Origin of the sequence: uncultured Amphritea sp., from assembly GCF_937127095.1 — a bacterium.
Taxonomy (GTDB): domain Bacteria; phylum Pseudomonadota; class Gammaproteobacteria; order Pseudomonadales; family Balneatricaceae; genus Amphritea.
Window position 1 is genome coordinate 1 of the sequence record NZ_CAKZLP010000091.1, and the last position, 51,582, is coordinate 51,582.

A 51,582-nucleotide genomic window follows, 5' to 3' on the forward strand; every position below is an offset into this window, starting at 1 on the left:
GATTTAAAATCTTTCTATAAGCAGCGTTGGCATATTGAATTAGACATACGCAACATCAAAGGTACTCTGGGAATGAACATTCTCAGTTGCAAATCTCCAGAAATGGCGAGTAAAGAGATTTGGATTTACTTGCTCGCTTATAACCTAATACGACTGATGATGGCACAGTCATCGCTGTTGTCAGACCTGATGCCAAGGCAGCTCAGCTTTAAACACAGTCTGCAACTTTGGAGTGGTTATTTGCAGACAGCAGTGATTTTTAACGACGAGCAATTTTATAATTTGTTTATGTTGATGAGCGAGAAAATAGTAGGAAATCGTCCTGGACGAATTGAGCCCAGGGCGGTAAAGCGAAGGCCAAAACCGTTCCCGTTATTGATTAAGCCCCGCAGCGATGCCCGTGAAGATATTAGAAAAAACGGGCATCCCAAAAAGGTTAAGTAAGTGCCATTCGGGTCAAAGCCCTTTAATTGCTCCGTGCTCCGAGGCAAAGAGAAGGTCGGCGCACAATGGTTAATGTACTGCATGGTGCATAATATTGAGAAAATCGCGACGCAGGGTGAGGTTAGGCATTAAGTGTTAGGATATGAGGTAAACAACGCTCATATCAGGTTAAAAGAACAGATACAGAGCGTTTGAACTGAAGGGTGAAAGCTCAATCTCTCCAGTGAAAAAATGCTAAAACGAACAGGGAAGGCTGAGGTAGATGGATATTTTTATGTCAAAATGTCTAATCCGACAGTCTCGTTAGGTTTGTTATTCGTGGCTCTTTTAGGTGTATGTTTTTTTGTTGCGTTTTTACATGGCATATGAGAATGGGCATAACAAATCAATGTCGCCTCACGGCAGGGCACAAAGCTAAACGTTAGGTATCCACGATGAAGCGGAACACTATTCTGACCCTTCAACGTATATTTTCAACGCCTCCAGGCGATTGTTCCGCTGGCGCTCAAGTTGAGCGATGAATTCACGTGCAACCTGAAGCGAATGCTTGTTTAGGGACACGTCAGTTTGTCTTCCGCATTGTTTAAGGGTCACAATATCCGCGTTCACCAGCACTTGAAGTTGTTTTCGTGCGCCTTGTCTGGAAACGCCAAGGTTTGTTGATAGTTCGCCTACCGTGCAAGTTGGTTTGGTAGAGAGCCTTTTAACAATTTCCAGCCTGATGGGGTCGCCTAAAGCTTTGTAGATGTTAGCTGCATTCACCTGATCAGGCATCAAAGAATTTCTCCAACCGACCGAGCATGAAGTCCCAGCCTCCAGAGTTTTGCCTGAATGCGGTTTCAATAAGTTCTTCAGGCAGGCTTGCAAACCCCGATTCAGTCAGTGTTACTTTGCAAGCGCCGTCTGTGTGTTCGGTGATATTGAATTCTACCAATGTGTTCGGTACTGAAAGCACATCGCCAAGGTAGTGATTTGCTCCCGGCACCCATCGAAAAGCGAAATAGTCATAGGGGCTGGCAGCAACAACGTAAATTGGGTTTTTGCCATTCTCGCCGAAGCCAAAGATAGGTTGGGAGCCGACGGTATATTCGCCCTCAAGCGTTTCTGGGAACCACTTTATTACTTGTTCAGGATTCGTAATTGCTTCATAGATACGCTCTTTCGATGCATTGATAATGATTTCCCGGCTAATAGTATCTGTCATGGCGAGCTCCCAGTCTGATGAGATAGACGTTGCGCATCGAGGTAGTAAAGCATGGTGCTTTGATAAGAGCAACCATATGGTTGCATATTGCTTGAGTGGATATATTTGTGGTGAGTTCGAAATTGTCTGTGTAATCTGGCCCCAGCGAATGACTTTAGTGGTTTATGCCTGACTCTCATCGGTTGTTACTATAAGGGTATTAAACTTAAATGGGAGCCAGTGTTTTGGGCTAAACGTTTAATCAGCAATCTAATGGCGCACAATGGAGAAAATTATGGCTTCTATCGTTTCGGCAGATCGCATCCGGTTTCTCCTGAATCGCCTCCATGAAAGGCTCTGGGTGAGACCGCTGGCTGTTTGTCTGTTATCGATCGCTGTGGCATTTATCGCAAAACTTGCTGATGGCACTCAATTACAAACATTAGCGCCTGACATTTCACCGGGCTCTATTGAGACGTTGTTGTCGGTTATGGCTTCCAGCATGCTGGTGATTGCCACTTTTTCAGTGGGGTCGATGGTGTCGGCTTATGCCTCGGCAGCTAATATCGCAACACCGCGTTCTTTTCCGCTGATTGTCGCTGACGACGCATCGCAAAATGCCCTTTCTACCTTTGTTGGTGCCTTTATTTTCAGTATCGTGGCGCTTACCGCAGTCAAGAACGAATACTTCGGGACAGCCGGACTGTTTGTCCTTTTTGTTCTGACGGCGATTGTATTCGCTATGGTGATCACTACGTTTGTCCGCTGGGTTGATCGCATCGCTCGCCTCGGACGTCTTGGATCGACGATCGATAAGATTGAAAAGGCGACGGCTACTGCTCTGACGCGACAACGTCATGCGCCAACCCTTTGTGGTATGCCTGTGCAATCTGAGCCAGGTGGGCGAGCTGTGTTCGCAGTGAGTGTGGGGTATGTTCAACACATTGACGTTGCGGCACTGCAGTCGTGGGCTAAGGAAGCACAAGTACGGGTGCGAGTAGCGATATTGCCGGGCGCATTTGCCTCCCCGGACCAAGCGCTGGCATACGTAATATCTGACGCGGGTGACCAGAGCGAAATTGACTACGACTGTGTTGTCAAAGCGTTTCAGATCGGCTGCGATCGCCTTTTCAGCGATGACCCGCGGTTTGGTTTGGTGGTTCTGTCGCAAATTGCTGGTCGTGCATTGTCGCCCGCCGTCAATGATCCGGGTACGGCGATCGATATTATCGGTACTCTGGTACGACTTTTTACGTTATGGAGTGAGGCTGAAGTCGATGAAGATACGCTGATCTACGACCGTGTAGAGGTGCCCGAGGTCTCGGTCAGGGAGATGTTCGATGATGGTTTTACTGCAATCGGCCGGGACGGTGCTGGCTTGGTCGAGGTATCAGTGCGACTGCAGAAAGCGTTGCACTCTCTTGCATTGATGGGTGACGCAGAAATGCGGGAAGCGGCCGTGTACCATGGGCGGCTGGCACTGAAACGGGCACAAATAGCGCTGGATATATCCGAGGATGTGTCAGCGGTTCGAGACGCAGCTAAATTCGCGGAGTCAGCCGTTGCGTCAGACTCTCAGCAGGCTTGATTATTGGATCGAGACTGAAACGTATATTGCTTATCAGGTCGTGCGCATAAAAAAATACTACGCATAAGAAAATAGTACGCATAAAAAGATTCAGAGCCGTTCGTATCGATATCATATCAGGCCCTGTAGGTTGTCTGATCTGTTTTTCTGATCTTACCCGCTTTTTGTTTAGCCCCATTGACTGATATCCTAGTGGCGATTTTTCTCATCAGGATTATGTTCATCGGGCGGAGCAGATGCGTCACTTAATCACCTGATTGCGAAAAGTTATTCTCAGGCTGTCATCCGAGCTCGGAGACAGGCCTGTTTTTCTTCCAGTCTGCAAGTCGCGTCGCGACCTCTATTAAGCCGCAACGCGGCAAACTAAGGTGTGTTATGGGTTATTGGTTTCTGGCGTTTGCTATTGGTGCTGAGGTGATTGGTACGTTGGCGTTAAAAGCGTCCGAGGAGTTTAGCAAACCGTTTGCCAGTGCGGTGTGTGTGATCGGCTATCTCACCGCGTTTTATTTTCTCTCGCTGGTACTTAAAACCGTTCCGGTCGGCGTGGCTTATGCCATTTGGGCGGGGATGGGGATTGTGTTAATCGCTTCAATCAGCGCAATCATCTACAAAGAGGTTCCTGATCTGCCCGCTATTATTGGCATGGCATTTATTATTCTGGGGGTGGTGATTATGAATGTCTTTTCTAAAACTGCCGTGCATTGACGACTGACGAGAGTATTGGTCACTATTTAACCATGCAGCAGTGCTAACAGCCACTTCAGCCCCGGATCATTCGAGTACAGCGGGTGGTGCAGGCTAACCATCTCGATCTCTGGCATCCGCTGGGGGGGCGTTACCAACCTCACGGGTAACATCTCAGCAAACAGCAATGCCATCTGTCGCGGCAGTGTCATCACAGCTTCGGTGGCGGCAACGATGCGGGCACCCGCCATATAGTTAACGGTGCAGGCAATAAAGTTTCGTTGCCGTTGCTGCTGCGCTAGCCACTGGTCGATCTGATCTGAGCTTACCCCCGCCAGATCGGAAAATATCACATGTTTCAACTGACAATACTGCTCCAGAGAGAGGTGTTGATCCACCTGGGTATTGCCCTCAGCAACCAGGCAGGCAAGGGGTTCTGTATACCAGGGGCGGCTGATCAGTTGTGGGTCAACCGGTTGTTTGGTGTCCAGCCCGACAATCAGATCTACCTCGCGGTTTTCCAGTTGTTTCAGATTACCATCCTGACGAATAACCTCGATCTGAATACGGATGCCGGGCGCCGTGAGTTGCAGGTTCTGCATCAGCGGTGGCAGGATCAGCGCTTCAAAGAAATCGGTACTGGCGATGGTGAAGCAGCGATCTGAGCTGGACGGGTTAAAGGGTTCCGGCGGGCTTAGACTGTGCTCGATCATACGGATCGCCTGACGGATATCCGGCAGCATCGTTTGGGCTCGGGGGGTTAGTTTAAGGCCGTTACCGGAACGCACCAATAGCGGGTCATCCAGTTGCTGTCTGAGTCGGTTGAGGGCGTGGCTCATGGCTGACTGACTGAGGAACATCCGCTCTGCGGCCCGACTGACATGACATTCCGTCAGCAACGCTTCCAGCAGGAGTAGCAGGTTCAGGTCAAACTGGCGTAGTGGTTTCATCAGGACGGTCCTGGAATTAGGTCTTAGTATTAATGTCGTGCATGTAGTTATTATAACTATGCATTTCAATAATTATAGTCAGAATAGTAAGCTGGTCTGAGTTAAATAGTTGAGGGGTGAGGAATGTCTGATATAGCAAGTACCACGGCGAATGCTGATCTGCCGATCTATGGCTCACTGGGAATGACTTTTATGGAGTTTCCGGTGGTGAGTGATCTGACTTCTTCTGATGCGGAAGTGATTGTGGCCGGGGTGCCGTTTGACCTGGCGACATCGGGACGTTCCGGTGCCCGTTTCGGGCCACAGGGTGTACGTCAGGCGTCATCCCAACTGATCTGGGAAGGAGCGCGCTGGCCCTGGCAGTTTGCCCTGGATGATCACCTGAAGGTGGCGGATTCCGGCAACGTGCTGTTCAAACATGGTGAGCCACAGACCATGGTGGACAATCTTCAGGGGCATATCAGTTCAATTCTCGATGCGGGTAAATCATCCCTGACCTTTGGCGGCGATCACTTTATTACTCTACCGGTGTTGCGTGCCTATGCTAAAAAACATGGCCCGCTGGCGCTGATCCATTTTGATGCCCACACCGATACCTATTCCGGCGGCACTAAATATGATCACGGTACGCTGTTTCATCACGCCGTTGAAGAGGGACTGCTGGATACTGAGCACTCCATTCAGATAGGAATCCGTACCGCCTATGATGTCGAGGGACACCCCTTTGAGGTGCTCGACGCTGCCTGGGTGGGTGATCATGGTCCGCAGGGGATTCTGGAACGTATCCATGCCCGGGTTGGCGATAAAAAAACCTATGTCAGTTTTGATATTGACGGTCTTGATCCCGCGTTTGCGCCGGGTACCGGTACGCCGGTTGCCGGTGGCATGAATATGGATTGCGCTCTGAAAGTGATCCGTGGTTTGCAGGGGCTGAATCTGGTGGGGATGGATGTGGTTGAGGTTGCGCCAGCCTATGACCATGCTGAGATCACTTCACTGGCCGGTGCCACGCTGGCACTGGAATATCTCTATGTGCTGGCAGCAAATAAGATGGCTGCAAATAAGTAGAGCCCACTATCTGCACGTTTGAACTCTCTGTATAGGCTGCATCTCAATGTGAGGTGCAGCTTTTTTGGTTTTACAGATGATGCTCCAGAACTGACTTCAGTAAAGCTAATCCGGCGTCTATCCGGGCTTCATCATAACCACCAAAACCGATCACCAGTCCGTTACGGGGGACTTGTTTGTCATAATAGTAAGACAGCGGGCGTATTCCCAACCCTACCTTCATCGTCTGTTCGACAATCGCTTTGTCATTGATGCCCGGAGGCAGCAGAAACACGCCATGCATCCCGCCATCACTGGGTTCCCATATCAGTTGGCCGTTAAAGATCTGCTCTACCTGTTGTAACAGGTAACTGCGCCGGGTTTTATAGAGTTTACGCATCCGTCTCAAATGACTGGCAAACGCTCCCCGGGCCATAAAGTCTGCCAGTGCCAGTTGTGGTAACGCAGACAAGCCGCCATCCATAAAGCCGCGCATGCGGTTAAACGGCTCCACCAGTGCGGGTGGCAGAACCAGGTAGGCCAGCCGTATAGCCGGGTGCAGAATACGGCTGAAGGTGCCGGAATAGATCACGGTGTGTTCGCCATCCAGGCCCTGAAGTGCGGTGAGGGGCGGGCCGTCAAAGCGGAACTCACTGTCGTAATCATCCTCGATAATGCAGCAGCCCTGTTGCCGGGCCCACTTAAGCAGTTGCAGGCGGCGTTCAAGACTGAGGGTATAACCCATTGGAAAGTTGCGTGACGGGGTGATAAAGGCAAGCCGGGCGTTTTGTTGATTGTGCAGGGCGATATCGGTACGAAAACCGTTATGGTCAATGGGGACGGAGAGCTTAATCCCGCCCGCGTTACTAATGGCACCGTCGATACCGGGAAAGCCCGGATCTTCCACCAGAACCCTGTCGCCAGGGTTAAGCAGCATGGAAAAAGCGAGCTGCATCCCCTGTTGCGAGCCTGAGCAGATCATCACCTGTGTCATATCGCAATGAATTCCGCGGGTTGCATTGAGATAGGCGGCAATCTCAGAGCGAAGTGCTGCTTCCCCCATAAAGTCACGTTCAGCATGAAACTTCATCTGCCTGCCAGCGTGGGCCACCGAACGTTGCCACTGTTGCCAGGGAAACTGATCCAGTGCTGGAACCGCGGGGAGCAGCAGTTGTTGCTTGTGCTGCTGGTAGAGCGGCCGGATCTGCTCCAACTGTGCGCTTTTGGCTGAGAGTGTGATTGGCCGGGTGTGCGGATCAGGGGTCCGCTGTGTTGTGCTTCGATTCAGGGACAGTTGAGGCGAAACATAGCTGCCATCCCCATGCCGGGTTTCGATATATCCTTCAGCCTGGAGCATCTCATACACCTGCTTTACGGTGTTGCGCGAGAGGCCCAGCAGGTCAGCCAGCTCGCGGCTGGAGGGCAGGCGACTCTGTGCTGGCAGCTCCGCAGATAGAATCCGTTGCTGAATATAATTAAACAGCCCTCGGTAGAGCGGACGCTGAGTTTTACCTTGTTCGAGGAAAGGGGTAAAGCGTTCTGAGTGGGGCGTTTTATTGTTCAGATGCGGTTTCAAATTGGGCCTTAATAATATCTATAAATTGGATCTTAATAAGATCCACTATAACGGCTAATCTCACTTTATCGCAAACCTAAAAGAGCGCTCAAGACGAGTGCTTAAAACAGTAAGGACAGGCTATGAGTGAGATTGAAGTGACGGAACGTACCCGGGTAAAACGGGGGCGGAAAATCGCGAACTACGACCGGGACACCATCTACAGCATTCTTGATGAAGCCTGGGTGTGTAATATCGGTGTCAGTGTCGATGCTGAGGCGATGGTGCAGCCCAGTTCCCACTGGCGAGTGGGAGATGAGCTGTTTCTGCACGGCTCGGTCAAGAACGGTCTGTTTCAGCAGGTGATTAAAGGGCAGACTGCCTGTATTACGGTGTGTTTGCTGGATGGACTGGTGTTTGCTCGTTCCGCCTATCATCACTCCGTTAACTTCCGTTCGGTGGTGGTTTACGCTAAAGGACGACTCGTGGAAGACCCCCGGGAAAAGCGGGCAGCGCTTGATGCTATGCTGGATAAATATAGTCCGGGTCGGTCAACGGAAGCACGACCGCCTAATGAGACTGAAATGAAGGTAACGGCGGTGTTTGCTTTCCCGATTGAGGAGGTTTCGGCCAAGATTCGTGTCGGTGGGCCTAACGAAGAACCTGAAGATATGGCGCTGAATGTCTGGGCGGGTGTTAAGCCTGTCACATCAGTGGTGGGAGAATTGATCCCGGATTAGTTAAATCTGGTCGGTAGATGACAGAGCATCGCCTATACTGCCTGTTACAGATGCAGGAGGCTCAATGGTTTACTACACGAAATGTCGATATACCCTGATAGGCTCATCTTTGCTGATACGTCGATCTCTGCTGCTAGTGATAGCTGTGGTTGTAGCTTTGCTGTCGGGTTGTAGCAGTTTTCCCGATTTCGGTGCCGATTTAGCGACCCGGGTGCAGAATAATCCTGACATGGCTAAACAGCAGTTTAGTCAGGGGCTGGATGTGACTCAGGGGCGGGGCACTACTCAGGACTATCAGCAGGGCGTTGAGCTGTTTAAGGATGCTGCGCTGAACGGCTCCTCTGAAGGTGCGTATATGGCAGGGATGTCATATCTGACCGGCAGAGGGGTCAATACCCGCTTCTCAGATGCAGCAAACTGGCTGGATCTGGCGGCCAGAAAGGATCATCCCGGCGCGCTATATCAACTGGCTGTTCTCTATATGAACGGTCGGGGGGTTAATAAAAACCGGCTGTGGGCGGGCTATCTGCTGAGCCGGGCTGCGGATCTGGGCCATAAGCAGGCTATTTTTGATCTGGGTGTGGTCTATGCGAGAGGGCTTGGCCTGCCTCAAAGCCCTGCTGCAGCCTGGTACTGGTTTACTCAGGCGGAAAAGCGCGGGGTGCCGCTGGCGACTGAGTTAAAAGGGCGCATGTACGCTCTGAGTAATGCGGCATCCCGGCAATATGCCAGTCGCACACTGGCATATCATGCGGGACGGATTGATCGTTCAACGACTCTGTTTATCCAGCTCCGTCTTGATGAGTTGGGATACCCGTCCGGTCTTGCAGATGGCATATGGGGGCTTAAAACCGATCATGCCTATCGTCGTTTTATCCGACAGGAACTACAGCTGAGTGATCTGGAACTTGACTGGCAGAATCTGCAGCTGATCAGGGATCTTTAACCTCATGCCTGAGTAACGCTGTCTGGTGCCCCCGCATCAGAGTTACCGGAGTCCGTTTCTGGCGGAGCTGTTTCCGGCTCCGTGGCAGTGTCAGGCTCAGGTGCTGTTTCAGGTGCTATTTCAGGTGCTATTCCCAGTAGGTCATTAACCGCTGAGACAACCTCGGTATTGAGCTCTTTATTAGCGGCCTGACCCAGGAAGTCCATGGCTGTTTGTTCCAGTTCGGCGCGCTCCTCTTCAGTCGGCGCTTGCCTGGCCGCATAGACTGCTGCCTCATATTGTGCGATCAAGCCGACCGCTGAATTGGGTGCTGCATGGGCGCGTGCGGTGGCCGATGCATGGGCTGCATTAAGTCGTCCCAGACTGGCAGAGACCGACTTTTGATTATTTCCAAGTCCACGGCTATTGCTCAGACCGTTACTTCCGGCGGTAGCCGACTTTCCAGCGCCATCATTGCTTTGGCCATAAGCGTTTCCGTTACCCTGATGACCGTTGCTGGAATTGCTGTTTCCACCGCCATTTCCACCGCCGTTTCCACCGCCGTTTCCACCGCCGTTTCCACCACCGTTTCCACCACCGTTTCCACCACCGTTTCCACCACCGTTTCCACCACCATCGCCACCTTTGGCTACTGCCTGGCTACCAAGATCGAGCCCTGATAGTTGCTGGGTAATAATCGGTGTAAGGCTGAGTGCAAGTGACAGGGTGGAGACCGCAGTTGCTGAGACAAGCGTTTTACTTGACAGGGTATTGCGCAACGCTGTTATCGTAAACATAAGGTGCAGCCTCAACAGGGTGATTGCCTTCAGCTTAATATGCTTAGTGCAGCGCTACAAATGAATATTATTCCACCCGGTTGGCACTTTTTTCAATAATGCGACAGAAATGATTCAGCAGATAGGGGTCATGCTTTGTACCTGAATCCCGGTTTATCTGCTCAATAATTTGCGCATGGGTATGGCCTTCATGGTAAGAACGGGTGAACGCCATTGCATCATAACTGTCGACGATGCTGATAATTCTGGCGCCCACGGGAATCGCCTCACCGGCAAGTTTATCCGGGTAACCGTTGCCATCAAAATGCTCATGGTGGTGACGAATAATATGAGCTGTTTCAGACGCTCCATCCAGCTCTGTTGAGAGTACGATCTGCTCGCCAATCGCGGGATGTTTATGCATCACCTCCCAGTCATCGCTGTCCAGCTTGCCGGGTTTCATCAGAATGCTATCAGGAATGCCGATCTTGCCGATATCATGGAATTTGGAACTTATTCGCAGGGCGCTGATCTGACCTTCACAGAGTCCGGCGGCTTTACCAAGTTCGATTGCCAGCGTCTGTACCCGGTCAGAGTGATCAAGCGTAGACTGATCTCTGAAACCCAGTGCAATCGCGAGTGCTTTAGTGCGGCCTTCGAGTGTCTGAAAGGTAAATTTTTCAGCAGGGCTCATGGAAGAAGCTCCTTGGTTTCATAACGCCTGATATGACCTGATTGACTATTTTATGACCTGTACTCAGGATAGTCCGTGTCTGGTCGTTTGTTTGATTCATATTAATGTATTGATCTTGCTGATGTAATCTTTAATTCAAGGGATAGTAACAATGAAGATGCTACAGGTTATGCCGTCGTTCGCTGTTAGCTTGGTACTGCTGACCAGTCTGGCGGGCTGTTCCTCTATGGGTACTTTTGGATCCGAAAACTATATAGTTGATCTGGATAAACAGCAGTATTGCATCGAGGGTCGTTCAGATTGTCGTTCGCTTGCACTGATTGGTCCTTCCTTTAGGGAGGGATGGATCGCTGATGCTTATGCGATGCCGAAACAGTCTTACAGCTGGGATGCCAGCGAGTTGAGCAACATTCTAATAGCGCCACCGGATAACAGTTATCAGCCTGAGCTGATTGGTGGCAGACAATACCGGTTGCCGCCGACCTTCGCAACCCATATGGTCTGGGATGTGCTGGCGATGGAGGATTACACACTCTACCGTGATGATGATGGCTATTTTTCCCTGAAGGACAGCCGGCCTCAACCGCGCCGCTTTTCAGTTATAAAGTAGAGTGGTCATGCTATTCGCTTAGCCGAATGCCAGCCAGATGCCAACACCAATCATCAGTGAACCTGCAATCCGGTTCATCAGTTTGACATTGCCGCGGTCCAGTAACAGATGGCGTAATGCTTTTCCGCCGCTGGCGTAGATCAGCAGACAGCTGAACTCTAATGACAGAATTATCGCAATCAGCAGCGTCAGCTGCGGGGCAAGTGGCAGGCTCTGATCAAGAAAGGGGGGCAGCAGGGTAACAAAGAATGCCCAGCCTTTCGGGTTTGCTATCGCAGTAATGAAACCGTTGAAGGCTAACTGCAGGTTACCCTGTTTTTTTACCTCTGTACCCGGTTCAGGCATCACTAGCTTGCCTTTTGATTGCCACATCTGAAAACCCAGCCAGCCGAGATATGCCCCGCCGCCAAGTTTGAGGAAAATAAACGCCTCTGGAAACTGCAGCATTAACGCAGCAACACCTGCGGCAGCGGCTGTAGCTACAAGGCCTACGCCGATCAGCTCGCCCCACATCATATGCAGACTGCGCCGTACACCGATCGACATCCCCAAACTTAAGGCCAGAGTCATACACATGCCGGGCGTGATGGAGACAAAGAAAAATGTAGGTATGAAAATTGAGAGTATAGCGACAGACATCCGTGCCTCTTAACTAGAGAGTTGAAGCGGGATTTTACGCTCTGTAAGATGAATAAAAAAGACCACACAGAATATTCTGTGTGGCCCGGCTCAGGCAGAAGAAGGGGAGCTCTGTACGTGCCTGATGCAGATGTTAAACAGGCTTAGAAAGTGCGTGATACGCTTAGCATCAGTGTATTGTCATTGCGGAATGCACCTTTATCTACCTCTTCAGCATTGTCGATGCTGTTGAACAGATAAGTCGCTGACAGGTCCAGACCTACAACAGAGCCCGAGATACCGACAGAGTAGTCCTGGTAATCGTCGATATCAACTTTACCCCAGTAATCACCGGTGCTGTAACCGGCATGCAGATCGAGGCTAACGGCTTCGGTGATACCATAGCTGTAATCAAGGCCGAAGTATTGTGCAGACTCTCCGGAGTTAAAAAAATCGTCGGAATACGCCATGGTGAAGCCAACGTCACCGTAATACAGTGCCAGAGCCAGTTCGCCGTATTCCGCATCGGTGTTATAGCCAGGGTAGGTATAAAAACCATAGGAAACGTCATAGCTCAGGTCGTCATTGATATCATTGGCAAAGCCAACGTAGTAATCAATTTCCAGCTTGGCATCATCATCAAAATCAACGTTGCTGCCCCAGATGCCCGCATAGACACCATTATCAAACCCTACATCCAGACTTCCCTGAACGGCTGGATCACCTGCGGATTGTGAGATGCCACGGAAACGGTAATCATTGGTGAATGATACGGTGCCGGTTACGTCAGCAGCCTGAACGGTAGATGTCAGGGCCATTGCGGCGGCCAGACCTGTGAAAATCTTCTTCATCGATTTTTCCTGTTATTTTTTATGAATCTTGATTATGTGTAAAGCCTGATGCCGGAGGATATACCCAGGGGTAGGTATCTATTTGTGAGTATCCTGATGGAAAAACGGCGGCTAGCCCGTTAACTACCTCTTCATATATATAGAGGCGTTAAAAGGATAACGAATATACTGGGAGTCAATATGAATCGATGGATAGGCGCCGCCTGGCTTCTGATTCTGATAGTGACGAACGGATATTGCGGAGAAGATAATCGATGAACAGCTACGCTGAATGGCAAGCCCTGAGTGAGACGTTAACTTTCCACCATCAGGCTTATATTAATGGTGAGTTTCGCCCCGCGGTGAGTGGTGATACGTTTCCCTGCATCAATCCGGCGACTGAACAGTCGCTTGCCGATGTGGCCAGTTGCGATGAGGCAGATGTGAATATCGCGGTTGCCAATGCCCGTGACGTTTTCCGTTCAGGTGCATGGTCTGAGATGCCCCCCCGCGAGCGCAAAAAAGTGATGCTCCGTTGGGCGGATCTGATTGAACAGCACAAAGATGAGTTTGCCCTGCTGGACACTCTGGATATGGGCAAGTCGATCTCTGAGATGGTTAATATTGACGTACCGGATGCTATTGACTGTATCCGCTGGACCGCTGAGAGTATTGATAAAATCTATGGTGAAATTGCACCCACTGGACATGATACGCTGGCGATGATCCACCATCAGCCAGTGGGTGTGGTCGGTGCGATCACGCCCTGGAACTATCCGCTATTGATGGTCAGCTGGAAAATTGCTCCGGCGCTGGCTGCGGGTAACTCTGTGATCCTCAAACCCTCTGAAAAATCACCGCTGAGTGCGTTGCGTCTGGCGGAACTGGCGGTGGAGGCTGGTATGCCTGCAGGTGTCTTGAATGTATTGCCGGGCTTTGGTCATACCGCAGGCAAAGCGCTGGCGCTGCATATGGATGTTAACGTGCTGGCTTTCACCGGCTCAACCCGGGTTGCGGGTATGCTGATGGGCTATGCCGGTGAGTCGAATATGAAACGGGTCTGGCTGGAAGCGGGTGGTAAATCGCCAAATCTGGTGTTTGCTGATGCGGATATTAAAGCGGCCGCGGCGGCATCTGCGGCGGCTATCTTCTGTAATCAGGGGGAGGTATGTATCGCCTGTTCCCGTCTTTACGTTGATAAGAGTATCAAAGAAGAGTTTGTTGCCGCGCTGGTTGAAGCCGCCGCCCGGTTCCAGCCCGGCGATCCGTTAGACCCTGCCACGACGATGGGGCCAATGGTTGATGCTACTCAACTGGCAACGGTTGAGCGTTACATCCGTTCCGCTCAGGAAGAGGGCGGTCGGGTGATTATGGGTGGCGTTCCTGAATACCAGCAAGGTAAAGGCTTTTATGCCAAGCCGACCATCGTTGATGGCGCTAACAACGCTATGACCTTTGTCAAAGAGGAGATCTTCGGGCCGGTACTGGCGGTATGTGAGTTTGAAACCGAAGAGGAAGCAATTGCACTGGCCAATGATTCTGTTTACGGTCTTGGCGCAGCCGTCTGGACCCAGAACCTGTCTCGCGCACATCGCGTCAGCCGCAAGATCGAAAGCGGTATGGTGTGGGTGAATACCTGGGGTGAGGGCGATACCACTGTGCCTTTTGGCGGTGTTAAAGCCTCCGGTAACGGTCGTGATAAATCGCTGCATGCGCTGGAAAAGTATACCGACATCAAGAATGTTTTGATTCGGTTGTAAAGCAGGGTCTGGTTTGCGACTTTGCCGCTGGCTAGATGTCGCTTCGCGACGTGTCAGTCGTCGGCAGAAGAATCGCTATCAGGCCAGGCTATTACGCATTCGTGTTGCTAGCTGTATATAACGGTAAAGAGCTATAGGTCAGACCTATGGCTCTTTTGCTGGCTGTGTTATTTTGACAGTCAAAAGCGGAGATTGTCAGCCGGGCTGAATCAACCTTTTTTAAATTGAAAATGGTTAAATGCAGGCATAGAAAATCATGGTGATCTATTAAACTGCACTGGTAAATGCCGCTTTACTCTAAGCGATAAATTTTAATCTTAGTACGCTGTTCTTAGTTGCACTGTGTATGCTTTCAGCCTGAAACTCAAAGCCATATTGAGAATAGAATTTACGTCCAATACTGTTTTTCTTGAAAACTTCAACTTCAAGCTCTTTATGAAGTGTATGTGCTTTGTCCATTAAGGCTTTGCCAATACCCATACCATGGAACTCTGGTTGCACAAACAGCCCTCCAATCTCATTACCTGCAAGTGCAATAAATCCAATTACCGCTTCATCTATTTCGGCTACCCAGGTGTCAGTATTGGGCAAGTACAGATTGATCATGTCGTAACGTACTTGTTCGTGAAACTCAGATGTTAGAAAAGGATGGGCTAGTGTTGATGCAGCGTGCCATGCTGAAAGCACCGCTTCAATATCTTCTTCTGAGTACTGTCGGATAGTAATGGTCATGTAATTACCTGTTAGGTCTGATTGATTTCAGATTTAAGGGTAATGATCGAAAAGAGTAGAAGATTGAACAATTGCGACAGTTTGCAGGGGCTACTCAAAGTCTCCGTATACATCGATTGTTAAATCACGCTGCTTAAGATAGTTACCCGGTGTAGAACTGATAGCGGTTTTCAAATATCGGATGAGATGGGGTTGATCACTGAAGCCAAACTTCGCTGCCACATCTGCCCAATCAGGAGAGCGGTCTTGATATTGGTAGAGGTAATAAAGGAGCTTATCCAACGTTCGCATTGCCTCATACTGTTTCAGGCTTAGTCCGGTCACCCGACGAAATGCACGTTCCAGTGTCCGTCGAGAACAATGTAAGTTCTGCGCTAAATCTGCTAATTCAGTATGTTCAAATATGGCGGCAGCTTTCTCTGTCAGTTGACAGTATCTGTCTTGGTACACATTTTTCAATAATGGGTGCAACCAGTTATCAAGCTTGATTCTCAGCTCATTGATGGCGTCAGAACGAGTCGCGGTAGACGGTTCTGGCGGTAAAGTAAGAGTGGTTGCTGCTAAAAAATCCGAGAGGTTAATAATATCATCCAGCATCGGAAAATCTGCTGTTTGAGCGAGTGAATAGAGTGCTCCAGCTTTGAACTTGATGCCAATAATCAGGAATGGATCAAGATGATGAACGTCAATTGTACCGGTATTAGGTAATAGCAGGTGTCCCCCATAACCCTTTTTTTCAACCCCGTTTAAGGTGTAATGATATGGCTGCTCAGTAGGAGCAAGAAGCAGGTGCGCTTCTGGGCTTGGGTTGAGTTTTGGGTGACTATAACTGTTATCGCCCGGGGTTTTCTCAAGATACCAGTAGCAATCAATGTACCGGGCTATCTCAAGGTCACAGGGAGGGCGTTTCCAGTTATTCATCAGGCTACCAGGTTGAATATTCAGTGAGATTCTAGCACAGGCTAAATACCTTTCCGGGCTTTTCCGCAGCACTCGCAACTGGTCGCGAACCAGTTTCCCGTCTGGCGGTTTTTTAATATTGGAACGCAGAACTATATTTTTATAACTTTGGTGTTTGCTAGCAGGTCATGCAGGCAGCGGTTTTCTTTACTGAAGATAAACAGTGAGTCGATGATGCCGATGAACTGTCCGGCAAAGGGGATCTGGCTAATGACAAATATAGGCAGGTAACGGATACCAAAGACCTTCGAGAAAGGCAGTAATTGATTGGTATCATAATCAACCACCCGGATATTAAACATCTTTTTGGCAATAGTCTGGCCGGACGTGGCTAACAGATAACCGTTGAGAAGCAGATAGGAGAGCAATATTCCTACGCTCATCATCAATTCGGATGCTTGAGGTAGCTGGTCAAGCGTTAACAGGCTGGATACGCCGAGGGCTACCTGGACAACAATGAACAGTAGCAGAATCAGAATCGTATCGATGAGAGCCGCCCAGAATCGTGTCCAGCGACCAGCGAGAACAACCTCGTTCTTGCTATATACTTCCAGATTTGCGTGTGGGGTGGAGTAGATGTTTTCGTCATTCATAGTGACTATCCTTAGTGTTCTATGTGTGTTTGGCTGAATCAAAGCCTGCCTGAAAACAAATGCCCTGGCAATTGATACTCCTGTATTTGCGGCTTATCCTAGCAAGGAAAGCGAAGCTTTACGTCTAGCTCCTAGCAGGCGCAAAGCGCCGTTCTAGCAACTTTTACGCATTAGCCGTAGGGTCCAGTTCTTTGAGGTGGGCCAGGAATAGCGTAAAGATATCGGACTGGGTGGAGGTGTTTAGCCGGGTGTGGATATTCTTGCGGTGGACTTTTACAGTGCCCAGGCTGATATCCAGCATATTCGCTATGGCTTTTGACGAGTGCCCCTGCAGAATCAATCCCGCAATCTGCTGTTCTCTTGGGGTAAGTACGCCGCTGCCGAAGGTGCTGATCGCTTGATTCATAGCGCCCTCTGATTTTTCGTATTTAACAAACTCCTGGGACTGCGATAACCAGAACTGGCGAATGATCGATTTGACGACGGGATAGATATTATTCAGACGACTGAGTTCAGCCCGGGTGATGGTGCCGCGGCTGGTTCTGCGCCCCAGTGAGATGGCGCAGCTGACTTTAGCGTCCAGTTCTATAACCAGATTGATCTCATCAATCAGGTCAAACTCTTTATAGCAGTTTTGATAATATTCAGTGGTTTCAAAACTGTCGGGAGCGATGTCGATCAGCCGGCTGACGCCCTCTCCCAGGCTGCCGCTGCGGATGGCATTAAACAGGGGGTCGAGAATGTAGGCCCGGTTGATATAGTTGTGCAGTGTCAGGCTCTGCTCTGCCGGGTCAGTGGGATGAAGAATGAGTGGTTTCAGGGATTTTCTGAAAGTCACAACCAGCATGCTATCAAAGTGGCACTGACAGGCGAGAAACTTTTCCAGCATGCCGCCAAAACTGGGCAGGCGGATGGTGTCGATAAGCGCAGCAAGATCCTTTTGCCAGTTTTCAGACGCGGTGTGCTGTGCACTGATGCTTTGCATAGCGGGGCTCCTGCTCTGGGCTTTGAAGTGTAAAAAGATCCGACTGCCGTTATCCGCAATGATTAGTTACGCATAATTGGCAAGACGCAATACCGGTAATATTGATCTTGTGCAGTCGAATAATGGAGGTCAGAAATGTTCATTATTTCTGACCTCCGCCTGCATAACGATAGTGAAAGAATTATGCAGTTTAACGGTGAACGGGCTGATCAGCTGACTGACTTCAGGGTCAGGTCAAAGCACAGGCGTACTTTTTCGCACAGCTCATCGACTTCTTCATGGCTGATAACTAGCGGTGGTGATAGTACCATCCGGCTGCCAACCGCACGCATAATCAGGCCGTTATTAAAACAGTGGTCACGGCAGATCATGCCGATATTAACTTCATCGGCGTACAGCTCTTTTGGCGCTTTGTTTTTCACCAGAGCAAGACCTGCGATCAGACCAATACCTTCAATATGGCCAACCAGTGGGTGGTCGGCAACCGCTTCACGAAGTTTATTCTGGAAGTAAGGCCCGATATCTTTGGCAACATACTCAACGATGTTTTCTTTCTTCATCAGTTGAATGTTGGCAATGGCAACAGCGGCTGCAACCGGGTGCCCGGAGTAAGTGAAACCGTGATTGAAGTCGTCATTATGCTCAATAAAGGCATTGGCAATACGATCGCCAATAGCGACAGCAGCGATCGGCAAATAACCTGAAGAGAGGCCTTTAGCCATGGATATAATGTCGGGTTTAAAGCCAAAGGTTTCACAGCCAAACCAGCTTCCGGTACGGCCAAAGCCACAAATGACTTCATCAGCCGCCAGCAGAATGTCGTACTTATCGCAGATCTTCTGAATCTCTGTCCAGTAGTTGGCCGGTGGCACGATGACACCTCCCGCCCCCTGAATCGGCTCGCCGACAAAGGCTGCAACATTATCAGGACCCACTTCCAGAATTTTATCTTCCAGCGCTTTCGCGCAGGCAATACCGAACTCTTCTTCGGTCATATCACCGGCTTCACCATACCAGTATGGCTGGCGGATACGGGTGATGTTTGACACCATCGGGCCGCCCTGTTTGTGCATTCCACTCATGCCGCCAAGGCTGGTGCCGCCCAGAGTACTGCCGTGATAAGCGTTTTCACGGGCGATAAGAATGTTGCGATACGGTTTGCCTTTGATAGCCCAGTACTGACGAACCATGCGGATAATCGTGTCTATGGCTTCAGAGCCAGAGTTGGCGAAAAAGATATGATTCAGGTCGTAGGGGGTGACACTGGCGATCTCTTTGGCTAGCTCTGCCGCAGGTGTGTGGGTGGTCTGAAAAAAGGTGTTGTAATAGGCCAGCTGCTTCATCTGCTTGTCGGATGCTTCAATCAGTTCTTTTCGGCCGTAACCCATATTGACGCACCACAAACCCGCCATACCGTCGATAATTTTATTACCTTCGCTATCCCACAGATAAACGCCCTCAGCATGGGTGATTACCCGTGCTCCTTTCTTGTTCAGAGCACCCGTGTTGGTGAAGGGGTGCATATGATGGCCTGCATCGATGGACTGCACATCTGCGGTAATTGATGTGTTGCTGTTATGTTCGTGCATTGAGTCTCTCCCAACCAGACACCGGATGTAAACACTTTGCCGGTGCATAAATAAAACGATCAAAGGAATCGAAATAATCTAGTCGATTCTATTTTGTGATCACTATTTTGTGATCACAAAAATATAATGTCAACAGAAAAAATCCCGAAAGGTGAAAGTTACCTTCCGGGATTGGGTGTTGTGTTGCTGCTTGATCAGGCGGGTTGAGTGTGTCAGATGAGGCTTAGTGGGCTGAGTTTTCAATGAAAGTGTGCAGCATTTCGGGGGTTCCGGCAAAGGCGATGCCTTCACGGATATCGGCTGCAATCGCTACTTGCAGGGCGTAAGCGTCCTTTTTTTCGATAGCGGACATCGCTTCATTGTGCCGGTCAACCAGATAATGTTCTTCCAGTTCGCTGGTGGCCATGCGCATAAAAGGTCCCAGTTGTAGCCACAGACTTTCGATCAGTGGCAGGGTGACCTGATGTGGGTTGGCGGTATAGAGGGCGCGGTGGAAGCTTTGGTTGAGTATGCTGATCTGCCCGAGATTGTCCTCTTCCTGTGCCTGATCGATCAGACCGTCAATAGAGCGCAGCTGTTCCAGGCGTTCACTATCAATATAGGGAAGGGCGCGGGCTGCTGCGTGAGACTCAATAGCGATACGTGCTTCGCACAGTTCATTGAATTTCATCGCTGTCATTTTTGGCACCATCACCCGGCGGTTGCCTTGAATTTCCAGCGCATTTTCCGCAGCTAACTGGCGCAAGGCTTCACGCACAGGCATGGGGCTAACATCCAGAATGCCGGCCAGTTCGCGGATGGTAAGTACCCTCCCGGGGAGGATCTCACCGTACATAACGGCGTTGCGCAGAGTCTGGTATACCCATTGGGTGATAGTTACAGACTCGTTGCGTTCAGTTAAGGTTATTTTAATCGGAGATTTCTTGTCCATAATCAAAATTGGTTCTGGCCTTATTTCTCTGGGAACCTCAAAGTAGGTTCTCTTGTTGTAATGCGATCACTAAATAGGTTACATGACATTTTTAACAGATGTCATTGTTGACCGCCACAAAAAAATGTGATCACATTGTTTTATTGATTGTGATCACAAAAGCCTGTAGCTAAGCTAAAATGATTGCAACGGTATGTTGTGACCCGCCAGAGGGTGGGGATGAAAGATTTCGAGCGAGAATCTTATGAAGTTTAAGAAAGAAAAAGATAAAGAGTTTGATCTGTTTATAGCTGACCTGAATGGTAATTTACGGGGTAAGCGGCTACCAGCCAATGCAGCTGTTAAGGTATTTGACGAAGGCGTGAAACTGCCTCGTTCGGTTTTGGGGTTTGATTTCTGGGGTGATGATGTTCTGGATAACGGCCTGGTTTTTGAAACCGGTGATATGGATGGTATCTGTATGCCGGTGGGTGATCGGGCGATACCTGTTCCCTGGTCTGAGGATCCTCGTGATCAGATTCTGGCAACCATGTTTAACCCGGACGGTACGCCGTTTGGTTGTGATCCCCGTCAGGTGCTGGCCGGTGTGGTCAAACGCTTTAAAGCGATGGGGCTGACCCCGGTTATGGCGACCGAGCTGGAATTCTATTTGATGGATGGCGAGTCCGAAGAGACTCAGCGTCCGCAGCCGCCAATCCTTTCTGAAGGGCATGGTCGTCGACTGAGTGAAACCGATTGTTACTCCATCGATGAGATGGATGGTCTGTCCTCTTTCTTTGCTGAAGTGCGTGAGGTTTGTGAGATTCAGGGGGTTCCGGCGGACACCATTATTTCTGAGCTGGGTCCGGGTCAGTTTGAGATCAACCTGTTGCATGTCAATGATCCGCTAATGGCGGGTGATCAGGCGATTATGTTTAAGCGTCTGATTAAAGGGATCTCGCGCAAGCATGGTTATTCTGCCACCTTTATGGCGAAACCCTATTCAGATAAAAGCGGTAACGGCTTCCACGTGCATTTTAGTCTGCTGGATGAAGCCGGTAATAATATCTTTGATGATGGCGGCGAAGATGGCACTGATATTCTTAAAAATGCGGTTGCTGGTCTGATGCACACCATGTCTGACAGTATGCTGATCTTTGCGCCGCATATGAACTCCTATCGTCGCTTTATGGCGGGTGCGCATGCGCCAACGATTGCCACCTGGGGTTATGAGAATCGTACGGTGGCGATCCGTATTCCTGAAAGCCCATGTGAAGCCCGCCGAATTGAACATCGGGTATCAGGTGCCGATGCAAACCCTTATCTGGTGTTGGCGGCTATTCTGGCGGGCGCGTTGTACGGTATCGAAAACAAGCTGATGCCACCGGCTCCGATGGAAGGTGATGCGTATGCAGACGGTGATCAGGAGATGATTCTGCCGAATAAGTGGGATATCGCCACCGAGCTGTTTGCAGAGAGTGGTGTGCTTGAGGAGTACCTTGGTGAAGAGTTTATCCGGGTGTTTGCCGCAGCGAAGCGTCAGGAGCAGCGGAAGATTAACGAGCAGATCTCTGATATAGAGTATGATTCGTATTTGGGTCTTCTGTAACCTGTTGATATTAAATCATTAGTTTATGATACCCAATGAGGGGTATATAGCTGACAGGGAGGTTGAAGTACATTTTTACTAGTTGCAGAAAATACTGCGACAGTCTGAGAAGCTTAAGTGCTGCCTTCCTGATCAGAGGAGGCAGTCATGACAATAACAACAAAAAAAATGTGGCTCTGATGAGCGCCGCAAAAACGGCATCTGCAGAGTTAATGCTTAGATCATGCAACAGCGAAGCTGCGATCTAAAGCACCAGAAATGGAGTAATAAAATGAATCCGAAGAAACTTGGTCTTGCAGTCGCTCTGGCTGCATCAGTATCCACTGCTGCCATGGCTGAAGAACAGGTTGTAAATTTTTACAACTGGTCCGATTACATCAGTCCGGAAATATTGGAAAACTTTACTAAAGAGACCGGAATCAAAGTTAACTACGACGTTTATGATTCAAATGAGGTGCTTGAAGCTAAGCTGATGTCCGGTGGCACGGGTTACGATGTCGTTGTGCCGACAGGCTCTTTTCTTGAGCGTCAGGTGCAGGCAGGGATCTATGGCGAAATCGATCATAGTAAGTTGAGTAACTATGGCAACCTGGACCCTGTCATGCTGGAGAAAATTGCCCGTCATGATGCGGGTAACAAACATAATGTTCCCTATGCCTGGGGAACGATTGGTCTGGGGTATAACGTTGATCAGGTGAAAGCCCGCCTGGGCGATATGCCAGTTGATACGCTGGACCTGATTTTCAAGCCAGAGATCGTTGCAAAGCTGAAAGGCTGCGGTGTAACTCTGCTTGATTCGCCTGCTGAGGTTGTTTCTATCGCGTTGAATTATTTGGGGCTTGATCCGAACTCTGAGAGCAAGGCAGATCTGGCCAAGGCAGAAACGCTGCTGAAATCTGTTCGCGATAGTTATCGGAAGTTTGACTCTTCCGCCTATATTTCTGATCTGGCAAACGGTGATAGCTGTGTTGCGCTGGGTTATAACGGTGATGTTTTGCAGGCTCAGGGGCGTGCGGAGGAAGCGGGGCAGGGTGTTAACATTGGTTACGTGATTCCGAAAGAGGGCACCATGGTGTGGTTTGATCTGTTGGCAATGCCTGCCGATGCCCCTCATAAAGAGTCTGCTTATAAGCTGATTGACTATATTCTCAGAGGAGACAGTGCTGCATCGATCTCTAACTTTGCATATTACGCGGTAGCCAATAAGGCGGCTGAACCGATGGTATTGGAGGAGGTGTTGAATAATCCCGGTATCTATCCTTCAGATGAAGTGAAGGCCAACCTGTTCACTCAGAACGCGCACACCGCTAAGTTTGATCGTTTGCTGACCCGCACCTGGACCGGTATTAAGACTGGTCGATAAGTTTGCCTCTGGTGGGTGTTAATGCCCGCCGGGGTGAGTTATTCAGTAAGCCTTTGGGTTCTGTTCACTGAAGGCTTTATAAATAATTCTGGGGTTTGTTTCAGAACTCAGTTTATGAATATGTATTAAGGTGTCGTATGACTTCAACCTCAATAATAGAGCCGCAGAGTGACATCATCGCTGCGACATCACTTAAAGATTCCAGGTTGCCTCTTTGGAAGCAAGCGGGTGCAGAGCCTTTCTTGCGGATAGACAGCATCACCAAGAAGTTCGGTGAGTTTACCGCTGTCGATAATATCTCTCTGGATATCTACAAAAATGAACTGTTCTGCTTGTTAGGCGGTTCCGGTTCCGGCAAAAGTACCCTGTTGCGCATGCTGGCAGGTTTTGAATCTCCCACCAGTGGTCGCATTATTATTGATGGTGTTGATATGGCGGGTATCCAGCCATGGAAACGCCCGGTCAATATGATGTTTCAGTCCTATGCCCTGTTTCCGCACCTGTCGGTAGAAGAGAACGTTGCCTTTGGCTTGAAGCGTGAAGGGCTTGATCGATCTGAAGTGAAACAGCGCGTCGCTAAAATGCTCGATATGGTGCAGCTGGGTCACCTCGGTAAGCGTAAGCCTGATCAGCTTTCGGGCGGTCAGCGTCAGCGTGTTGCTCTCGCGCGCTCTCTGGTTAAGCGGCCTAAGTTGTTGCTGCTGGATGAGCCTCTGGGGGCTTTGGATAAGAAGCTCCGTGAAGAGACTCAATTTGAGCTGATCCGTATTCAGGAAGAGCTGGGCGTGACCTTTGTGGTGGTGACCCACGATCAGGAAGAGGCGATGACGCTGGCGAGTCGGATCGGTGTGATGAACCACGGTCTTATTGTGCAGACCGCAGAGCCTCATGATGTGTATGAATACCCTAACAGCCGTTTTGTTGCTGAATTTATCGGCTCGGTTAACCTGTTTGAAGGGGTGGTGATAGAAGACCTGCCGGATTCTGTGCGGATCGACTCTAAAGATGCTGGAGCAATACTCTACGTTAACCACGGTATCAGCTGTGCGCCGAACCAGAAAGTCCATGTAGCGCTGCGTCCTGAGAAGACTCAGATCAGCAAAGAAAAGCCGGAGCAGGCTGAAAACTGCATCCGTGGTGTGATCGAAGAGATCGCCTATATGGGTAGTCTGTCGGTTTACCGGGTGCGTTTGCCGAGTGGTAAGGAGGTGCGCGTCACTCAGCCCAATACTACCCGCGAACTGGGTGCCCGGCTCACCTGGAATGACGAAGTCTATCTTTTCTGGGATGTTGACAGCAGCGTGGTATTAACATCATGAGTACTCCAACCGGTTCTGCTTGGGTGGAGGGCTCCGGTTCACGCCTGGCAAAGTATAATTTGCTCAATCGTATCAGCTGGGGGCGGTTTTCAGTTGTCGCTGTACCGATGCTCTGGTTGGCGGTGTTTTTCTTTATCCCCTTTTTGGTGGTGTTTAAGATCTCGCTGTCAGAAACCGCGATTGCGGTGCCTCCCTATACTGCATTGTTAGACTGGAATGTTGATGAAGCGTTTATCAATCTGAAGCTTAATCTGGGAAACTATCTGTTTCTGTTTGAGGATTCGTTTTATATCGACGCCTATCTGAGTTCGATTAAAATTGCTTCTATCTCGACCGTATTGACGCTACTGATCGCCTTTCCGATCGCTTATATGATCGCCCGCAGTAAGCCAACAACCCGTGCGTTGCTGTTGTCATTGGTGATTTTGCCGTTCTGGACCTCATTTCTGTTGCGTGTCTATGCCTGGATGGGCTTTCTTAAAAAGAATGGTCTGATTAATGAGTTTTTACTCGGTGCCGGTATTATCGATCAGCCTCTCATCATGTTGCAGACCGATTTTGCGGTTTACGTCGGGATCGTCTATACCTACTTGCCTTTCATGGTTCTGCCGCTCTATAGTGCGCTGGAAAAGATGGATATTACTCTGTTGGAAGCGGCCGAAGATCTGGGCTCCAGGCCAGCAACCAGCTTCTTTCTCATCACGGTGCCGCTGGCGATGCCGGGTATTATTGCTGGCTGTATGCTGGTGTTTATCCCTGCGGTGGGTGAGTTTGTTATCCCTGCGTTGCTGGGCGGATCGGACACTCTGATGATTGGGCGGGTGTTGTGGGATGAGTTTTTCCTCAATCGGGACTGGCCGATGGCCTCAGCGGTTGCCGTGGTAATGCTGATTGTGCTGGTGTTGCCCATCATGTTCATTCGCAACAGTCAGGGTAAAGAGGAGACGGTCTGATGAAACGTAGATCTCTATTTTTAAATACCACCGCGACCATGGGGTTTATCTTCCTGTATGCACCGATGATAGCGTTGGTGGTATACAGTTTTAACAAGTCTAAACTGGTAACGGTCTGGGGTGGTTGGTCGCTGAAGTGGTATGGCGAGTTGTTCCGTAATGATCAGATTATCGATGCGGCATTGCTTAGCTTCAAGATTGCTTTCATCAGTGCCAGCGTTGCGGTGGTTCTGGGGACTATGGCTGGATTCGTTCTGAGTCGTTTCAGGCGCTTTCGGGGCAAAATGCTGCTGGCGGGCTGGATCAGTGCGCCGCTGGTGATGCCTGAGGTGATCACTGGCCTTTCTCTGCTGCTGTTGTTTGTGGCGATGGAGGGGGCGTTTGGCTGGCCATCAGGTCGTGGCACCAGCACTATTATTATTGCCCATGTTACTTTCTGTATGGCGTATGTCGCAGTGATTGTTCAGTCGCGTTTATCGCAGTTAGATGAAACTCTGGAGGAGGCGGCGATGGATCTGGGTGCTAAGCCTTCGTCGCTGTTCTTTCTGGTGACGCTGCCTCTGATCATGCCTGCGGTTATTTCTGGCTGGTTGCTGTCTTTTACCATGTCTCTGGATGATCTGGTTATCGCCAGCTTCGTATCCGGTCCGGGTAATAGTACGTTGCCGATGGTGATCTTCTCCAAAGTCCGTTTGGGGGTGTCGCCGGAAGTCAACGCGTTGGCGACACTGATGATCGCTGTAGTGGCCATCGGTGTAATCGGGGCGATGTATCAGATGCGACGTCAGGCGAAGCTGATCGAGAAGCAAACCTAGTAAAGGGCATTATTTCAGCGCCCACTCTGAGTGGGCGTTTTTGTTTGAGGGTGAGAAACAGATTATGAAAATTGGTATTCTGGCGACCGGTATTACACCGGATGAGTTACTCGGGCAGTATGGTTCTTATGCAGATATGTTTAAGCAACTGTTTGCATTGGTTGACGCTGACTTTGAATATGATGTATTTGATGTGCGTGATGGGGTTTTTCCTGGCAGTGCTGAAGAGTGCGATGGCTGGGTGATTACCGGGTCAAAGTTTAATGTTGATGAAAACCGCGACTGGATGCAGAAGCTTAAAAAGTTAATTCTGGAGATCGATGCCTGTAAGCGTCCGCTGTTGGGTATCTGTTTCGGTCATCAGATTATTGCTGAAGCTTTTGGCGGTAAAGTTGAACCCTATCAGGGAGGCTGGGGTGTAGGACTGCACACTTATCAGTTACTGGGTGATAACGCCTTTATTAAAGATGCTTCTGAGTCGTTTTCCATTAGTGCGATGCACCGCTATCAGGTGACTGAAAAACCGGGGAATGCCCGCACTTTTGCGCAGTCTGAATTCTGTCAATATGCCGGCCTGGTCTATGGCGACAGGATTCTAACCGTGCAGGCGCACCCTGAATTCAATCTTAGTTTTGAAACTGATCTGGTGGCGCTGCGAGCCGGTGCGGTGATTCCTGATGACGTTTGTCGTGCGGGTCTTGATCAGTTGCGGGCTGAAAATGCTGCGACCGACTCTAAGCGTGTCGCACGCTGGATGTATGATTTTATAACCGCGTCATAAGGGCGGATCTTTTTTGTTAAACCGCTGCCTGCAGCGGTTTTTTTATATCGGGAGTGGTCTGACATGAAAATAGGTATTCTCGCAGCGGGAACCAACAGTGGTGAACTGTTGGATCAGTTTGGTTCGTTCGCGCACATGACTGAGCAGATGCTTGCGGATGCTCAGTTTAATTTTCATCAATGGGATGTCAGGCTGGGTGAGTTTCCGCAATCAGTGCATGAGTGTGATGGCTGGGTGATTACCGGCTCACCCTTTAGTGCTTATGAGCCGCTGGAGTGGATTGCTAATCTGGAGTCTCTGGTGAGAGCGATTGATCAGGCGGGTATTCCACTGATCGGTATCTGCTTTGGGCATCAGTTGATCGCTCAGGCGCTGGGTGGGGTTGTCGCTAAGGCGGGTTCTGGCTGGGGGCTTGGCGTAGATTTGTATCAGCCCACCGCGGCGGGTCAGGCGCTCTTGGGTTGTGAGCCTGTACGTTTGCATATCATCCATCAGGATCAGGTCACCGAGCTGCCAGAGCGGGCTGAGTTGCTGGCTGGGTCATCCTTCTGCAAGAATGCTGTACTCAGTTATGGGCGTCATATTTTTACGTTGCAGGCGCATCCTGAGTTCGGTCGCGAATATATGCTAGCTGAACTGCCTGCTATTGTGCCGGACTATCTGACACCTGCAGATGCAGAGAAAGGTTTGAGGTCGCTTGAGCTGCATCAAGCTGATTCAACTCCCGTAGTTGATGCGATTGTTCGGGTCTTAAAGGGTGATTCGCTGTAATACCTATACTATCTTTTGTTGCTGCTTAAACTGTTCCCAGGATTGACTTATCCCCTCTGTCTGTTGGCGCAGCCAGTGTTCAAATCGCTGAACTTTCGGCCGATTGAAATGGTGTGGTGGCGCGACCAGGTAATAACTGAAGTGAGTAGGCAGGTAGATAGGCACGGGGCAGATAAGCTGTTTTCGTTCCAGCAACTCATACACCAGGCTGAAGCGGGCCGCCGCCAGCCCCTGTCCGCTGAGCAGGGCTTCCACCAGAATATTTGAATCTGAAACCTGTAGTCTTGGGCCTTTTCCTGTCTTTGATAGTCCGAGTACAGTGTCAATCAGGGGCCATAGATCTGTCATGTCAGGGGAGTCATCCATCAACAATGGAAGCATTCTAAGTTGCTCTTCTGTCGGGCGCCTCTCATGGGTAAGCAGTGGAAGTTCTTCTAGCTGTTCTTCTGCCGGACGTCTGTTATTTATCAGGGATGGGTGACACACCGGTATCATGTAATCCCGCATCAGTAACTTGCTGCTCAGGCCTGGGTAGTTTCCTTCACCAAAGCGGATAGCCAGATCAAGAAGGTTGTCATCAAAGCTGTCTAATTTGATACTGGGAGATATGTGAATATTGAGACTTTCCTCCTTGGCCTGAAAACTTCCTAGTCTGGGAACAAGCCAGCGGCTGGCAAACGATGGCAGGCTGCTGAGGGTGAGTCGATGAGGGTTTGGGTCATCATTCAGATGGCTGACACCCTGTTCCAGAGAGATAAATGCTTTGCTGATGTATGGTAGCAGTTGTTGCCCTTCGCTGGTGAGTTCGACTTCTCGCGTTCGCCGATAAAATAGTGTTACTCCCAGTTGTTGCTCGAGTGTTTTGATCTGTTGGCTGATAGCGGCCTGACTGACGAACAGCTGCTCTGCTGCCAGCTTAAAGCTTTTCGTCTCTGCAGCGTGCCGGAAGGCCTGCAATGCTTTGAGTGAGGGAAGGCGGGGCATGGTCGCTTCCTGTGTAGTTTATAGATAAGGGTGTATGTGTAGAGCTTGTAAATAAGAGCTTGAAAAAGAGCTTATAAGTAAGAAAAGCTTAATTATATGATCTTAAAAGTCGTTTGTCGTCAGTCGTGTAAACCCCGAATATAGGCTGCATAAGTCTGTTAATAAGGGATTTAAAGTGAAAACGATAATGATTATTGAGAAAGAGTGTGAGGCGTGTACACAAGTAAATCTTAATTTAAAGGGTGTTTGGAAGCGCTGGATGCACAACTATTCTAGCCGTCGTCAGTTGTTGCAGCTGGATAGGACTCAGTTGAAGGATATCGGTGTTACGCGGGAGCAGGCGCTGGAGGAGGCACGTAAGTCTTTCTGGCAGAAATGATCTGGAATAGAATGGGGCGGTTGGGTATCCTGCAGACACAAAAAAGCCTGATCGTAATCAGGCTTTTTTCTGGAAGCAACAGATCATAGATCTGTCAGCTTACACGGTCTCAGATAGCAACGATGTTTTCTGCTTGTGGACCGCGTTGACCTTGAGTTACAGAGAACTGTACCTGCTGGCCTTCTTCAAGAGTTTTGAAGCCGTTGCTCTGGATTGCACTGAAGTGTGCGAATACGTCAGGGCCATTTTCCTGCTCAATAAAACCGAAGCCTTTGTCAGCGTTAAACCATTTAACAGTACCGGTTACAGTAGCCATGTTAGTTGTCCTATTTTATAAATAATGTTTTGCCATCGAGATGGCGGTGATGCAGGAATTTTTACTATACATTATGGAAACAGGACGAGAAGCTGAAACAGGATCTTCGAAATGATGCATAAAAATACGGTGAATCTTCAAGCACATTTAATATATACATTTAAATTTTTATTATCAACACTTTAATTCATTTATTTTCAGGGTTTGCCGGTTTCTGCCGCTGTTGATGGTGATCCCTCGACCCGATTGCGTGATTTTGATTTAGCCCGGTATAGCGCTCTGTCGGTACGGTTGAACAGATCTGTTCTGGATTCCGGGCTGCTGTATTGGGCTATACCAAAGCTGGCAGTCACGTTAAGGCTCATGCCGTCAACCGTCTGTAATGAGGCTTCTATCTGTTGACGCATCTTTTCAGCTACCAGCCGGGCATTTTCCTCGTTGCAGTTTGTCAGGGCGATATAAAATTCATCGCCACCCCAACGGCATATGCTGTCGGATTTGCGCAGATTCTCAGTCAGTATTTCTGCTACCTGGGTCAGAACCTTATCACCTAACAGATGTCCCTGGGTGTCGTTGAATGTCTTAAAGTGATCGATATCGACCAGGATGGTTGATACCGGGTGTTTGTGGCGATCAGCAAAGTTGAGAATCTGTTGAAGCATCGATTCAAAGGCATGCCTGCTGGCAGTGCGGGTCAGGGGGTCGGTATTTGCCATAAACTCCAGTCGACGCTGATATCCGCCCAGGGTGAAGTGTTGTAATAACAGGACTATCAGAATAACCACCAGGCTGATGCCCAGATTGATCCATAAGGTTGCTGTAATTTGAGATTCACTTTTCTCAGTATGTTCTACGATCAGATACCAGTTTAGCTCCGGAACAAAGCGGGTCTTAATCAGGTATTGCTGGTCACCGTTGCTATAGCTGTATGAGCCCCCCGGCTTAGCCAGGATCAGAGGCGCAATATCCCGAAGCCCGTTAACCTTGTGAATATCGTCAGCGCCTTGAAACTGGCTGCCCTGCAGGGTGACCTTGCCCTCGCGGTTGATGAAATAGACCTGGCGACCATAACGTGTCTGATAAACCTCAATCAACTCTTGTATTTTAGTAGAAGCCAGGCCAACACCGATAATTCCGAGAAACTTGCCCTGTTCATCCCTGACTTTGTGGTTGACGAACAGGGTGGTGCTGGAGCGGTCAGCCGTATCCTGGTCAATATTGATGTCGAACTCTGTTGGGTTTTTGCGGCTGCTGTAATACCAGTTATCTGCCGGATCGGTTACTGAGACCTGCTTGAGAATTCCGCTGGTGTGGTAATAGTTAGTGGTTTGTTCTGAGACAAAAAAAGCAGTGAATGCCTGGTAGCGTTCCTTAATTGCTTTCAGGTAGCGTTGCATCTGTCCAGGGTCCAACTCCCCAGCCTCAATCCAGTCATGGACAAAGGTATCATGTGCCATCAACGATGAGACCAGCACGGGCTGTAACAGATCTCTCTGTACCTCTGAGTAGACTGTGTCACTGGTCAAGGGCAGGGTGTTGGTTTTGATATGCTGGTTGAGGGAACTGTTGGCGACATAGTAGCTGGTCAGGCTGATTGCTGTGAATGCCGCAGCCAGCAATAGACTGCTAATGATTATAAAAGAGGGTTTACGTATCGTTATATGGCTCATTACATCTTATCTGTCGGATATGGAAATAGTTGGCCGACAGCCGAAATCATCCCTGGTGTCGATGGTTTAATTTTATCAGAACCGCACAGGCTACTCACCCGAGAATATGAATGTACATCTGATCTAATATTAAACAGTGCAAAGTGCACAACGAAAGTGGGCAATAGGGGTTAATTAAGTCAGAGCAGGAAAAAAAACCGCCCAGGGAGGGCGGTAATATGGAGTAAGGCGTTACTGCTAATCAGTAGTGCTACTTAGTAGTGCTACTTAATAGTGCTAAGGTGACAGATCAGTTGCCTGTTTTAATATTGGACCAGGTGCGGCTACGTACCCGGGCAATTTTAGCTGGCAGAGTTGCTGGCATGTAAAGGCGAGAGTATGTCTCTGCATCCGGGTAGATGGCGGTATCCGAGGTTATTTCAGGGTCTACCAGGTCAGTAGAGGCCTTGTTCGGATTTGCATACCATACGTAGTTGGTAATTTCCGCAATGATCTCGGGACGCAGCAGGAAGTTGATAAACTTGTGTGCGTTCTCGGCGTGTTTAGCGTCGGATGGGATGAGCAACATATCAAACCAGATCTCAGTTCCCTCTTTCGGGATGCTGTAACTGATCTCTATGCCTTTGCCTGCTTCTTCCGCCCGGGCTTGTGCCTGGAAGATATCTCCGGAGTAGCCGATAGCAACACAGCTATCGCCATTGGCTAGGTCGTTAACATACTGTGACGAATGAAACTGGCGCACGTAAGGGCGAACAGCTCTGAGTGCATTGGCCGCCGGGCTATCACTCGTATGGTTTGCTTTTGTTATGTCTGTAGAGGGCTCTCCTGCGTAGAGCAGTGCCAATGGGTATATTTCATCCGGTGAGTCCAGGAACGTGACACCGCACTCGGCCAGTTTTTTCATGTTCTCAGGGTTGAATACCAGCTCAAGACTGTCTACAGGAGCATCTTCACCCAGTACCGCCTGAACCTGCTCCAGGTTGTAGCCGATCCCTGTTGTGCCCCAAAGATAAGGGACGCCGTACTGATTGCCGGGGTCTTTGTTAGCCAGCAGTTTCATCAGAGATGGGTCAAGATTACCCAGGTTACTGAGTTTGTTTTTATCTAATTGTCTGAATATTCCCGCTTTGATCTGCTGTTCCATGAAGTGGGAGCTGGGTACTACCAGATCATAGCCGGAATTGCCTGCCAGCAGCTTCGCTTCCAGTGTCTCGTTGCTGTCGTAGACGTCATAAACCACTTTGATACCGGTTTCAGCTTCAAACTTAGCCAGGGTGTCTTCAGCGATATAATCGGACCAGTTATAGAAGTTCAGAACTTCCTCTGCCTGTGCCAGTGGTGCCGAGATTGCCAGGCCAAGCGTCGATATCTGAAGCATTTTTCTGAACAGCGAAGGTACAGCTTTTGTCATAAGGAACTGCCTCTTTTAGATGTTTTGTTATGAGTGTTTGGTAATCTATCTCTTTAATCCTTAACCTGCTGTGATGCAGGTTAAGGCTGTGTTAGTTATGATGGTTGAACCAGTTTAAACCGTCAGCAATAGATATTCCCGTTCCCAGGAGCTGATCACCTGGTGGAAGGTTTCAAACTCGGCCCGTTTCACGCCCAGATATGCTTCAACGAACTCTGTGCCCATAATGTCGCATAGTTCAGGGCACTCTTCTAACAGGTGTAACGCTTCACCCAGAGAGCGGGCGACTTCAACGGTATCATCTTCATCTGCCGCAAGGTCTGTGACCGGCTTAGTGGCGGACAGTTTCTGTTCCAGACCGAGATAGCCGCAGACCAGGCTGGCTGCAATTGCCAGGTAGGGGTTGCAGTCAGAACCCGGGAAGCGGTTCTCAATGCGCGTGGCCTCCAGCGGTGCGATAGGCACCCGAAGTCCGGTTGTGCGGTTATCAATACCCCATTTAAAGTTGATGGGGGCAGCGATATCCGGTGCAAAGCGGCGGTATGAATTGACATTCGGTGCATAAAACGAGATCGCCTGAGGGGTATATTTCTGTAACCCGCCCAGATAATGGTAGAACCGTTCAGAGAACTGGTTTTCAGCGTCTCCGGCAAAGATGTTCTTGCCGGTTTCAATGTCGATCAGGCTTTGGTGTATGTGCATCGCACTGCCGGGTTCATGCTGCATCGGCTTGGCCATGAAAGTCGCATACATATCATGCTTCATGGCGGTTTCACGCAGTGTCCGTTTGAATACAAATACCTGATCAGCCAGATCCAGTGCGTCGCCGTGAAGGAAGTTAATTTCCATCTGCGCGGCACCCGATTCATGGATTAGCGTATCTACATCGAGTCCTTGTGCTTCACAGTAACTATAAAGGGTGTCGATGACCGGATTGAACTCGTTAACTGCGTCAATACCGTAAGACTGGCGTGCGGTTTCCCGACGGCCTGAGCGTCCTGTTGCGGGTTTCAGTTCGTAATCCGGATCGGTGTTTTTCTGAATCAGATAAAACTCTACCTCTGGCGCGATAACCGGGCGTAGTCCCTTTTGCTCATAGAGTTTCAGCACCCGGCGAAGAACAGAACGGCTGGATAGGGGGTGTAACTGTCCTGCATTGGTATAGCAGTCGTTGATAACCTGTGCTGTTGGTTCGTCTGCCCAGGGAACTAAGCGCAACGTATTCGCGTCGGGCACCAGCACCATATCCCGGTCAGCCGGATCGACAATGTCATAGTGGTTATCCGCCCATTCGCCGGTAACGGTTTGTACCAGCAGAGTCTCAGGGATTTTGCCTCCTTTCTCTGCCAGATATTTTTTAGTGGGGTAAAATTTACCCCGGGCGTTGCCAGTCATGTCCGGCAGGGTCGATTCGACCTCGGTAATCCCGTTTTCTTTGAGAAACCTTTCCACGGCTTCCATAAATCACCTATACGTATTGTTTATCTGATTGCCTGCTATTCACTATAGAAGTTATGAATATATGTGCAGGGTCTTCTCTGAGACTATTCGAATACTATTTCGATTATATGATTCGCTTGTGCTCTGTTGCGTGCTCATTAGTCGAAACATTATTCGGGTTTAGATTATTTCATGAGATTTTAAAAATCAACATGAATTTCATTTTAACGACAGTTTTTCGGGCTTGTTGTTCGATTAAATTAGAATTATTATTCGGTTTATGGTTTTTGTATTGATTGTTTTATTGATTGTTCTGTTGATTAGTCATATGTATGGTCAGTAACGTTTTTATGTGTAACTTGTGTTTTTATGGAGACCCGCTTCATGAGTCTTAATCGCTTTCAGCCGTCCTACTATGTTGATTCGGCCAATGCCAGTCCTGAATATCCCGCATTAACCGGTGAGCATCAGGCTGATATCTGTATTATCGGCGCCGGCTATACCGGCCTTTCCGCAGCACTGCACCTGGCAGAAAAAGGCTATAGCGTTACGTTGTTGGAAAGTGAAACAATTGGTTGGGGCGCCTCTGGCCGTAATGGCGGACAGGTGTGTCCGGGTCACAATATGGGTCATGCTGAACTGATTAAAAAAGTCGGCAGGGAAGCTGCAGATTCATTGTGGGATATGTCACTGGATTCGGTTCAGCTGGTGAAGGATCTGATCGCTGAGCATCAGATCAGTTGTGATCTGAAACAGGGGGTTATGCATGTTTCTGCCAAACCCGGGCACGTAGCAGAGATGCGTGACAGCGTTGCCTATAAGCACAAGGTTCTCGGCTATGACAAAATCCGTTTTGTTCCGGATGATGAAGTACAGGCGATGCTTGGGACTGAACGTTATTTTGGCGGTGAATACTGGGAGGACGCGGTGCATCTGCACCCGCTTAACTATGCGTTGGGGTTAGCCTCGGCGGCGGTAAAAGCCGGTGTGACGATCCATGAGCACAGCAAGGTTACCGGTTATACCAGCGGCAATAATGCTGAGGTACGCACCGCGAGTGGTGTGGTGAAAACACAGTATATCCTGCTGGCGTGCAACGGCTATCTGGGTAAGCTGGAACCCCGGGTTGCCGGTAAGATTATGCCGATCAATAACTTCATTATCGCCACCGAACCGCTTAGCGATGAACTATGCCGGACGATTAATCGTGACGATGTGGCGGTGGCCGACTCACGATTTGTTATCAACTATTTTAAATTATCCGGTGATAACCGGTTGCTCTGGGGAGGCGGTGAAAACTATAGCAGCCGTTTTCCCAGTGATATTCCTAACTTTGTCCGGCCTTATATGCTGAACTTTTATCCGCAACTGAAGGATGTGAAAATTGACTACGGTTGGGGGGGGACGCTGGCGATTACGCTTAACCGGATGCCGCATTTCGACCGTATCAACGACAACCTGTTTGTTGCCCAGGGCTATTCCGGACATGGTGTGGCACTGGCAACCCTGGGAGGCAAGCTGATGGCCGAGGCGATCAGTGGTTCAGCTGAGAAGTTTGATACCTTCAGACGGGTGCCTACGGCAACCTTTCCCGGTGGCACGTTACTGCGCTGGCCCGGCCTGGTTGCCGGCATGTTGTATTTTTCACTGCGTGATCGGTTTTTCTAGGACTATTGCTGTCCCTGTGAGGTGAGAGTTGTTGCAAACGACCTGTTCAGAACCGGGATAGTTCAGTCTATAATGCCCGCCATCCAGATGCCGCTATCGTAAGACGGCATTGAGTTGCATGAGCAGGAGAACACATTGACAGAGAATCGCCGGGTAAAAACAGCGCAGGATCTGGCACCGCGAAATGCGCCGGTGCAGGGGCGCTCTAAGCTGCGCTCAAAGCAGATTATTGATGTGACTGGCGAACTGCTTGAACGGGTCGGACTGGATGATCTGAATACGATTCTGATCGCCAAAGAGGTGGGTATCTCAGTTGGTTCTCTGTATCACTACTTCCCTAATAAGCATGCAATTCTTTATGCGATGGGGTCGCGCTGGCTGGAAACGGTGGAAGCCGCGCTGGATGAGATTGGCCGCTGGCCGATTGAAGATCTGCCGATGGAAACGCTGGTGGTGCAGATGCTGGGGCTGAAGCTGAAAACCTATAAGCAGCAGAAAGCGATTCTGACGCTGGTGCAGGCGATGTTTTCTGTGCCGGAACTGCGCGAGTTGGACGAGCAGCACGACGAACTGGAAATTTCGCGCATGGCTGAAGTGTTCAAACGGATGGGGATCAACCGTCACCTGAGAGAGCGCGAGCGGCTGGCCCGACTCTATCTTGAAGTCACTCACAGTGTGATGCTGGTGGTGGTAAATCAGAAGGGTGACCGGGCGAAACGCACCCTGGCTGACCTGAAGATGATTATCTGTAATCTTCTGGCTCAGCATTCACCGCAAAATCATTAAGCCGGATAATCATTAAACCGGATTAAGTTGCAGCCAGTGAGTCAGGGCTTCGTTGACCGCCTTGGGTTGCTCCATGGTGCACATGTGGCCGGACTGCTCAATCGCAATCACTTCACTTCCGGGCACTAATGCCGCCATCTCATAGTGACGTTCAAGCGGGCTCCAGCTGTCCTGATCACCGCTGATAAACAGGGTGGGGCAGCGCAGTGACTGCAAGACATCGGTGGCATCGGGCCGTTCTATCAGCGCGGTTTGCTGATGCTCAAATTGTTGCACTGTTTTCCGCTCAATCATGTCGAGAATAGCATTACAAAGCTGGCTGTCCTGTAAGTGTGCCGGGAGCACCATACCCTGCATCCACGCTTCACCCATCACCCGCATCCCCTGTTCACGGGCCATTTCAACCAGCGCCAGTCGTCCGGACACTTCCTGCTTGCCCGCGTCACCTTTGTTCAGGGGTAGATAGCCGGTATCCATCAGAATCAGATGAGAGATCTTTTCCGGGACACGGCGCGCTACTTCCATCGCTACCCGTCCTCCCATGGAGTGGCCGATCAGTATAAAGCGCTCCGGTGACTGCGCTATAGCGATCTCAGCCATACGGCCAAGGCTGTCGGCATCACCATAGTCGATTACCTGGTTGCTGATCCCCTGGCGGGTAAACAGATCGCTTTGATCAGACCAGACTGCAGCATCACAGATCAGTCCGGGTAAAAAAATGGTAGGCGTCATATCTGTCTCCAGGTGTAAAGCATGGCGTGGTCTTCGTTCGTATTGTAAGTACTGTAACAGCTGTGGGAAGGGTGATGAATACTATTTTGTTTCATCCTGAATTCAATGCCTTAGGTGATTTATATCATATTTTCAAGTCGAATTTTTGGAGGCTAAATCGGATTCTAAGAACTACACTGGATATGACAGACTTGTTTGACGTTTCAGACATTTTCCGATCAGAGGGGAGTACATATGCCACAGTATATGATTACCTATATCGGCGGTGATAAGCCATCAACAGTGGAAGAGGGGCAGCAGCATTATGCCCTGTATAAAGACTGGCTCAGCTCGCTTGGCCGAGCCGTTCTGAACCCTGCAACACCCTTTAAAGCCACCAGTACCGTCAACCCGGATGGCAGTGTCAGCAACGGCAGTGTTTCTGCCATGTCGGGCTATACCTTGATAGAGGCGGACTCGATGGAAACCGCTGTTAACGCGGTTAAAAGCTGCCCGTTTCTGGCTATTAACGGGACGATGGAGGTCTCTGAGCTGATTCGCTAAAGCTTATTCAAAAGAGCTTATTTAAAAGAGCTTATTTAAAAGAACGAAAAGCCGGGACTGATTCAGTGTGAAGCGGAAGCCCGTTGCAATGCCGCACGGCTAAGCGGATTTGGTCGGCTTACTCATATAGAGCTCAAGAGGGTCTCTGTTGGGCTCCTGCTCAAAGCAGCTTAACGAGCTTAAAAACAGGGAAAAAAGTTCTGCCTGTGAGTTGATATCCAGCTTGGCGTAAATATTTTTTCGGTGGCGGCGTAAGGTTTCTATCGATATTTTCAGCTGTTCTGCGCAGGCCTGAGTACTATAGCCTTGCAGCGTCAGCCCCAGCACATCCTTTTCCCGGCCGGTTAATACTGAGCGTCCAAACAGATCAAATGCCAGGTTGACGCTTTTTTCAAATCCCGGCGCAACTTTGAGATCCTGCTCTTCCTGACGAGAGGTTTTTAATGCCCCCCAGTGATGCAGACAAAGTTCTCTGATCACGGCTTCAATACAGCGAAGAAATTTCAACTCTTTATCACTGAATTTAGATGAGCTTTTATTTCGCATCAGCGAGACCTGCAGACAAACATCCTCATCGGCTTCGATGATGTAAACAATTTCGTCCTCAGTGTCACATTCAGCGTAATAGCTGCGGTAATACTCGCTTTGCTGGAACCCTTTTGCGCTGAGTTCGGTTATCCGGTAGAGCCCCGGAGACTCCTTATTGATCAGTGCGGCAAGGTAGAAGGGGTCCAGTTGATAGGAGCCATCAATATAGGAATCTATCTGTGCTGAACGCTCTTCACGGCTTATTTCGAAATAGATCGCTTTGGGGGCTTTATTACGGCGATATATCCACACCTGCGGATAATCGATTTTCACCGCGTTTCGCAGCGTCGCTATTAAACAGGGGAAAAACGACTCCTCTCCCAGATTTTTTACCAGGTGGGCTAACTGAATATTCCAGTGCTCAAAACCGCTGGTTGATGCAAGAGAAAGAGAGCTCATCGGTGCTCTCCGTACAGATTAAATCGACAACTGACCACTGGATATAAACCTGAATTTAGCTGGAAATACGGGGTTTGAAACTACGGTATGTCCCTGACAAAGTCAAATGCGTGTCGGCGATTTCAGGCTGTGTAAACGTAACGGTATTGAGGTTGTTCATTGGTTCGTTTGCCTGGGCATTCAGCGTCATCCATTCAACTATGTCAGTCATGCACTTAGCGCTAACCCCTGATTTCAGCATTGCATTCTATCTAACCAAGGTTGGGTATATAGAACCCGTCTCTCTCTCGCTACACTGAAATTCAGATCAAAACGCAGATAATTTTTTCACTGCGGAGATTTTCAGGGTGATGTTATGAATGTTATGAATCAAGAGTTGTTACAAGAGAAAGCACGAGACCATCTGTGGATGCATTTCACCCGGATGGGGTATTACCAGAACCATGATATCCCCATTATCACCCATGGTGAGGGATGCTATGTTTATGATACTCAGGGCAAGAAATATATCGACGGTCTGGCCGGATTGTTTACCTCGCAGCTGGGTCATGGGCGGGCTGACATTGCTAAGGCTGTCGCCGAGCAGACTGAGAAAATCGGCTTTTTCCCGATCTGGTGTTATGCCCATCCCGGTGCCATTGAGTTAGCGTCGCGTATCGCTGATCTGGCACCTGGCGATCTTAACCGGGTGTTCTTTACCAATGGTGGCGGTGAGGCGGTCGAAGCCGCGTGGAAACTGGCCCGACAGTATTTTGCCGAAATAGGGCAGCCCCGCCGATATAAAGTGATCTCCCGTAACCTTGCCTACCATGGTACCAGTCTGGGAGCGTTATCCATCAACGGTGCCACCGGTATTAAAAATGTGTTTGAACCATTGGTTCCCGGTGCCCGACATGTAGAGAACACCGACCTGTATCGCAACAATAATCAGGATGATAGCGTTTCATATGGGAAGAAATGTGCATTAGAGATTGAGCGTGCCATCGTCATCGAGGGGCCGGAAACTGTCGCCGCGGTATTCCTTGAACCGATTCAGAATGTTGGTGGCTGTATCGTCCCACCGGAAGGTTATTTCCAGGAAGTCAGAAAAGTCTGCGATAAGTACGGTGTTCTGCTAGTGTCGGACGAGGTTATCTGCGCTTTCGGCCGTCTGGGATATATGTTTGGCTGTGAGCGATTTGATTACCTGCCCGATATCATCACCTGCGCTAAGGGACTGACCAGTGGTTTTGTGCCAATGGGGGCGATGATCTGCCGGGACTTTCTCATGGAGCCTTTTCTGGAGGATGAAACGAAACAGTTCCTTCATGGCTCTACGTTCGGTGGTCACCCGGTGGCGTGTGCAGCGGCGCTGGCCTGCCTGGATGCCTATGAAAATGAAAACCTGTTAGCCAATGTGCGTGAAAACGAAGCGTTCTTTAAGAGCGAGCTGGACAAGTTGCTTGAGCTACCGATAGTCGGAGATGTCAGGGGCGCGGGTTATTTTTACGGTATCGAACTGGTTAAAAACAAGCAAACCAAAGAGCATTTCTCCCATGAGGAGGCGGAAAATGTTTTGTTCAAATTCCTTTCTCCCCGGTTGTATCAGGAAGGCTTGATGTGCCGTACAGATGACCGGGGGGAAGCCGTTATTCAACTGTCGCCGCCACTGGTTGCCGGGCGCAAAGAGATCAGCGAGATAGCGCAGATACTATACAAAGTGATCGCCGAAGCGTCAGAGCTGGTGGCTACTCATTAATGTCGGTCACTCAACAAAGTCTGTGTGGTTGATTGAATCACAGGCGATCTGAATACAGACCGTGTAAGGGGAAAGAGCATGACAAAACAGCTTTATATTGGCGGAGCGTGGATTGACTCCACGTCTTCTGAACATATTCCTGTTATCAACCCTGCCACTGAGGAGGTTTTCGATTACGTGACTGCGGCTAACGCGGATGATATTGATTGCGCGGTCAGGGCTGCCAGAGAGGCTTTCGATAACGGCCCGTGGTCAAAGATGAAAGGCTCTGAGCGAGCGGTAATACTGCGAAAAATTGCTGCACGGATCACCGAGCGCAAGGCTGAGCTTGCTCGCCTGGAAGTCATGGATAATGGCAAGCCTTATCCGGAAGCGGAATGGGATATTGAGGATGCTGCGGGCACCTTCAGTTTTTATGCGGATCTGGCAGAGTCGCTTGATGATTCTGATGAGGTGATATCCCTTGCAGATGATCGTTTCAGCTGTAAAGCGGTGAAAGAGCCTTTGGGGGTTGCCGGTGCCATTATTCCCTGGAACTTCCCTCTGTTAATGGCTGCCTGGAAAGTGGCTCCGGCACTGGCTGCAGGTTGCACTATGGTGTTGAAACCCTCTGAAGTGACGTCACTGACGGCGCTGGTTTTAGCTGAGATTGTCGATGAGGTGGCGTTACCGACGGGTGTGCTGAATATTGTCACCGGCTTTGGTGCGGAAGCTGGCCGCGCGCTGTCAGAGCATCCCGGTGTCGATAAGCTGGCGTTTACCGGCTCGGTGCCTACCGGCTCAACTATTATGCGTGCGGCTGCCAAAGAGATAAAAAATATCAGTCTGGAACTGGGCGGCAAGTCCCCGTTCATCGTGTTTGCCGACAGTGATATTGAGGCTGCCGTTGAATGGATTATGTTTGGCATCTTCTGGAATCAGGGCCAGGTGTGCTCGGCAACATCCCGGGTGTTGGTGGAAGCGTCCATCTATCCTCAGTTGCTTGAGCGCCTGGTCGAAGAAGCAGCAAAGATAACCATCGGTGCAGGCAGCGACGAAGGCATTCTGCTGGGTCCGTTGGTCAATGAAAGCCAGTACCTGAAAGTACTAACGGCCATTGACGAGGGGGTTAAAGAGGGCGCGACTATCGCCTGCGGTGGTAAACGTCCGGAGGGGTTAACGACCGGCTACTACCTGCAACCGACCGTGTTGGTTGATATGCAGGAGAATAACCCGGTGTGGCAGGAAGAGATATTTGGCCCGGTGGTATGTGTCAAATCGTTTACAGCGGAAGCGGATGCCGTGCGCATGGCAAATGATTCCCGCTTTGGCCTGGCTGCAGCGGTGATGTCTAAAGATGATGAGCGCTGTGACCGGGTTGCCCGCCAGTTAAAGGCCGGGATCGTCTGGATCAATTGTTCCCAGCCAACCTTTACGGAAGCTCCCTGGGGTGGCTATAAGCAGTCGGGTATCGGGCGAGAGCTGGGGCACTGGGGATTAAACAATTATCTGGAAACAAAACAGATTACAAAGTATGGCAGCGATCAGCCCTGGGGTTGGTATATCAAGTCTTGAAGAAGCGGGTCAAGTTATTGAAAGCGAATGATTCAGATAAGAATGATTTTAGGATAAACAGGCAATTCGGATGCCGCTGTACCGTTTGACTGATCACAGAAAATACTGTGACAACCTGAGAAGCTTAAGTGCTGTCCCCTTAATCAGAGGGGCAGCCACTATAAAATATATAAACGATATGGGTCTGATAAGCGCCGTTTTACGGTATTAATGAGTTAATGCTTGCACGATGCGACTGCTGAAATTGCGCCATCGGAAGCAGCTTAAATGGAGCAATACTATGAATCCGAAGAAGTTAGGCCTCGCTGCTGCACTCGCTGTGTCAGTATCCACCACGGCTATGGCAAATGATTCGATCAAATTTTATAACTGGTCTGATTATATTGCCCCCGATACGTTGACGAATTTTGAAAAAGAGACCGGTTTATCGGTCACTTATGATGTGTTTGACAGTAACGAAGTGCTCGAAGCGAAGCTGATGGCGGGTGGGTCAGGTTTTGACCTTGTCGTGCCAGGCTCTCAATTCCTGGGGCGTCAGATTATGGCGGATGTGTTCCTCCAATTAGATCGCGAAAAACTGCCGCATTACAAAAACCTCGACCCTGATCTGATGAAGGTGCTGTCAGAGGTCGATCCGGGTAACCTCTATGGCATACCCTATCTGTGGGGCACGACTGGTATTGGCTATAACGTCGAGCAGGTTAAGAAAGCCCTGGGTGAAGATGCGCCGGTGAATAGCTGGGATCTTATTTTCAAACCGGAAAACCTGGAGAAACTGGCTTCTTGTGGTGTGGCCCTTCTGGATGCACCGGCCGAGATTCTGCCGATCGCGCTGAACTACCTGGGTAAAAACCCGAACAGTACCGACAAGGGGGATTACAGCCGGGATTCTGAGCTTGGCAAACTGCTATCGTCCATCCGTCCAAGCATTACCTACTTCCATTCATCAAAGTATATTAATGACCTCGCTAATGGCGATATCTGTGTTGCCGTGGGCTGGTCTGGCGATATTCTGCAGGGAGCAACCCGGGCAGAAGAAGCCGGTAACGGTGTTAAGGTTGCCTATACCATTCCTAAAGAGGGCACTGCAGTCTGGTTTGATATGCTGGCAATCCCGTCAGATGCCAAAAATCCCGAAATGGCCCATCAACTGCTCGATTACCTGTTGCGTGCCGATGTTATCGCCGGGGTTTCAAACTACGTTGCCTACGCCAACGGTAATGAGGCTTCCACCAGCTTAATCGATGCCGAAATTACCAATGACCCAACCATCTACCCAAGCGATGATGTTAAAGCAAAACTATTCTCGCTGAAGGTGATGCCGAAGAAAATAGACCGGGTTACTAGCCGGCTATGGATCGATTTTAAAACCAACCGTTAAACCCGTCTTCTCCGGGGGGGATATCCCCTCGGGGTTATCTGAATGATAACAGCAGTCGCTAGATGTTAGACGTGACTGCGCCACTTGCTAGAAAAAGCGGGATCGGTGCACGGGTTAAGCTTTTTGTAGGAGGCGCGCTGGTATGCCCTCTGGGTACCTCGCGGCGATATAGCAGAGCTGGGATAGTGGCTAGTTGTAAGACGTGACTGCGTCACTCGCTAAGAAAAGAAAAGTGGGGTTGAGCAGGGATTGATTTTATGTCAGGGGGGGGGGCAGTCCCGGGCACCTCAGGAGGCCCCGGGGACGGAGTTATGCCGCTTTTTTAAGCTTTTTCTTCAGTGCTTTCAGCTTGGTTTCGTGCTTAGCAATTTTTGCAGTACGGGTTTTAATGCTTTTTTTCAGTTCTTTCACTTTCTTAGACATCATTTATCACCTTGATTAGTGTTAGCGTTCATAAAGTCACGAATAAAATGCCTGATCTCACGGGCAGCGCTGGTATCCAGCTGTTCGCACAACTGAACAAACGCATCGCGATCCTCGGCATTCATTCGAATCACTAACTGACTATCCTTCTTTTTGGCTTTTTGCCGTCCACCCATAGCGCATCTCCAATCAAACTGAGAGGGTAGTAAAACCGGACACCCTGTTAGCAATATAACGTACAGCCAATGGCTAGTCAATGTATATACGTTATGACAAGTAAAACAAAGATTTAGCATTTAATCCAATGAACAGAGCAATCTTCATCAAAATGTCATATAGGGGCCGTTGCTAGAACGTCGCTTCGCGACTTGCTAGTTGTTAGACGTGACTGCGTCACTTGCTAGAAAAAGCGGGTAGGTTTCAGGGACGAGTCTTTTGTAGGAGGCGCGCCCTCGCGGCGATAAGGCAGAGCGGGGAGAAAAGGGGACAGATCTATTTATCCTATGCGTGGATCACTGGCTACCACAACTCGATTAAACGGAGCAAAAGTTCCACAGGGTCATGTACATTTATCCAATCCCATTAACGCATCTGGTAAGGGGTTAAGGTCCTAGCTTGCAGGGTGCGCTTTGGATTTGTTGGAGGTGTATGCTTTAAAGTAGTATCAGTGCTTTCAGTTGCTAGAGGTTCCTTGTGAATACAACGACAGATACGATTGATCCGGGTTTGTGTCCTCTATGTCGGCAGTCTAATGAGTGCGGCAATATAGCCTCCTGCGGTTCTGATGCAAGTTGCTGGTGTAGCTCGCCTGGCATTACTTTTCCGGATTCGCTATTAGATAAGGTGCCTGCCGCGGCAAAAGGCAAGGCCTGTATATGCAGATCCTGTGCTGCAAATAGAGTTAACTGACTATACTTGAGTAACCAGAGTTATTTGATCTATAGTCAGCGATACGGGTAATCAGATGGTCTTGTTTCGCCTGCTGCTAAAAGCCTGAGGAATTGGAAATGCCTAAAAATACGCATAAACGAAAAGCGTCTGTTCACTCTAAATCCAAAGTAGTCAAAAGTGCTAAATCATCAGGGAGAACGTCAAACCCTAAAATATATGTGTTAGGTGGTTTGTTCTTTGTTGCCGTAGGTCTCTATCTTCTGCTGTTCAAAGCTCATGGTAATGCCATGACTGGCTTTGCTATGCTCGCAATTATTATCGGGGTGGTGACGGCCATCATTGCCAGTTTTTCTGCGCCTAAGAAAAAAGCTGGTTAGATAGGTGTAATGCGATAAATAAAGACCTGCTATTGTGTCGTTCGCAGCTCTGATGCGCCGCGGTTAATCGGCATTCACAATGCTTTATTTGCAACCTGGCTATTTTGTTTCGGGGAAAATGAATGATCAGAAAGATGACGAAATCAGACTTTGAATCTTTCTGGCTTGTGTTTTCGAGTGTTATTCAAGCGCAGGAAACCTACGCATTCGACCCGGATATGACGCTGGTGGAGGCATATCATCTGTGGTGCGAAATGCCTTTGGAAACCTATGTGTTTGTAGAAAACGATGTGGTTTTAGGCTCCTACTACATTAAGCCAAATGCAATGGGGCCGGGTAAGCATATTTGTAATTGTGGTTATATGGTTGCCCCTGAAGCAAGAGGTAAGGGTATCGCCCGCAAAATGTGTGAACACTCGCAACAGCAAGCGTTTTCACTGAACTTTGATGCGATGCAGTTTAATAGTGTGGTGTCTACCAATGAAGTGGCTGTCCAGCTTTGGCAAAAGCTGGGCTTTACTATCATTGGTACGATTCCTAAGGGTTATAAACACGGTCAACTTGGCTATGTTGATAGCTACGTTATGTACAAACAGCTAGGAACATGACTCATGTTTCTGGCAAGCGGCGCAGCCGCGTCTAACCACTAGCAAGTGACGAAGTTACGTCTGGCTACTGCTTCAAAGAAGCATCTCTTCTTCGATTGGAAAAAACTCAGTCGCTGAGCTGATCAGTGAGTTTGCCGTCAGGGCTGGCACCCCATAGACCTGGGCTTTTACCCCATATTTCCGTTTTATCCGTTCCAGCAGCAGATCAAAGTCGCCATCACCGGATAGCAGAATAATGGTATCGACTTCCGGCGCGGAGTCCATCACATCGATGGCGATGCCGACATCCCAGTCGCCTTTGGCAGAGCCGTCACTGCGCTGAATATAAGGCTTCAGTTTTACACTAAAGCCGATATGTTTCAGGGCGTTCTGAAACTTGAGCTGGCTGTCATCACCCCGATGGATGGCGTAGGCATTGGCGATGATGATCTCGCCCTCCTGACTGATCTTCTGCCACAGTTTGCGGTAGTTAAACTGCCGCCCGTAGGCCTGACGGGTGGTGTAATAGATGTTCTGCACATCCACAAAGACAGCGATTCGGTTCACAGGTGTTCCTTAAGTTTTTAATCTTTTTCTAGCAAGTGACGCAGTCACGTCTAACAGCTAGCCACTTTCATAACTCTGCCTTATCACCGTGAGGTACCCAAAGGGCATACCAGCGCGCCCCCTGCAAAAAATTGTCTCTGAATTGTCTCTGGCACCTACCCGCTTTTTCTAGCAAGCGGCGCAGCCGCGTCTAACCACTAGCAAGTGACGAAGTCACGTCTAGCTACTTTTTTCAAGCTCCTCCATAAACGCATCCCGGATCAGGTTGTTACGGGCGCCTTTACGGGTGATGGCGGTGTAGTGGGTGGTGAAGCTGCGTTTTTCCGGTTGAATCGCTTTAAGCCGTCCCTCTCTGAGCCACTGTTTGGCGTAGTGGGTGGGCAGAAAGCCGATATAGCTGCCGCTGAGAATGAGGAAGGCGATCCCTTCACGATCGGTAGAGCTGGCGCTGGCTTTGAGCAGTGCCTGTTGCAGTTTTATCTCGGCTGATTGAGGGTAGGCGGGTAGCACCGCGTCATATTGAGACAGTTCGCTATCACTCAGGGAGCTGTTGTCGTGATCAAACAGTGGGTGTTCATTGCTGCAATAGAGTACCGACTGTTCGTCATACAGAGGGTAGTAGTTGAGGCCCGGCAGGCTGCGTTGTTCGGATACCACGCCGACCAGTAGCTGTCCGTCTAGTACGCCGGACTCTATATCCTTGGGCGGAATCATGCGGATATTGATAACGACTTCCGGACCCCGTGCTTTCAGTGCTGCCAGAGCGCGGGTGATGCGCATCTGGGGAACAGTGACCATATTGTCGGTGATGCCGATGTTCAGTTCGCCTTTTAGTTCGGTGTTGATGGCGTTGATCCGGGCGCGAAAGTTTTCCAGACCACCCAGCAACTGCAGGGTGGCGTCATACACCTCTTCGCCCTGTTCTGTCAGTGCAAAACCGGCGCGGCCACGGTTACAGAGGCGCATATTGAGCAGGCTTTCCAGCTCAGATATGGCTAAACTGATAGCAGGGCGACTGATATTCAGCTCCACCTCGGCGGCAGAAAATCCACCGCTTTCAACAACGGCTTTGTAAATACGCAGCAGGCGTATATGGGCATCACCAAGCTGGCGGGGTAACAGGTTTTCTGAACGGCTCATTGTTACGTAATATTATGATTAACTTTAAATTAATATTTGTGAATTTAATAAACTTAATCGTTGGCGATAATAGAGTCAACAAGTAATAACCCGAGAATAAAATGATGACTGATGATCTGAAACGTTGTGGCCTTTCCCAGGAGCAGCTTGATGCTCACTGGATGCCTTTCACAGCGAACCGTAGCTTTAAACAGGATCCTCGCCTGATTGTGGCGGCAGAGGGTAATTACTACACCACTGCGGATGGTCGTAAGATTTTTGATGGTTTGTCAGGCTTGTGGACCTGTGGTGCCGGTCATAGCCGTCCTGAGATCACCGAAGCGGTGAGCAAACAGGTGAAAGAGCTGGATTATTCTCCGGCGTTTCAGTTTGGTCATCCAAAATCATTCGAGCTGGCTCACCGTATTACCGAGCTGATGCCGCAGGGTCTTAACCGGGTGTTTTTTACCGGTTCCGGTTCTGAATCCGTTGAAACCGCACTGAAGATCGCCCGGGCTTACTGGCGTAAAAAAGGTCAGGGTGGTAAGACCCGTCTGGTGGGCCGTGCCAAGGGCTACCACGGGGTTAACTTTGGTGGTATCAGTGTCGGTGGTATCAGTCCTAACCGGGCGATCTTCGGTCAGGGTATCGATGCGATCCATCTGCCCCATACCATGCTAGAAGAGAACCTGTTTACTCAGGGGATGCCTGAAACCGGTGCTCATCTGGCAAACGATCTGGAACAACAGATCATGGTGCACGATGCGTCGAATATCGCCGCTGTAATTGTTGAGCCGATGGCCGGGTCTACCGGTGTAATTCCGCCACCGGTAGGTTATCTGAAACGTCTGCGGGAGATCTGTGATAAGCACAATATTCTGCTGATCTTTGATGAAGTGATCACCGCGTTTGGTCGTGTCGGATCGAATACCGGTGCAGAGGAGTTTGGTGTCACCCCGGATCTGATGACGGTTGCTAAACAGCTGACCAACGGTGTGATTCCGATGGGGGCTGTTATCGCTAAACAAGAGATCTACGATACCTTTATGGCTGAGGGCGGCCCTGACTACATGCTGGAACTGCCACATGGTTATACCTATTCAGCCCATCCGGTTGCCTGTGCTGCCGGTCTGGCGTCATTGGATATTCTCGCCAATGACAAGCTGATTGAACGTTCGAAGTCGATAGCACCTCAGTTCCAGGAGATGGTTCACAGTCTCAAGGGCACGAAGTATGTTTCTGATATCCGTAACTACGGTCTGGCTGCCGGTCTGACCATTGAGGCCGCACCGGGTGAGCCTGCACTGCGTCCTTATCAGATCGCGATGAAGTGCTGGGAAAAAGGTTTTTATGTTCGTTACGGCGGCGATACCATTCAGTTGGGTCTGCCGTTTACCGTTGAGATTGAAGAGATTGATAGCCTGATTAACGCGTTGGGTGAGTCGATTAATGAGTTGAGTTAACAGCGCTTTTTTTTTAACAGAGCATTTATTAAGAGCGCCTGAGTTAAGGGTGCTTTTAAAGGCTGGTTTTTTGATTTTGCTGCGCCATCGGCGCAGCAATGCAGAGTAAAGAGATATTATTATTATGACAGTTGTAGGCCATTTGATTAACGGTGAGATGCGTACTGACGCTGCCCGTACACAGCCCGTTTATAATCCAATGTCACATTTAGTTTACGCAATAAGCCGTTTACAAGTCAGTGACGTGTGGGTTGCGGGCAAACAACTGCTGAAAGAAGGCAAATTCACCCAACTAGACATCGAGCAGGTGGTTGCACAAACCAACCAATGGGCTAATAAAGCAAGACCTTTTAGTAAAAATAACACCGTCACAACGACAGAGAAAGTGTAATGCACCCCAAAGAAGTTACTATTGTTGAGGTGGGGCCGCGCGACGGTTTACAAAATGAATCTAAAAACATTCCGACCGCGTTAAAAATTGATTTTATTAATCAGCTTTCTACTGTCGGGTTAAAAATCATTGAAGCAACCAGCTTCGTATCACCGAAATGGGTGCCACAAATGGCCGATCACAACGCCGTGATGACCGGCATTCAACGCCGCCCTAACGTGCGCTATACAGCACTTGTGCCTAACGAACAAGGTTTAAAAGACGCACTTAACTGCGACGCGCAAGAAATCGCGGTTTTTACCGCCGCCTCAGAAACTTTCTCACAAAAAAATACGAATTGTTCTATCGAGGAAAGTCTAAACCGCATTGCCGCTGTGATCGCGGGCGCTAAAAAACACCCTATTCCTGTGCGCGGTTATGTGTCGTGTACGCTAGGCTGCCCGTTTGAAGGTGAAATTAATCCGCAACATGTACAACGCATTGCAGAAAAATTAATAACGCTAGGCTGCTATCAAGTTTCACTGGGTGACACCATCGGTGTCGGCACCCCCCATAAAGTCCAAAAATTAATTGACGTTGTCAGTCAAAAAATCCCGCTTGACACATTAGCCGTGCATTTTCACGATACTTACGCCCAAGCACTAGTAAATATTTACGCCGCGTTAGAAAAAGGAATTACCACCGTCGATAGTTCCGTTGCCGGTCTTGGCGGCTGCCCCTATGCACCTGGAGCCGGCGGCAATGTGGCGACTGAGGACGTGGTCTATTTATTAAATGGTTTAGGCATTGACAACGGCGTCAACCTAAAAAAACTCGCCGCCATTGGACGAATGATTTGCGATCATCTTGCTATCACACCGCGTTCAAAAGTATCGATCGCGTTAGCGGGAGCGACTTACTAAAATAATAGCCTTGATATCCTTTGCCATTCTTCAAAATCCAACTCCTGGCGTATAAAACTATTTAATGGCATAATCGATTGCCATGAAGAAAACACAAACCTGTTATAAATTATTAGAATTACTCCGTGACGGTCAGTTTCATTCTGGAGAAACCCTAGGAAATGCACTGGGAATATCGCGCAGCGCCATTTGTAAAGCTGCCAAACAATTGCATGATTATGGCATTGCTATAGAACCCATCCACGGCAGGGGGTACCGCATCCCGTACAGTATTGAATTACTGAATCAGCATACGATCGAGCAGCAACTCGATAACACCGCTAAGGACAGGCTCGATGATTTAATCATTCTTCATACCACCCACTCTACCAATGATTATTTATTGGATTTAAAAAACTCACAACCCAATCAAAACATTGCTTGTTTTGCAGAATACCAATCTAACGGTAAAGGCCGCCGTGGCCGGCAATGGCTCGCACCATTTGGAACTAATATCTACCACTCATTACTGTGGCATTTTAAAAAAGATCCAGCGGAAATTGTGGGCTTAAGCCTCGCCATCGCATTAGCTGCGGTAAATGCTTTAAAGCGTTACGGCATTGTAGACGACATCGCCGTCAAATGGCCCAACGATATCCTCTGGCAAGGACGAAAGTTAGGAGGAGTTCTTTTAGAAATGGTCGCCGAACATCATGGTTATTGCGCGCTAGTGATCGGCATTGGGCTTAATACCCACATCGCAAATAAATTTGCGCACTGTATAGACCAGCCTTGGGTGGATATTCAGCATATCACCCAATCACAACCACGCCGCAATCAATTAGCGGGTTTACTACTGAACGAGACAATTCACACCCTAATCGCTTTTGAACAACAAGGGTTGCAACCTTTTCTTGACGCTTGGCAACCATTAGATTACATGCTAGGTAAAATGGTAACGCTTTACACCGCCAACGGTAATATAAACGGCGTGATGAACGGCATATCCGACAAAGGCGAGTTAGTACTATTATGCGAGAACAATCAGCAGAAGCGCTTTTTTAACGGCGAACTGAGTGTTCGATTAGCAAAAGAAAAACCAGCAGCATGTTAACGACAAGCGGATTAATCGTACTCATCATCGTCGCATTACTCATTTGGTTTTGGGAATCATCAATGCGCGCCAAAGAATTAGCCATCGCTGCTAGCAAGAACGCGTGCCACAAACGAAATTTACAATTTCTCGATGGCACGACCCATTTCCAAAAAATCAGTTTACAACGTAATGAATCGGGCCGCATACGCTTTAAACGTCGTTATGGGTTTGATTACTACGATGGGCAAGGACGTTGTAGCAGCAGCATCATCATTTTTGACGGTCATGTAATGGATATCGATTTGACGCCTTGATGCACTAAAAAAATCTATGCTAAACTGAATAAAAGGAGTATTTCTAATGCTATACGTTAAAAGGAACAGCAAAAACCGCATCGTCGCTATCTACAACAGC

Annotated in this window: 54 protein-coding genes; 30 read left to right on the plus strand and 24 right to left on the minus strand. The window is 49.3% G+C overall.

The annotated features are described in order from the left end of the window. Positions 1 to 444, plus strand: a 444-nt coding sequence (locus Q0499_RS23365; RefSeq protein ID WP_299205439.1) for a transposase, incomplete at its 5' end; no start/stop codon positions are given. A 447-nt stretch (positions 445 to 891) separates the two neighbouring features. On the opposite strand, the gene Q0499_RS23370 is transcribed toward Q0499_RS23365, so the two are convergent. Beyond that, on the minus strand, positions 892 to 1,218 hold the full coding sequence (locus Q0499_RS23370) for a winged helix-turn-helix domain-containing protein (RefSeq protein WP_299205442.1): 327 nt from the start codon (positions 1,216 to 1,218) through the stop codon (positions 892 to 894). Beyond that, positions 1,211 to 1,648: an SRPBCC family protein gene (locus Q0499_RS23375; protein WP_299205445.1), complete on the minus strand. Its 438-nt coding sequence runs from the start codon at positions 1,646 to 1,648 to the stop codon at positions 1,211 to 1,213. The genes Q0499_RS23370 and Q0499_RS23375 overlap by 8 nt, the downstream gene beginning before the upstream one ends. Before the next feature lie 274 nt (positions 1,649 to 1,922). Here Q0499_RS23375 and Q0499_RS23380 point away from each other — a divergent pair, with 274 nt between their 5' ends. Together Q0499_RS23380 and Q0499_RS23385 are read left to right on the plus strand one after the other, a co-directional pair. Further along, positions 1,923 to 3,215, plus strand: a complete 1,293-nt coding sequence (locus Q0499_RS23380) for a DUF2254 domain-containing protein (RefSeq protein WP_299205448.1) — start codon at positions 1,923 to 1,925, stop codon at positions 3,213 to 3,215. Between the two features lie 375 nt (positions 3,216 to 3,590). Further along, positions 3,591 to 3,920 carry a multidrug efflux SMR transporter gene (locus tag Q0499_RS23385; RefSeq protein ID WP_299205451.1) on the plus strand — a complete coding sequence of 110 codons (330 nt, stop codon included), beginning with the start codon at positions 3,591 to 3,593 and terminating at the stop codon, positions 3,918 to 3,920. A 26-nt stretch (positions 3,921 to 3,946) separates the two neighbouring features. Here Q0499_RS23385 and Q0499_RS23390 read toward each other — a convergent pair whose 3' ends face one another. Next, the gene (locus Q0499_RS23390; protein WP_299205454.1) at positions 3,947 to 4,849 is read right to left on the minus strand and encodes a LysR substrate-binding domain-containing protein; all 903 of its coding nucleotides are present in this window, start codon (positions 4,847 to 4,849) and stop codon (positions 3,947 to 3,949) included. A gap of 123 nt (positions 4,850 to 4,972) precedes the next feature. Between Q0499_RS23390 and speB the strand changes: the two genes are divergently transcribed. Then, positions 4,973 to 5,917, plus strand: a complete 945-nt coding sequence (gene speB, locus Q0499_RS23395; protein ID WP_299205457.1) for an agmatinase — start codon at positions 4,973 to 4,975, stop codon at positions 5,915 to 5,917. Positions 5,918 to 5,987: 70 nt separating this feature from the next. On the opposite strand, the gene Q0499_RS23400 is transcribed toward speB, so the two are convergent. After that, positions 5,988 to 7,472: a PLP-dependent aminotransferase family protein gene (locus tag Q0499_RS23400; protein ID WP_299205460.1), complete on the minus strand. Its 1,485-nt coding sequence runs from the start codon at positions 7,470 to 7,472 to the stop codon at positions 5,988 to 5,990. 122 nt (positions 7,473 to 7,594) lie between these two features. Between Q0499_RS23400 and Q0499_RS23405 the strand changes: the two genes are divergently transcribed. Beyond that, entirely contained in the window at positions 7,595 to 8,191 is a 597-nt protein-coding gene (locus tag Q0499_RS23405) for a pyridoxamine 5'-phosphate oxidase family protein (RefSeq protein ID WP_299205463.1), read from the plus strand. A gap of 64 nt (positions 8,192 to 8,255) precedes the next feature. Further along, positions 8,256 to 9,137 carry a tetratricopeptide repeat protein gene (locus Q0499_RS23410; protein ID WP_299205466.1) on the plus strand — a complete coding sequence of 294 codons (882 nt, stop codon included), beginning with the start codon at positions 8,256 to 8,258 and terminating at the stop codon, positions 9,135 to 9,137. A 2-nt stretch (positions 9,138 to 9,139) separates the two neighbouring features. Here the strand turns inward: Q0499_RS23410 and Q0499_RS23415 are convergent, their stop codons facing one another. Both Q0499_RS23415 and Q0499_RS23420 read right to left on the minus strand, forming a co-directional pair. Further along, entirely contained in the window at positions 9,140 to 9,913 is a 774-nt protein-coding gene (locus Q0499_RS23415) for a hypothetical protein (protein WP_299205469.1), read from the minus strand. Between the two features lie 67 nt (positions 9,914 to 9,980). After that, complete coding sequence (locus Q0499_RS23420; RefSeq protein WP_299205472.1) at positions 9,981 to 10,586, minus strand: HD domain-containing phosphohydrolase; 606 nt, start codon at positions 10,584 to 10,586, stop codon at positions 9,981 to 9,983. 151 nt (positions 10,587 to 10,737) lie between these two features. On the opposite strand from Q0499_RS23420, the gene Q0499_RS23425 reads away from it, so the two are divergent. Beyond that, positions 10,738 to 11,196, plus strand: a complete 459-nt coding sequence (locus Q0499_RS23425) for a hypothetical protein (RefSeq protein ID WP_299205474.1) — start codon at positions 10,738 to 10,740, stop codon at positions 11,194 to 11,196. Positions 11,197 to 11,214: 18 nt separating this feature from the next. Here Q0499_RS23425 and Q0499_RS23430 read toward each other — a convergent pair whose 3' ends face one another. Together Q0499_RS23430 and Q0499_RS23435 are read right to left on the minus strand one after the other, a co-directional pair. Further along, a complete protein-coding gene (locus Q0499_RS23430; protein ID WP_299205477.1) occupies positions 11,215 to 11,835 on the minus strand; it encodes a LysE family translocator in 621 nt (206 codons plus the stop codon). Positions 11,836 to 11,978: 143 nt separating this feature from the next. Further along, positions 11,979 to 12,665, minus strand: coding sequence for a TorF family putative porin (locus tag Q0499_RS23435; protein ID WP_299205480.1), 687 nt, complete (start codon positions 12,663 to 12,665; stop codon positions 11,979 to 11,981). A 254-nt stretch (positions 12,666 to 12,919) separates the two neighbouring features. Here Q0499_RS23435 and Q0499_RS23440 point away from each other — a divergent pair, with 254 nt between their 5' ends. Then, a complete protein-coding gene (locus Q0499_RS23440; protein WP_299205483.1) occupies positions 12,920 to 14,404 on the plus strand; it encodes an aldehyde dehydrogenase in 1,485 nt (494 codons plus the stop codon). Between the two features lie 297 nt (positions 14,405 to 14,701). Here the strand turns inward: Q0499_RS23440 and Q0499_RS23445 are convergent, their stop codons facing one another. The 6 genes from Q0499_RS23445 to Q0499_RS23470 all read right to left on the minus strand — a co-directional run bounded on the left by Q0499_RS23445 (position 14,702) and on the right by Q0499_RS23470 (position 20,194). Continuing rightward, complete coding sequence (locus tag Q0499_RS23445; protein WP_299205489.1) at positions 14,702 to 15,136, minus strand: GNAT family N-acetyltransferase; 435 nt, start codon at positions 15,134 to 15,136, stop codon at positions 14,702 to 14,704. A 90-nt stretch (positions 15,137 to 15,226) separates the two neighbouring features. Beyond that, positions 15,227 to 16,057 carry a helix-turn-helix domain-containing protein gene (locus Q0499_RS23450; RefSeq protein WP_299205492.1) on the minus strand — a complete coding sequence of 277 codons (831 nt, stop codon included), beginning with the start codon at positions 16,055 to 16,057 and terminating at the stop codon, positions 15,227 to 15,229. Between the two features lie 131 nt (positions 16,058 to 16,188). Further along, positions 16,189 to 16,689 (minus strand): RDD family protein, encoded by a 501-nt coding sequence (locus Q0499_RS23455; RefSeq protein ID WP_299205494.1) that lies wholly within the window; start codon positions 16,687 to 16,689, stop codon positions 16,189 to 16,191. A gap of 163 nt (positions 16,690 to 16,852) precedes the next feature. Further along, positions 16,853 to 17,674, minus strand: a complete 822-nt coding sequence (locus tag Q0499_RS23460; protein WP_299205496.1) for a LuxR C-terminal-related transcriptional regulator — start codon at positions 17,672 to 17,674, stop codon at positions 16,853 to 16,855. Between the two features lie 209 nt (positions 17,675 to 17,883). Further along, on the minus strand, positions 17,884 to 19,263 hold the full coding sequence (locus Q0499_RS23465) for an aspartate aminotransferase family protein (protein ID WP_299205498.1): 1,380 nt from the start codon (positions 19,261 to 19,263) through the stop codon (positions 17,884 to 17,886). Positions 19,264 to 19,486: 223 nt separating this feature from the next. After that, positions 19,487 to 20,194 (minus strand): GntR family transcriptional regulator, encoded by a 708-nt coding sequence (locus Q0499_RS23470; RefSeq protein WP_299205501.1) that lies wholly within the window; start codon positions 20,192 to 20,194, stop codon positions 19,487 to 19,489. Positions 20,195 to 20,438: 244 nt separating this feature from the next. Here Q0499_RS23470 and Q0499_RS23475 point away from each other — a divergent pair, with 244 nt between their 5' ends. The 7 genes from Q0499_RS23475 (at position 20,439) to Q0499_RS23505 (ending at position 27,784) form a co-directional block, all read left to right on the plus strand. Further along, positions 20,439 to 21,782 (plus strand): glutamine synthetase family protein, encoded by a 1,344-nt coding sequence (locus tag Q0499_RS23475; RefSeq protein WP_299205504.1) that lies wholly within the window; start codon positions 20,439 to 20,441, stop codon positions 21,780 to 21,782. Between the two features lie 271 nt (positions 21,783 to 22,053). Next, entirely contained in the window at positions 22,054 to 23,145 is a 1,092-nt protein-coding gene (locus tag Q0499_RS23480) for a polyamine ABC transporter substrate-binding protein (RefSeq protein WP_299205506.1), read from the plus strand. A gap of 137 nt (positions 23,146 to 23,282) precedes the next feature. Continuing rightward, on the plus strand, positions 23,283 to 24,464 hold the full coding sequence (gene potA / locus Q0499_RS23485; protein WP_299205508.1) for a polyamine ABC transporter ATP-binding protein: 1,182 nt from the start codon (positions 23,283 to 23,285) through the stop codon (positions 24,462 to 24,464). Further along, the gene (locus Q0499_RS23490; protein WP_299205510.1) at positions 24,461 to 25,417 is read left to right on the plus strand and encodes an ABC transporter permease subunit; all 957 of its coding nucleotides are present in this window, start codon (positions 24,461 to 24,463) and stop codon (positions 25,415 to 25,417) included. Before potA ends, Q0499_RS23490 begins: the two co-directional genes overlap by 4 nt. Next, positions 25,417 to 26,232, plus strand: coding sequence for an ABC transporter permease subunit (locus Q0499_RS23495; RefSeq protein ID WP_299205512.1), 816 nt, complete (start codon positions 25,417 to 25,419; stop codon positions 26,230 to 26,232). Before Q0499_RS23490 ends, Q0499_RS23495 begins: the two co-directional genes overlap by 1 nt. A 64-nt stretch (positions 26,233 to 26,296) precedes the next feature. Beyond that, positions 26,297 to 27,013 carry a gamma-glutamyl-gamma-aminobutyrate hydrolase family protein gene (locus Q0499_RS23500; RefSeq protein WP_299205515.1) on the plus strand — a complete coding sequence of 239 codons (717 nt, stop codon included), beginning with the start codon at positions 26,297 to 26,299 and terminating at the stop codon, positions 27,011 to 27,013. Between the two features lie 63 nt (positions 27,014 to 27,076). Further along, entirely contained in the window at positions 27,077 to 27,784 is a 708-nt protein-coding gene (locus Q0499_RS23505; RefSeq protein WP_299205518.1) for a type 1 glutamine amidotransferase, read from the plus strand. A 3-nt stretch (positions 27,785 to 27,787) separates the two neighbouring features. Here Q0499_RS23505 and Q0499_RS23510 read toward each other — a convergent pair whose 3' ends face one another. After that, complete coding sequence (locus Q0499_RS23510) at positions 27,788 to 28,768, minus strand: LysR substrate-binding domain-containing protein (RefSeq protein ID WP_299205521.1); 981 nt, start codon at positions 28,766 to 28,768, stop codon at positions 27,788 to 27,790. Positions 28,769 to 28,943: 175 nt separating this feature from the next. Between Q0499_RS23510 and Q0499_RS23515 the strand changes: the two genes are divergently transcribed. Further along, on the plus strand, positions 28,944 to 29,147 hold the full coding sequence (locus Q0499_RS23515; RefSeq protein WP_299205524.1) for a DUF1127 domain-containing protein: 204 nt from the start codon (positions 28,944 to 28,946) through the stop codon (positions 29,145 to 29,147). A gap of 109 nt (positions 29,148 to 29,256) precedes the next feature. On the opposite strand, the gene Q0499_RS23520 is transcribed toward Q0499_RS23515, so the two are convergent. From Q0499_RS23520 to Q0499_RS23535, 4 genes are all read right to left on the minus strand, one after another. After that, positions 29,257 to 29,463 (minus strand): cold-shock protein, encoded by a 207-nt coding sequence (locus Q0499_RS23520; protein WP_091353016.1) that lies wholly within the window; start codon positions 29,461 to 29,463, stop codon positions 29,257 to 29,259. Positions 29,464 to 29,660: 197 nt separating this feature from the next. Next, on the minus strand, positions 29,661 to 31,133 hold the full coding sequence (locus Q0499_RS23525; RefSeq protein ID WP_299205527.1) for a sensor domain-containing diguanylate cyclase: 1,473 nt from the start codon (positions 31,131 to 31,133) through the stop codon (positions 29,661 to 29,663). A 289-nt stretch (positions 31,134 to 31,422) separates the two neighbouring features. After that, the gene (locus tag Q0499_RS23530; RefSeq protein ID WP_299205529.1) at positions 31,423 to 32,544 is read right to left on the minus strand and encodes a polyamine ABC transporter substrate-binding protein; all 1,122 of its coding nucleotides are present in this window, start codon (positions 32,542 to 32,544) and stop codon (positions 31,423 to 31,425) included. A gap of 114 nt (positions 32,545 to 32,658) precedes the next feature. After that, complete coding sequence (locus Q0499_RS23535) at positions 32,659 to 34,005, minus strand: glutamine synthetase family protein (RefSeq protein ID WP_299205531.1); 1,347 nt, start codon at positions 34,003 to 34,005, stop codon at positions 32,659 to 32,661. Positions 34,006 to 34,368: 363 nt separating this feature from the next. Here Q0499_RS23535 and Q0499_RS23540 point away from each other — a divergent pair, with 363 nt between their 5' ends. Together Q0499_RS23540 and Q0499_RS23545 are read left to right on the plus strand one after the other, a co-directional pair. Further along, positions 34,369 to 35,652 carry an FAD-binding oxidoreductase gene (locus tag Q0499_RS23540; RefSeq protein WP_299205533.1) on the plus strand — a complete coding sequence of 428 codons (1,284 nt, stop codon included), beginning with the start codon at positions 34,369 to 34,371 and terminating at the stop codon, positions 35,650 to 35,652. Positions 35,653 to 35,787: 135 nt separating this feature from the next. Further along, complete coding sequence (locus tag Q0499_RS23545; protein WP_299205535.1) at positions 35,788 to 36,438, plus strand: TetR/AcrR family transcriptional regulator; 651 nt, start codon at positions 35,788 to 35,790, stop codon at positions 36,436 to 36,438. 12 nt (positions 36,439 to 36,450) lie between these two features. On the opposite strand, the gene Q0499_RS23550 is transcribed toward Q0499_RS23545, so the two are convergent. Continuing rightward, positions 36,451 to 37,170 (minus strand): alpha/beta hydrolase, encoded by a 720-nt coding sequence (locus Q0499_RS23550; protein ID WP_299205538.1) that lies wholly within the window; start codon positions 37,168 to 37,170, stop codon positions 36,451 to 36,453. A gap of 234 nt (positions 37,171 to 37,404) precedes the next feature. On the opposite strand from Q0499_RS23550, the gene Q0499_RS23555 reads away from it, so the two are divergent. Next, on the plus strand, positions 37,405 to 37,713 hold the full coding sequence (locus Q0499_RS23555; protein ID WP_299205540.1) for a hypothetical protein: 309 nt from the start codon (positions 37,405 to 37,407) through the stop codon (positions 37,711 to 37,713). A gap of 99 nt (positions 37,714 to 37,812) precedes the next feature. Here Q0499_RS23555 and Q0499_RS23560 read toward each other — a convergent pair whose 3' ends face one another. After that, complete coding sequence (locus Q0499_RS23560) at positions 37,813 to 38,700, minus strand: LuxR family transcriptional regulator (RefSeq protein WP_299205543.1); 888 nt, start codon at positions 38,698 to 38,700, stop codon at positions 37,813 to 37,815. 355 nt (positions 38,701 to 39,055) lie between these two features. On the opposite strand from Q0499_RS23560, the gene Q0499_RS23565 reads away from it, so the two are divergent. From Q0499_RS23565 to Q0499_RS23575, 3 genes are all read left to right on the plus strand, one after another. Beyond that, positions 39,056 to 40,438 (plus strand): aspartate aminotransferase family protein, encoded by a 1,383-nt coding sequence (locus Q0499_RS23565; protein ID WP_299205545.1) that lies wholly within the window; start codon positions 39,056 to 39,058, stop codon positions 40,436 to 40,438. A gap of 78 nt (positions 40,439 to 40,516) precedes the next feature. Next, positions 40,517 to 41,992 carry an aldehyde dehydrogenase family protein gene (locus Q0499_RS23570; RefSeq protein ID WP_299205547.1) on the plus strand — a complete coding sequence of 492 codons (1,476 nt, stop codon included), beginning with the start codon at positions 40,517 to 40,519 and terminating at the stop codon, positions 41,990 to 41,992. A 280-nt stretch (positions 41,993 to 42,272) separates the two neighbouring features. After that, complete coding sequence (locus Q0499_RS23575; protein ID WP_299205549.1) at positions 42,273 to 43,373, plus strand: extracellular solute-binding protein; 1,101 nt, start codon at positions 42,273 to 42,275, stop codon at positions 43,371 to 43,373. 422 nt (positions 43,374 to 43,795) lie between these two features. On the opposite strand, the gene Q0499_RS23580 is transcribed toward Q0499_RS23575, so the two are convergent. After that, on the minus strand, positions 43,796 to 43,972 hold the full coding sequence (locus tag Q0499_RS23580) for a hypothetical protein (RefSeq protein ID WP_299205551.1): 177 nt from the start codon (positions 43,970 to 43,972) through the stop codon (positions 43,796 to 43,798). 517 nt (positions 43,973 to 44,489) lie between these two features. Here Q0499_RS23580 and Q0499_RS23730 point away from each other — a divergent pair. The 3 genes from Q0499_RS23730 (at position 44,490) to Q0499_RS23590 (ending at position 45,672) form a co-directional block, all read left to right on the plus strand. Then, on the plus strand, positions 44,490 to 44,705 hold the full coding sequence (locus Q0499_RS23730) for a cysteine-rich CWC family protein (RefSeq protein ID WP_363317854.1): 216 nt from the start codon (positions 44,490 to 44,492) through the stop codon (positions 44,703 to 44,705). A gap of 98 nt (positions 44,706 to 44,803) precedes the next feature. Further along, complete coding sequence (locus Q0499_RS23585; protein ID WP_299205553.1) at positions 44,804 to 45,064, plus strand: hypothetical protein; 261 nt, start codon at positions 44,804 to 44,806, stop codon at positions 45,062 to 45,064. A gap of 122 nt (positions 45,065 to 45,186) precedes the next feature. Beyond that, on the plus strand, positions 45,187 to 45,672 hold the full coding sequence (locus Q0499_RS23590) for a GNAT family N-acetyltransferase (protein ID WP_299205555.1): 486 nt from the start codon (positions 45,187 to 45,189) through the stop codon (positions 45,670 to 45,672). Between the two features lie 72 nt (positions 45,673 to 45,744). On the opposite strand, the gene Q0499_RS23595 is transcribed toward Q0499_RS23590, so the two are convergent. Both Q0499_RS23595 and Q0499_RS23600 read right to left on the minus strand, forming a co-directional pair. After that, a complete protein-coding gene (locus tag Q0499_RS23595; RefSeq protein WP_299205557.1) occupies positions 45,745 to 46,218 on the minus strand; it encodes an NYN domain-containing protein in 474 nt (157 codons plus the stop codon). Positions 46,219 to 46,437: 219 nt separating this feature from the next. After that, the gene (locus Q0499_RS23600; RefSeq protein WP_299205559.1) at positions 46,438 to 47,358 is read right to left on the minus strand and encodes a LysR family transcriptional regulator; all 921 of its coding nucleotides are present in this window, start codon (positions 47,356 to 47,358) and stop codon (positions 46,438 to 46,440) included. A 104-nt stretch (positions 47,359 to 47,462) separates the two neighbouring features. Between Q0499_RS23600 and Q0499_RS23605 the strand changes: the two genes are divergently transcribed. From Q0499_RS23605 to Q0499_RS23625, 5 genes are all read left to right on the plus strand, one after another. Continuing rightward, entirely contained in the window at positions 47,463 to 48,800 is a 1,338-nt protein-coding gene (locus Q0499_RS23605) for an aspartate aminotransferase family protein (protein WP_299205561.1), read from the plus strand. Between the two features lie 124 nt (positions 48,801 to 48,924). Continuing rightward, the gene (locus Q0499_RS23610) at positions 48,925 to 49,191 is read left to right on the plus strand and encodes a hypothetical protein (RefSeq protein ID WP_299205563.1); all 267 of its coding nucleotides are present in this window, start codon (positions 48,925 to 48,927) and stop codon (positions 49,189 to 49,191) included. Beyond that, positions 49,191 to 50,093 carry a hydroxymethylglutaryl-CoA lyase gene (locus Q0499_RS23615; RefSeq protein ID WP_299205565.1) on the plus strand — a complete coding sequence of 301 codons (903 nt, stop codon included), beginning with the start codon at positions 49,191 to 49,193 and terminating at the stop codon, positions 50,091 to 50,093. The genes Q0499_RS23610 and Q0499_RS23615 overlap by 1 nt, the downstream gene beginning before the upstream one ends. A gap of 82 nt (positions 50,094 to 50,175) precedes the next feature. After that, complete coding sequence (birA, locus tag Q0499_RS23620) at positions 50,176 to 51,186, plus strand: bifunctional biotin--[acetyl-CoA-carboxylase] ligase/biotin operon repressor BirA (RefSeq protein ID WP_299205567.1); 1,011 nt, start codon at positions 50,176 to 50,178, stop codon at positions 51,184 to 51,186. Next, entirely contained in the window at positions 51,180 to 51,482 is a 303-nt protein-coding gene (locus Q0499_RS23625) for a DUF3301 domain-containing protein (protein WP_299205569.1), read from the plus strand. Before birA ends, Q0499_RS23625 begins: the two co-directional genes overlap by 7 nt. Positions 51,483 to 51,582 lie beyond the last annotated feature (100 nt).

What these genes read in the sequence shown, in the direction of transcription:
- Q0499_RS23370 (WP_299205442.1), bottom strand. Translation starts at nt 1,218, where the DNA reads ATGCCTGATCAGGTGAATGCAGCTAACATCTACAAAGCTTTAGGCGAC.
- Q0499_RS23375 (WP_299205445.1), bottom strand. Translation starts at nt 1,648, where the DNA reads ATGACAGATACTATTAGCCGGGAAATCATTATCAATGCATCGAAAGAG.
- Q0499_RS23380 (WP_299205448.1), top strand. Translation starts at nt 1,923, where the DNA reads ATGGCTTCTATCGTTTCGGCAGATCGCATCCGGTTTCTCCTGAATCGC.
- Q0499_RS23385 (WP_299205451.1), top strand. Translation starts at nt 3,591, where the DNA reads ATGGGTTATTGGTTTCTGGCGTTTGCTATTGGTGCTGAGGTGATTGGT.
- Q0499_RS23390 (WP_299205454.1), bottom strand. Translation starts at nt 4,849, where the DNA reads ATGAAACCACTACGCCAGTTTGACCTGAACCTGCTACTCCTGCTGGAA.
- speB (WP_299205457.1), top strand. Translation starts at nt 4,973, where the DNA reads ATGTCTGATATAGCAAGTACCACGGCGAATGCTGATCTGCCGATCTAT.
- Q0499_RS23405 (WP_299205463.1), top strand. Translation starts at nt 7,595, where the DNA reads ATGAGTGAGATTGAAGTGACGGAACGTACCCGGGTAAAACGGGGGCGG.
- Q0499_RS23410 (WP_299205466.1), top strand. Translation starts at nt 8,256, where the DNA reads ATGGTTTACTACACGAAATGTCGATATACCCTGATAGGCTCATCTTTG.
- Q0499_RS23415 (WP_299205469.1), bottom strand. Translation starts at nt 9,913, where the DNA reads ATGTTTACGATAACAGCGTTGCGCAATACCCTGTCAAGTAAAACGCTT.
- Q0499_RS23420 (WP_299205472.1), bottom strand. Translation starts at nt 10,586, where the DNA reads ATGAGCCCTGCTGAAAAATTTACCTTTCAGACACTCGAAGGCCGCACT.
- Q0499_RS23425 (WP_299205474.1), top strand. Translation starts at nt 10,738, where the DNA reads ATGAAGATGCTACAGGTTATGCCGTCGTTCGCTGTTAGCTTGGTACTG.
- Q0499_RS23430 (WP_299205477.1), bottom strand. Translation starts at nt 11,835, where the DNA reads ATGTCTGTCGCTATACTCTCAATTTTCATACCTACATTTTTCTTTGTC.
- Q0499_RS23435 (WP_299205480.1), bottom strand. Translation starts at nt 12,665, where the DNA reads ATGAAGAAGATTTTCACAGGTCTGGCCGCCGCAATGGCCCTGACATCT.
- Q0499_RS23440 (WP_299205483.1), top strand. Translation starts at nt 12,920, where the DNA reads ATGAACAGCTACGCTGAATGGCAAGCCCTGAGTGAGACGTTAACTTTC.
- Q0499_RS23445 (WP_299205489.1), bottom strand. Translation starts at nt 15,136, where the DNA reads ATGACCATTACTATCCGACAGTACTCAGAAGAAGATATTGAAGCGGTG.
- Q0499_RS23450 (WP_299205492.1), bottom strand. Translation starts at nt 16,057, where the DNA reads ATGAATAACTGGAAACGCCCTCCCTGTGACCTTGAGATAGCCCGGTAC.
- Q0499_RS23455 (WP_299205494.1), bottom strand. Translation starts at nt 16,689, where the DNA reads ATGAATGACGAAAACATCTACTCCACCCCACACGCAAATCTGGAAGTA.
- Q0499_RS23460 (WP_299205496.1), bottom strand. Translation starts at nt 17,674, where the DNA reads ATGCAAAGCATCAGTGCACAGCACACCGCGTCTGAAAACTGGCAAAAG.
- Q0499_RS23465 (WP_299205498.1), bottom strand. Translation starts at nt 19,263, where the DNA reads ATGCACGAACATAACAGCAACACATCAATTACCGCAGATGTGCAGTCC.
- Q0499_RS23470 (WP_299205501.1), bottom strand. Translation starts at nt 20,194, where the DNA reads ATGGACAAGAAATCTCCGATTAAAATAACCTTAACTGAACGCAACGAG.
- Q0499_RS23475 (WP_299205504.1), top strand. Translation starts at nt 20,439, where the DNA reads ATGAAGTTTAAGAAAGAAAAAGATAAAGAGTTTGATCTGTTTATAGCT.
- Q0499_RS23480 (WP_299205506.1), top strand. Translation starts at nt 22,054, where the DNA reads ATGAATCCGAAGAAACTTGGTCTTGCAGTCGCTCTGGCTGCATCAGTA.
- potA (WP_299205508.1), top strand. Translation starts at nt 23,283, where the DNA reads ATGACTTCAACCTCAATAATAGAGCCGCAGAGTGACATCATCGCTGCG.
- Q0499_RS23490 (WP_299205510.1), top strand. Translation starts at nt 24,461, where the DNA reads ATGAGTACTCCAACCGGTTCTGCTTGGGTGGAGGGCTCCGGTTCACGC.
- Q0499_RS23495 (WP_299205512.1), top strand. Translation starts at nt 25,417, where the DNA reads ATGAAACGTAGATCTCTATTTTTAAATACCACCGCGACCATGGGGTTT.
- Q0499_RS23500 (WP_299205515.1), top strand. Translation starts at nt 26,297, where the DNA reads ATGAAAATTGGTATTCTGGCGACCGGTATTACACCGGATGAGTTACTC.
- Q0499_RS23505 (WP_299205518.1), top strand. Translation starts at nt 27,077, where the DNA reads ATGAAAATAGGTATTCTCGCAGCGGGAACCAACAGTGGTGAACTGTTG.
- Q0499_RS23510 (WP_299205521.1), bottom strand. Translation starts at nt 28,768, where the DNA reads ATGCCCCGCCTTCCCTCACTCAAAGCATTGCAGGCCTTCCGGCACGCT.
- Q0499_RS23520 (WP_091353016.1), bottom strand. Translation starts at nt 29,463, where the DNA reads ATGGCTACTGTAACCGGTACTGTTAAATGGTTTAACGCTGACAAAGGC.
- Q0499_RS23525 (WP_299205527.1), bottom strand. Translation starts at nt 31,133, where the DNA reads ATGAGCCATATAACGATACGTAAACCCTCTTTTATAATCATTAGCAGT.
- Q0499_RS23530 (WP_299205529.1), bottom strand. Translation starts at nt 32,544, where the DNA reads ATGACAAAAGCTGTACCTTCGCTGTTCAGAAAAATGCTTCAGATATCG.
- Q0499_RS23535 (WP_299205531.1), bottom strand. Translation starts at nt 34,005, where the DNA reads ATGGAAGCCGTGGAAAGGTTTCTCAAAGAAAACGGGATTACCGAGGTC.
- Q0499_RS23540 (WP_299205533.1), top strand. Translation starts at nt 34,369, where the DNA reads ATGAGTCTTAATCGCTTTCAGCCGTCCTACTATGTTGATTCGGCCAAT.
- Q0499_RS23550 (WP_299205538.1), bottom strand. Translation starts at nt 37,170, where the DNA reads ATGACGCCTACCATTTTTTTACCCGGACTGATCTGTGATGCTGCAGTC.
- Q0499_RS23555 (WP_299205540.1), top strand. Translation starts at nt 37,405, where the DNA reads ATGCCACAGTATATGATTACCTATATCGGCGGTGATAAGCCATCAACA.
- Q0499_RS23560 (WP_299205543.1), bottom strand. Translation starts at nt 38,700, where the DNA reads ATGAGCTCTCTTTCTCTTGCATCAACCAGCGGTTTTGAGCACTGGAAT.
- Q0499_RS23565 (WP_299205545.1), top strand. Translation starts at nt 39,056, where the DNA reads ATGAATGTTATGAATCAAGAGTTGTTACAAGAGAAAGCACGAGACCAT.
- Q0499_RS23570 (WP_299205547.1), top strand. Translation starts at nt 40,517, where the DNA reads ATGACAAAACAGCTTTATATTGGCGGAGCGTGGATTGACTCCACGTCT.
- Q0499_RS23575 (WP_299205549.1), top strand. Translation starts at nt 42,273, where the DNA reads ATGAATCCGAAGAAGTTAGGCCTCGCTGCTGCACTCGCTGTGTCAGTA.
- Q0499_RS23580 (WP_299205551.1), bottom strand. Translation starts at nt 43,972, where the DNA reads ATGGGTGGACGGCAAAAAGCCAAAAAGAAGGATAGTCAGTTAGTGATT.
- Q0499_RS23585 (WP_299205553.1), top strand. Translation starts at nt 44,804, where the DNA reads ATGCCTAAAAATACGCATAAACGAAAAGCGTCTGTTCACTCTAAATCC.
- Q0499_RS23590 (WP_299205555.1), top strand. Translation starts at nt 45,187, where the DNA reads ATGATCAGAAAGATGACGAAATCAGACTTTGAATCTTTCTGGCTTGTG.
- Q0499_RS23600 (WP_299205559.1), bottom strand. Translation starts at nt 47,358, where the DNA reads ATGAGCCGTTCAGAAAACCTGTTACCCCGCCAGCTTGGTGATGCCCAT.
- Q0499_RS23605 (WP_299205561.1), top strand. Translation starts at nt 47,463, where the DNA reads ATGACTGATGATCTGAAACGTTGTGGCCTTTCCCAGGAGCAGCTTGAT.
- Q0499_RS23610 (WP_299205563.1), top strand. Translation starts at nt 48,925, where the DNA reads ATGACAGTTGTAGGCCATTTGATTAACGGTGAGATGCGTACTGACGCT.
- Q0499_RS23615 (WP_299205565.1), top strand. Translation starts at nt 49,191, where the DNA reads ATGCACCCCAAAGAAGTTACTATTGTTGAGGTGGGGCCGCGCGACGGT.
- birA (WP_299205567.1), top strand. Translation starts at nt 50,176, where the DNA reads ATGAAGAAAACACAAACCTGTTATAAATTATTAGAATTACTCCGTGAC.
- Q0499_RS23625 (WP_299205569.1), top strand. Translation starts at nt 51,180, where the DNA reads ATGTTAACGACAAGCGGATTAATCGTACTCATCATCGTCGCATTACTC.